A 56,488-nucleotide genomic window follows, 5' to 3' on the forward strand; every position below is an offset into this window, starting at 1 on the left:
GCACGCCGGTCACGATCTCGAACCGGATCCGACGACCACGATCATCATCGCAACCCGTTCCAGCAGTTGGGCGATCAAGAGACTCAACTGTGGTGATCCGCGAAACTTGCTGGGCCGCAATTGATCAGCTGCGTAAGACCTTGAAATTGGATGGGAGGGGGAGGTGGCGGATTGCCGATATTGCTTGGCACCTGGGGATGCGGTGGAGTGCAGTCTCGAGTGCAACCGCAGTTGATGCCGATAAAGCAGATATCCGGATGGGCCGTTGAGGCATCCGTCGTGCCGGTCACTGCCGCTACGCCGCCGAAAGTCAAGACAAGTGCGGCCGGGCAGGCGCACCATGCCGCCACCACCCTGCCTTGTCGCTTGCCCACAATTCGCAACTGTAGTTGCCCCACGGTGGCCGCGCAGGTCGGGCGAGCGCACTGCGAGCACTTTCCAAGGATTCTTCAAGGTCTTCCCCGCAGGGTTACCCCGCGCCAGGACTGGTGAAGTTGGGATCGGTAGCGACGCAGGAGGTTTGCAGTGTCGTTGGGCCCCCCAAAAAAAGGGTGTCCCCGCAGCGAACGACACGAAGGATTTCCGCGAGTGAAAGGCCGCGCATGAAAGGCAAAGTCATCGTGCTGGGGGCCGGCGTGGTGGTCTCGCTGTTTCTGGTGGCGCGTTATTTCGCGCTGAGCCGGGCCGGCGTGCCGCTGGGCTGGATGCTCTATCTGGGCCTACCCGTGACGGGCGCCGGCGTGTTGTTCGCGCTGCGGCTCCTCGAGCTGGGCGACGGGTGGGGCGCAGGGGTGGACACCCTGCGGCACAGGGACTTTCCCGACGCGCCACCGTCGGCATCCGAGCGGCTGCGAGACCTGGAGAACCTGTACGTCCACGGCGCCATTTCCGACCTCGAGTACCGGGCCCGCCGGTTGAAGATCATCTCGGGCGGGTAGGTGGGTGCTTGCGTCGACGCACCATCGCCAGCCGGAGGCCGTAGCCGGCGGCGCTGACGGCGAACATCGCGGCCGTCAACAGCAGCCACCGGCCGAGAAACGGCTCCTGGGTCTGCCCGGTCGCCGCGTGGTAGGTGGTGGCGCCCTGCTCGACGATGCCGGGCAGGAACACCAGCAGCGTCAGGCCCGCGCCAAGCGCCGGCACCCGCAGGTAGTTGAGCACCGGCACGGCGGCCTCGGCGCGCACCGGCGACGGCGTGGCACTGCCGCGTGACAGCAGCCGGTCGGCGCAGGCGTAGACGGGAAACAACACCAGGTCGTGGGCGATGACGGCCGCGGCGAACCACACGATGATCGACTGCCACCAGGCGTGCGGGTTCCACAGCGTGTCCGGTTTGATCACGAGCACCACGTAGCCCAGCAGGGTGAATCCGGCGATCATCGTCAGCAGGTGCACCGGGTGGGATCCGTAGATCCGCTGGAATGCGCTACGCATGTGCGGCCGCGCGAAAGACGATGGAGGCCACCCATTTCGTGTTGTGCACCCCGGGCAGCGCGGGCACGATGATGCGCGCGGGGAAGCCGTGATCCGGGGACAGGTCGGTGCCGTTCACGCGCAGCGCCAGCAGCGCGTCGGGGTGCAGCACCTGGTTGCGTTGCAGCGTCGCGGCGGCGAACGCGCCGGCGCGTTCCAGCGACGACACCCGCGCGGAATCCGGTGCCGACACCCCGGCCAGGCGGGCGAGGTCGGCCAGTCGCACACCGGTCCAGGTTTGGGTGGTCGACCAGCCCTCGACGCAGGCGATCGGCAGGACGGCGGTGTGCTGGGGCATCGCCAGCAGCGCCGCCCGGTCCACCGTCACCGGTTTCGGGCCGCCGTCCAGGGTCAGCCGCCAGCGTTCCGCGGTGTCCCGCGCGGAGATGCCGGCCGCCGCCGCGGTCCGGTTGACCTCGAACCCGTTGGGCCCGTCTGTGGGGCGGCGCCCGCGCGGTAGCAGCAGGGCCGCCGGCCGGCTGTAACCGCCCAGCGTCTGGCCTGCGGTGATGAGCGCCAGAAATGCCGCACCGCCGCCCACCAGCGCCAGCGCGCCACGACGGCTCATCGTCGCCGGGCCGGGGTCGGCGGCCACCAGACCGTCGGGCTGCCACGGCTGGGCTCTGGTGTCGGCACGGCCGGTGCGCAGCACGTCACGCAGCGACAACGAGCGCAGGCCATCCCACATGCGGCGGCCCTTGATCGCGACGTGCATGACGAAGCCGGTGATGAACACCCACGCGCCGAAGTAGTGCGCGGTGTAGAAGCTGAATCCGAAGATGTAGTCGTATTGGATGTTCAGCACGCCGGTCACGATCTCGAACAGGATCCCGCCGACCAGCATCAGCAGCGAAACCCGTTCCAGCAGTTGGGCGATCAAGAGACTCAACTGTGGTGATCCGCGAAACTTGCTGGGCCGCAATTGATCAGCTGCGTAAGACCTTGAAATTGGATGGGAGGAAATTGGATGGGAGGAAATTGGATGGGAGCCCTGTGCGTGTCCCGCGCATCCCACGGCAACTAGCTACAGTGGGCGTCGTGGCGAATCGACGAGCCAGGACAACAGCCGCGTGGTGCATCTGCGCGGCCGCGCTTGTCTTCGCGGTCGGAGACGCAATGTCGATGACGGTGGGGACGCCGTCCGCATCTTCGTCCGAGGTCGCGACCGTGCCTCCGTCACCGTCGGCTCCGGGCGGCGCGCTGCCGGTGCAGCCCGCCGGGGGAGGCGGTTGCGTCATCGGTCTCAACTGCGGCTGCACTCGCAACTGCCATAAGCCGCACCCGCGTCCTCCGGGCGTCGTCGGCGACCCGCAGCACGCCGCGCCCGCCTCGCCGAATCCCTAGCGCCGAAACCGCGGGCGGCTTTCCTATCATTTGGTGATGAGCGCCGGTGAGCTGGAAATCGTGGGCTCGCCGGCATTCACCGACGAGGACTCGGCCCGGTTCCGTGCCGCCGGCTGGTGGTGCGATTCGACGCTGTCGGGCGCGGTGCGTCGCAACGCCGAACGGGCACCGGATCGTGTCGCCTATCTGGACCACGGCGGACGGGCGTTTACGTGGCATGAATTCGATCGTGCGGCAACACATTTAGCCGAGGCTTTGGTCGGCTGCGGCGTCACCCGCGGTGACCGGGTGGCGGTCTGGCACGGCGACTGCGCCGCCATCCACGTGCTGTTCGTCGCGATCGAACGCTGCGGGGCGGTGGTCGTCGGCCTCGGCGCGCGCGCCGGCACCCGCGAGGCGTCGGCCGTCCTGCGCACCGCCCAGCCCAAAATGCTGATCACCGATCAACCCCGCAGCGTGGCCGCGGCGGAAGTGGCCAACGAACTGCGGGTGCCCGCGGTGGTGTTGAGCCACCACGCCGGGACGCTTCGCCTCGATGTCGACGCCGAGCCCGCGGCGTTGCCGGCCGGCTGCGAACTCGGCCCCGACGACGTGTTCCTGATCAACTCGACCTCCGGGACCACCGGGTTGCCCAAATGCGTCGTGCACACCCAGAACCGTTGGCACTACTTCCACCAGAAGGCCGTCGCGAACGGGCTGCTGACGCCGGACGAGGTGTTCCTGCCGGTCATCCCCACCCCGTTCGGTTTCGGGTTGTGGACCAGTCACACCACCCCGATCTACCTCGGCGCCACCGCGGTGATCCTGGACCGGTTCACCACCAGGGCCACCTGCGAGGCGATAGCCCGGCACAAGGTCACCGTATTGTGCTGCGTCAGCACGCAATTGACCATGCTGATGGCTGACCCGGCCACCCGCGGCTACGACCTCAGTTCGCTGCGCCTCGTGTACACCGGCGGGGAAGCGTTGCCGTATCGACCCGCAGCCGAATTCGAGGACCTCACCGGCGCCAAAATCCTGCAGTTCTACGGCTCCAACGAGACCGGCATGCTCAGCGCGACCACCGTCGACGACTCGCGCGAACACCGGCTGCGCACCGGGGGCCGCCTCGTCCCGGAGATGTCGGTCCGGCTGTTCGACGGCGACCGCGACGTCACCGCGACGGGGCGGGGCCAGCCCGCATGCCGTGGTCCGGCGACCAGCCTCGGTTATCTGGGCGGGACCGACCACGACAAGCTCTTCACCCGCGACGGGTGGATGCGCATGGGCGACATCTGCGAAATCGACGCCGACGGCTATCTGCGTGTCACCGGGCGTACGTCCGATTTCATCGTGCGCGGCGGCAAGAACATCAGCGCAAGCCAGGTCGAAGATGCGGTCATGACGCACCCCGCGATCGCGATCGCGGCGGCGGTCGCCATGCCCGACCCGGTGTTCGGCGAAAAAGTCTGCCTCTACGCCGAACTCACCGACTCCGCCATCGTCGACCTGCCCGGGCTCGTCGAACACCTGCTGACGCTGGGCGTTTCCAAGGAACTCCTGCCCGAGCGGCTGATCATTCTCGACGAACTGCCCCGATCATCCGGCGGAAAGATAGCCAAAGGCCGGCTGCGCGAGGATATTGGAGCCAGAACGGAGGCTGGCGATGAACGCTCCTAACGCACGGCGCGGCGGGTTGGAAGTCTGGGCGCCGTCGGTGGTTCCCCCCATCGGGGTCGATCTGTCCCACGAGCAGGCGCTGGCCATCGCCTTCCGTCACCTGGCCGGCATCGGGTTCGCCGAGAACATGGCCGGGCACATCACCTGGCAGCCCCACGGCCGGACCGACATGTTCGTCAATCCGTGGGGACTGTGGTGGCAGGAGATCACCGCATCGGACATCTGCCTGGTGGACGGCGACGCGCAAGTGGTCAGCGGGCGCTGGGACGTCACCCCGGCGATCCACATCCACACCGAACTGCACCGGGTGCGCGACGACGCCCGGGTGGTGATCCACAATCACCCCTACTACGCGTGCGTGCTCGCGGCCTTGGGCCGACTGCCCGAGCTGGTGCACCAGACCGGTGCGCTGTTCCTCGACGACCTCCGCCTCGTCGACACCTACGACGGCGAAATCGACAGCCCCGCGCGCGCCGCGGAACTCGCCGCCCGCATCGGTGGCGCCAACCTGACGATCCTGGCCAACCACGGCGTCATCGCGACCGGGCGCACCCTGCCCGAGGCCGTCTACCGCGCGGCCTCCATCGAACGCGTCTGCAAGCTGGCCTATGACGTCATGCTCACCGGCATCCAGCCGGTGGCCATGAACTGGTCGGACATGGCCGGCATGCAACGGTCGCTGATCGAACGCGCGGCCGACGTGTACTGGGCCGGCGCGGCACGGATGACCATCAAGACCGACGCCGATGTGCTCAGCTGAACCGGATGCCTACTTGCCGCTCAACGACGCTGCCCAGCAAGGAGATTGACGCGTGAAATCGATCGACGAGCTGGCGAATGACCTGAGTTTCACCACGGCGAAGACCGGCACCGAGCGCTCGGTCACGTTTCTGCCGGATCCGCCCCGGGCCCCGCGCCGCTACACGGTGATCTCGGTCGACGATCACATCGTCGAACCCCCGGACACCTTCACCGGAAGGCTGCCCCGCAAATTCGCCGACCGGGCGCCGAAAGTCGTCGAGACCGGCAGCGGGGGACAGACGTGGGTCTACGACGGCAAGGAGCTGCCAAACGTCGGCTTCAACGCGGTGGTCGGGCGGCCGGTGGCGGAATACGGTTTCGAGCCGGTCCGGTTCGACGAAATGCGCAGGGGTGCATGGGATATCCACGCTCGGGTCAAGGACATGGACCTCAACGGCATCTACGCCTCGCTGAACTTCCCGTCGTTCCTGCCGGGGTTCGCCGGCCAGCGGCTGCAGCAGGTGACCAACGACCGCGACCTGGCGTTGGCCTCGGTGCGGGCTTGGAACGACTGGCATTTCGAGGTCTGGGCGGGCTCGTATCCCGACCGGATCATTCCCTGCCAGTTGCCGTGGCTGCTGGATCCCGAGCTCGGTGCGAAGATGATCCACGAGAACGCCGAGCGCGGCTTTCACGCCGTGACGTTCAGCGAGAACCCGGCGATGCTCGGGCTGCCCAGCATTCACACCGGCCACTGGGATCCGCTGATGGCCGCCTGCGCGGAGACCGGCACCGTGGTGAACCTGCACATCGGATCGTCGGGGTCGTCGCCGTCCACCACCGCGGATGCCCCACCGGACGTGCCGGGGGTGCTGTTTTTCGCCTACGCCATTTCCGCGGCGGTGGACTGGTTGTACTCCGGGCTGCCCAGCCGGTTCCCCGATCTCAAGATCTGCCTGTCCGAGGGCGGAATCGGTTGGGTGGCAGGGCTGCTCGATCGCCTCGACCACATGCTCAGTTATCACGCGATGTACGGCACCTGGCAGGCGCTCGGCGAGCCGCTGACCCCCGCGGAGGTGCTGACCCGCAACTTCTGGTTCTGCGCGGTCGAGGACAAGTCGTCATTCGTGCAGCGTGACCGGATCGGCGCCGACAACATCATGCTGGAGGCCGACTACCCGCATTGCGACTCGACGTGGCCGCACACCCAACAGACCATTCACGAGCAGATCGGTGATCTGCCGCCCGATGCCATCCGAAAATTCAGCTGGGAGAACGCGTCTCGGTTGTACCGGCATCCGGTGCCCGCCGCGGTGCAACGGGACCCCGAGGCGTTCTGACCGGGTTGGGGTTGGGCCCTCAGATCAACGTAAGCTACGTTTAGTATGTACTGAACGTTACTGCTGGAGGGGCCATGACGCCGGACGAGGCCGAGTTCGTCGACCGGCTCGGGCTGTTCTTCGAGCTCCTCGGCGCCACCCGCACCATGGGCCGCGTCTACGGGTGGCTGCTGATCTGTGATCCGCCGCAGCAGTCGTTGACCCAGTTGGCCGAGGCGTTATCGGTGAGCAAGGCCTCGATCAGCACCGTCGGCCGGCAATTGCTGGACGGCGGCATGGTCGAGCGGCTGCCCAGCCCGAACCGCCAGCACCTCTATCGCGTCCGGCCGGGCGGGTTCACCAGCGTTCTCGAGACGCAGCTGTCACTGATGCGGCTGGGCATCGAGCCCGCCGAGTTCGCGCTGTCGGTGCTGGGTGAGGACCGCGCCGAGCAGCGGCAGCGCATCGAGGACTTCCGCGACTTCTGCGAGTTCTGCACCCAGGCCTACGGGCGGCAGCTGATGGCAATGTGGACCGAATATCGGAAAGGGAAGCAGCCATGACCGCGACGGACCAAGTCGACTTCACTTCCGTGCCGTGGGGTTCGGTGGAGTGGACGAACCTCGTCACACTGTATTTGCGTGCCCACGAAAGCCGTTCGGAGCGGCCGATTTTGGGGGACAAGGCGGCCGCGGACGCGGTGGACCGCATCGACTACGACTTCAAGAGAATCCACCGGATGTCGCTGCCGGCGTCGAATCAATACCTGGTGGCGCTACGGGCCAGGCAGCTCGACGACTGGTGCGCCGAATTCCTGGCCCGCCATCCGGACGCCGTTGTGCTGCACCTGGGTTGCGGCCTCGACGGGCGTGCCTTCCGGCTGGCCGTACCGCCGTCGGTGCTGTGGTTCGACGTCGATCAGCCGAGCGTGATCGGGTTACGCCGGCGGCTTTACGACGACACCGAGCGCTACCGGATGATCGGCTCGTCGGTGACCGATCCGCAGTGGCTCGATCAGGTCCCGACCGGGCGTCCGACGCTGATCGTGGCCGAGGGGCTGCTGATGTACCTGCACGAGGACGAGGTCCGCCGGCTGCTGGCGCGCCTGATCGACCGATTCGCCGGCGGGGAAATGCTTTTCGACACGCTCTCCGCGCTGGCGCCGCTGATGTCCAAGCTCTTCACCCGGGGAATCATCACGTGGGGCATCCGGGACGCGCGCGAGATGGCGACGTGGAACCCGCGGCTGCGGTTACTCGAGCAGGCCCCCGTGCTCGCCCGCTACCGCGAGATCCCCTCGGCCGCGGTGCGGTTGATCTACCGGTTGATGTGGATGACGGCCGCTCGCAACTACGACGTGCTCAACCGCTTCGAATACTGACCGATCACAGGTCGGCCGCCAGCCGGCGCAGAATGTCGGACGCGGGTTCCGCGGTGGCGTGCCGGTAGCCGGTGCCCGCCCAGAGGTGGACATAGTCAGGCTTGCCCGCCGCCGCGGCGGCCTTGCGCAGCGGACTGGTCAGGTAGTGGATGGCGGGATAACCCGGCGGCGCCTGCGCCTCGTGCGCGTCGATGAACGCGTTGCGCAGACCGCGGGCCGGGCGGCCGGTGAAGGCGCGGGTCAGTACCGTCTCGGTGTACGCGGGATCGGCCAGGGCCGCCTGATGGGTGGCCGAGGCGCCGCTCTCGGTGGCGCGCAACAGCACGGTGCCCACGGCGGCCGCGGTCGCTCCCGCGCGGATCACCTCGGCCACCGCGGCGGGGGTGGCCAGCCCGCCGGTGGCCATCACCGGCAGGGGCACCTTCGCGACGACCTGCCGGACGAGGTCGACGATTCCGACCGGCGTCAACGGCCGCTGCGGCGAGAGGGTGCCGGAATGGCCGCCGGCGGCCGCCGCCTGCACGGCGAGCATGTCGACTCCGGCCTCGTGCGCCAGCGCCGCCTCGTCGGCCGTGGTGACCGTCTGGACCACAACGCTGTTGGCCCGTTGCAGCGCGGCGATCACGTCGCGCGCCGGAATGCCGAACGTGAACGACACCATCGGAACCGGGTCGTCGAGCAACAGCGCGATCTTCTCGTCGAATCGGTCGTTGTCCTCGATGGGGTCGGGCGGTAGCGTCAGCCCGAACTGGTCGGCCTCGGCCTGGATGATCGCGGCGTAGGCGTGGTAGCGCTGCGGGTCGACCGGCACCGGATTGGGTGCGAACACGTTGACCCCGAATGGGATTCCTTCGGCGCGAACGGCTTTGATCTCGGCTTCGATGGCCTCCACCGTCTTGTATCCGGCCGCGAGCAAGCCCAGCGCGCCGGCCCGGTTGGCGGCCGACACCATGGCCGGGGTGGTCGGGCCGCCCGACATCGGAGCCGCGACCAGCGGAACGGACATCCCAAACTGCGCCAACATCGCCACGTCCTTTCGCCGTTCCGCCGCGGCACACCCCGACGGTGCCCGCCTCGACAATATCGGCGCCGACCCGGTGCGGCAGCGTTCCGGCGCGGGGACCGACCTGGCAGGATGCGTGGGCGTGAAACGTCCCAATTTCCTTGTGATCGTCGCAGACGACCTAGGGTTCTCCGACATCGGCGCTTTCGGCGGTGAGATCGAGACGCCCAACCTCGACCGGCTGGCCCACGCGGGGCTCCGGCTGACCGATTTCCACTCGGCGCCGGCCTGCTCACCGACCCGGGCGATGTTGCTGACCGGGACCGATCACCACATCGCCGGCATCGGCACCATGCTCGAGGTCGCCTCGCCGGAATTCCGCGGCGCGCCCGGATACGAGGGTTATCTGAACGACCGGGTGGTCGCGTTGCCCGAACTGTTGCGCGACGCGGGGTACCTGACGCTGATGTCGGGCAAGTGGCACCTGGGGGCCACGATCGAGACGTCGCCATGGGCCCGGGGTTTCGAGCGTTCCTTCGCCCTGCTGCCGGCCGGCGCCAGTCATTACGGCGGTGCCGGGGCGCGTGGATTCTCGCCCGTGCCAACGCTTTACACCGAAGACGATCAGTTCGTCAGCGTCGGCGACGATTTTTATTCGTCGGACTCCTATGCCGACACGCTGTTGCGCTATCTCGAGGAACGCGACCCCGACGACGACCGGCCCTTCTTCGCCTATCTGCCCTTCCAGGCCCCGCACTGGCCCCTGCAGGCGCCCGACGAATCCGTCGCGAAATACCGGGGCCGCTACGACGCCGGGCCGGACGCGCTACGCGAGGAGCGGCTGGCCGCACTCAAGCGGCTCGGCCTGTGCCCGCCCGACGTCGTCGCGCATCCGGTGGTGGCCGACGGCGCGCCCGAATGGGCCGACATGACCGACGAACAGCGCGCCCGCTCGGCCCGCAGCATGGAGGTCTACGCCGGGATGGTCGACCGGATGGACTACAACATCGGCCGGGTGATCGACTACCTCTCGGCGAGTGGCGAACTCGACAACACCGTCGTCGTCTTCATGTCCGACAACGGAGCCGAGGGCGCGATCGTCGAGGCGATGCCGCTGCGCGGCCCGCAGATCGCCGCACAGATCGAAAAGCATTGCGACAACAGCCTGGACAACCTCGGCCGGCCCACGTCGTTCATCTGGTACGGCCCCCGCTGGGCGCAGGCGGCCACCGCGCCGTCACGCCTGCACAAGGCGTTCACCACCCAGGGCGGGATCCGCGTGACCGGCTTCGTCACCTGGCCCGGCTTCGCCCGGCAACGGCAGATCGGCACCGCGTTCAGCACCGTCATGGACATCGCCCCGACCCTGCTGGAGCTGGCCGGTGCCACCCACCCGGGCACCTCCTACCGCGGCCGGGACGTGGCCCCCATGCGCGGCCGCTCACTGGTGAATTACCTGACGGGCGCCGTCGAGACCGTGCACGATGCCGACACCGGCACCGGTTGGGAGTTGTTCGGCCGCCGGGCCATCCGCCAGGGCGATTGGAAGGCGCTGTACCTGCCGGCACCGTACGGCCCGGGCGGCTGGCAGCTCTACGACCTGGCTTCCGACCCCGGTGAGATCGACGATCTGGCCGCTACCCGGCCCGACAAGCTGGCCGAGCTGCTGGCGTTGTGGGATCGCTACGTCGAGGAAACCGGCGTGATCCTCGACCCCATCTCCGTCTACGACCTTCAACTCTGACGATCCCGGCGCCGCTTATGCTTGAGCGTTGATGGTCGAGACAACGACGTGCGCGGTCGTCGGCGGCGGCCCGGCGGGCATGGTCCTCGCACTGTTGCTGGCCCGGGCCGGCATCGAGGTCACTCTGCTGGAAAAGCACGGCGACTTCCTGCGTGACTTTCGCGGCGACACCGTGCATCCGACCACGCTGCAGCTGCTCGACGAGCTGGGCCTGGGGGAGCGGTTCGCCGAGTTGCCCTACAGCAAACTCCGCAGGGGCACTTGGGAATCCGCCGGCCGTTCGGCGACCTACCTGGACTTCGAGCGGCTGCGGCAACCGCACCGATACATCGCCATGGTGCCGCAGTGGGACCTGCTGAACCTGCTCGCCGAGGCGGCCCGCGCCGAGCCGAGTTTCACCTTGCGGATGCGCACCGAGGTCACCGGTCTGCTGCGCGATGGTGACCGCGTGACCGGGGTGCGCTACGAAGGGGTCGACGGGCCGGGCGAGCTCAGGGCCGAGCTGACGGTGGCCTGTGACGGCCGGTGGTCGATCGTGCGCCGGGAGGCCGGGCTGAGCGCACACGAATATCCGGTGAAGTTCGACGTGTGGTGGTTCAAGCTGCCGCGCGAAGGCAATGCGGACCATTCCTTTCTGCCCCGAATGGGACAGGGCAAGGCGCTGGCGGTGATTCCGCGCGAAGGCTACAACCAGATCGCCTACATCGGTCCCAAGGGCACCGACGCCGAGTTGCGTGCACGCGGTGTCGAGGCATTCCGTCGCGACCTCGGTGCGCTCCTGCCCGACATGCCGGACTCGGTCGCGGCATTGCGGTCCATGGACGAGGTCAAGCACCTAGACGTGCGGGTGAATCGGTTGCGTCGCTGGCACACCGACGGTCTGCTCTGTATCGGCGACGCCGCGCACGCGATGTCCCCGCTGGGCGGGGTCGGGATCAACCTTGCCATCCAGGATGCCGTCGCCGCCGCGACCCTGTTGGCCGAACCCCTGCGGCGGCATCGTGTCACCGAACGCGACCTGGCCGCAGTCCGCCGTCGCCGTGGAGTTCCCGCCGCGCTGACCCAGACGGGTCAGCGTGTGCTGCAGACCGTGCTGCTGCGGGCGATTTTTCGCGGCGCCGCCCCCACTCCGCCCGCGCTGGCGCTCAGTGTGCTGCGACGGCTGCCGTGGCTGGCGGCGGTGCCCGCCTATCTCGTCGGCGTTGGGGTCAGGCCCGAACACGCACCGGCATTCGCCCGGCGGGCGCCCTCGGCCAACGAGTAAGGGGGATAGTCCAGCGGCACCAGCGGCATCCCCTGCATGGCGACCGACATGTAGCGGCAGCCCAGGTCCGCGGTGAGATTCACCAATTCGATTGGGGGCAGCCCGAATACGCTGAGCATGCCGATGCCGAGGCGGTCCGGGCGCCTCGGAGACGTCATGCGGGGCGACCCACCAGTTGGGCCAATTGCGCCGCGCCCTCGGCGGTTTGGGTGGTGAGCACGATCCGCCCGGACGTGGCCTGCTGTTCGATGATCGGCGCTTCCAGAACCAGGTTGTCCCGGATGAAGGCCACGTGGTCTTGCAGATGCCCGCCCGTGAATTCGGTCCACGCGGTCGCCGACGGCGGATCCAGCTCGAGGGTCACTTGGTAGTAGTCCGCGGTGAGCGACTTCGGTGGGTCGACGTGGACGAGCCCGAGCCGCATGGTCTCGGGACCCAACGTATAGACGGTGGTTCGCCCGATGTCACACGTGGTCAGGACGTCGGTGGGCTTCACCGCAGCGTTCGGATCGGTGGCCGGGCACTTCACCGCGGGCGTCGTCGGTTGCGACTTCGTCACCGGCCGAACCGGAAGCGGGGCGATCTGCGCCACCGGCGGCGGTGGCGGAGGCGGCGGCGCGGTGGTGCTGGGCGGCGCGGTGGTCGACGAGCTGGACGGCGCCGGCTTGTGCGCCTGCTGACAGCCACACATCGCAGCGGCGAGCAGACCGATTGACCCCAGCCAGGCGGCGGCAGCGCGCGCGCTAAATCGACGGTGACTCATCGGAATACACTCTACTCACGGCAGCATCGAATGCCGTCGATTCCCGATCGATTCCGCCGTCGATTCCACGTTCGGCGGGAACTCTTGCACCGCAACTTCTTTGGTGCCTTTTGGCGCGGGCGATTGAGATCGCGTGAGATCGCGCCAGTGGACCGGGAAGTCGACGCGGGTTGGCCTGCGGTTATCCGGAACGCCGATGCGCACGTGAGCTCGCTCTTTACTGACACTACGAATATAGAGTAAGGTCGCGGTCTAAGAAAATCATGGATAAACGACGAAAGCCCAACCCCGCCGAACGCCGCCGCGACCTATGCGACGCGGCTATTGAATTGTTGGCCGATGACGGGGCGAAGGGATTGAGCCACCTGAAGGTCGACCGCAAGGCCGGCGTGCCGGACGGCACCACCTCGTTCTACTTCCGCACCCGGTCGGCGCTGCTGCGCGCGGTGGCCGAACGCTCCGCCGAGCTCGACCTCGCCGAGCTGCAGGCGATCGCGGACAGCTCCGATGCCGCCGGCGAGGATCGCGCTCCGTCGCGGCTGTCGCAGGTGGTCATCCAGGCCGGCAGCGATCCGCAGTTGTACCGGACCAGGGCGCGATACGAGCTGACCATGCAGGCCACCCGCGACCCCGCGCTGGCCGCGATTCTGCAGCAGGCCACCGACGAGTTCACCAAGCTGCACCGCGAGATCCTGGTGCAGCTCATGCCGCACGGTGCCGAGCTGGATCCGGCGGTCGTGGAGGACTTGAGCAACGTCACGCTGACGTTCATCAACGGTCTGCTGCAGCGGTTCGCCCATGGCGACCGGATCGTCGACAGCGCCGAACAACTCGACGGAGTCCTGTCGGCGATCGCCGCCGGCATATTGAAGAGTTCGGACAAAGGCCGGCTCACCCAGGCCGGCGGGCTGCGGGTGTTGCGCCGCGGGGCGGTGTCCGGGTGAGGACGCCGAGCGGACACGGCGCACCGGGCTCTGGCTCTTGCCAGGGCAGCGGCTGTATGGTTCTCTACGAGAATAGAGTGAGCCCACGTTCATGCGCCGTATTCAGCGGAGCTTGTGCAGAAGTCAGAGCGACGCAATTAAGCGGAGTGTATAAATTGCCCCGGACCGAATCCATCGCTGCAACGCTGGCAGCGCTAGCCTGGTGCAGGTAATGCGGGTGTCCAAAAGTGCAGCGGTAGGAGGGTTTTCGTGACGGCGAGCACCGATAGCCATGTTCGTTTCGATCCGTACGATGTCGGGCTGATCGCCGACCCGTATCCCATGTTCGCGCGATTGCGTGAAGAGGCACCGCTTTATCACAACGCCGAATACGACTTTTACGCGGTGAGCCGCTACGCCGACGTCAGTAAGGCGCTTGTCGACCACGAGACTTACAGCTCCGCGCGGGGCGCGATCCTCGAGCTGATCAAGGCCAACCTCGACATCCCGCCGGGCATGCTGATCTTCGAGGACCCGCCGATTCACGACGTGCACCGCAAACTGCTGTCGCGGATGTTCACCCCACGCCGGATCGCCGCGCTCGAGCCGATGATTCGCGAGTTCTGCGCTCAGCTCCTGGATCCGTTGGTGGGCTCGGGCCGCTTCGACTTCGTCACCGACCTCGGTGCGCAGATGCCGATGAAGGTGATCAGCATGCTGCTCGGCATCCCGGAAGACGACCAGGAGTACATCCGCGACCGGGGCAACGCCCAGTTGCGCACCGAGGCCGGCAAGCCCATGAGCGCCGCCGAGCATGGCCTGGCGGTGGGTGAACAATTCGAGGCCTACATCGACTGGCGCGCCGAGCATCCGTCCGACGACATCATGACCGAGCTGCTCAACGTCGAATTCGTCGACGAGACCGGTACCACCCGGCGGCTGACCCGCGAAGAGATCCTGGTGTACCTCAACGTGGTTGCCGGGGCGGGCAACGAAACGACTACGCGGCTGATCGGTTGGTCGGGAAAGGTTCTCGCCGAGCACCCGGATCAGCGCCGGGACCTCGTCGAGAACCCGACGCTCATCCCGCAGGCCATCGAGGAGCTGCTGCGATACGAGCCGCCCGCGCCGCACGTGTCGCGATACGTGACGCGCGACGTCACCGTGCACGACCAAACGGTGCCCGAGGGCAGCGTGATGATGATGCTGATCGGATCGGCATGCCGCGATGAGGTCCAGTTCGGGCCCGACGCAGGTGAATTCAACATTCATCGCACGGTCCGCCCGCACCTCACCTTCAGCATGGGAACCCACTTCTGCCTGGGTTCGGCGCTGGCGCGACTGGAAGGCCGCGTCGCCCTGGAGGAGATTCTGAAGCGCTTCCCCGAGTGGGAGGTCGACCTGACCAGCGCAGTCCTCAGCCCCACCTCCACGGTGCGGGGCTGGGAGTGCATGCCATCGCTGGTGTCGTGATGACCGGCCGGGTCGAGGGCAAGGTAGCTTTCATCAGCGGTGCCGCGCGCGGTCAGGGCCGCAGTCACGCGGTGCGCCTGGCGCAGGAGGGCGCCGACATCATCGCGATCGACGTCTGCGGGCCGATCGATAACCTGGCTTACCCACACTCGACGCCGGAAGACCTCGCCGAGACCGCGGATCTGGTCAAGAACCTCGACCGGCGCATCGTGACCGCCCAAGTGGACGTCCGGGATTACGACGCGCTGAAGGCCGCCGTGGACAGCGGGGTGGAACAGCTGGGCCGGCTCGACATCATCGTCGCCAACGCCGGCGTCGGCACCGACGGCAGAAGGCTGCACAAGATCCGCGAGGACGTGTGGCAGGACATGATCGACATCAACCTGAGCGGCGTGTGGCACACCGTCAAAGCGGGTGTGCCGCACATCCTTTCGGGTGGACGCGGCGGCTCCATCGTGCTCACCAGTTCGGTGGGCGGTCGCAAGGCCTACCCGAACACCGGGCACTACATCGCCGCCAAGCACGGTGTCATCGGGCTGATGCGGGCCTTTGCCGTCGAGTTGGGCCCGCACATGATCCGGGTCAATTCCGTGCTGCCCACCCAGGTCAGCACCACGATGGTGATGAACGACAACACCTATCGGCTCTTTCGACCCGACCTGGAAAACCCCGGACCGGACGACTTCGCCCCCATCTCGCAAATGATGCACACACTGCCGGTGCCTTGGGTGGAAGCCACCGACATCAGCAATGCTGTCCTGTTCCTCGCCTCTGACGAATCTCGTTATGTCACCGGCGTTTCGCTTCCCGTCGATGCGGGCAGCTTGCTCAAATAGGCCGCTAACCACCAAGTGAAAGAAGAAGCCCATGCCCGAATATGACTACGAAAAGCTGAAGAAGGAAGCCGAGCAGTACATCAAGTTCGAGAAGGACAAGAAGAACCGGATCGCGTACATCACGTTCAACCGTCCGGAGGAGCTCAACTCGACCACGCTGGGCATGCGGCAGAACTACGCCGACCTGATTCACAAGTGCAACGTGGACGACGACGTCAAGGTGGTCGTGATCCGCGGTGAGGGGCAGGATTTCGGCAGCGGTGGAGACCTGCCCGAGCAGCGTCCGATGCTGGAGAATCCCGGCTTGCCGCTGCACCACGAGCTCGCGATCAACGACGACGACGTCAAGTACCCGCCGGGCGGTTCCTACCGCTACCTGTCGACCGTCACCGACTTCTACGCCAAGGCCCGCGCCGGAAACCGTCCGCTGCAAGAGCTTCGGAAGATCAGCATCATCGAAGCCAAGGGCTACTGCTACGGGTGGCACTTCTACCAGGCCGGCGACGCCGACCTGGTGATCTCTAGCGACGACGCCCTCTTCGGGCACCCGGCCTTCCGTTACGTGGGCTGGGGGCCGCGACTGTGGTGGTGGGCGGAGACGATGGGTTTGCGCAAGTTCTCCGAAATGCTGTTCACCGGAAGGCCGTTCAGCGCGAAGGAAATGTACGAATGCGGTTTCGTCAACAGCGTGGTGCCCCGCGACAAGCTGGAAGCGGAGACGGAGAAGTACGCGCTGGCATGCTCGAAGTCGCGCCCGACCGACACGGTTGCGGTGCAGAAGACCTTCCTCGAGTTGTACAAGCAGCACAAGGGTGAGTACTTCGGCAGCCTGCTGACCGGCATGGTCGAGGGCATGTTGCCGATGATCAAGAACGACGCGGAAGAGGTCGACCTCACCGGTGGCACCTTCGAGAAGGGCCTCAACAATGTGGTCAAGGACAACGACCTGAACTTCCCGCCGGAGTGGCGCCTGAGCCGCTCGGGTCGCGCGAAGCCCTGACCGTTTTGACGGGCCGTGCATGTCCGCGCTGACGGGTATCAGGGTCATTGAGTTGGCCGAATCCGTCGCGGGGGAGTATTGCGGCAAGTTGCTGGCCGACTTCGGCGCCGAGGTCATCAAGATCGAGGCGCCGAAGTGGGGCAGCGCGACCCGCGCCATGGCGCCCCTGCTCGCCGACGGGTGTGAGGGGAGCGCGCTGTTCGCCTACCTCAACACCAACAAGCGCTCCGTCGTGCTCGATCCCCGCTCGGCGGCCGACGCCGAGCGGTTGCACGGGCTCATCGACTCCGCCGACGCGGTCATCGATCACCGGACCACGGACCGGTCCGCGCGTCACCCGTCCGTGGTCTTCTGCTCCATCACCCCCTACGGCCAGGGGGTGGCCGCCGAGTTCGACAATGCCCGCAGCATCAACGTATTCCACGCCAGCGGGTGGGGTTATCACACGCCGAGCCACCCGGACCCGGGCAGGCCGCCGCTGCAAGGGCCGGGTCGCTTCCTGTCCGACTACGAGGCCGGGCTGGAGGCGGCGCTGTGTGTCGCGTCGTCGTTGTGGGGACGGCTGCACACCGGTGAGGGCGAATCCATCGACGTCTCCCAGCAGGCCGTGCTGGTGTCACGCGCCGACTGCATCCTGGGCCGCCTCGTCACCGGCGAGGTGCCGGCCGACGGCGAGCGCGGCGATTACGATCAGGCCGGACCCGCGTCGTTCTTTGCCTGCGCCGATGGGTTCGTCTACCTGTACATGACCAGCCGCGCCCATTGGGCCGGGATGAAAGCGCTTCTGGATCATGCCGATTGGCTCGATGAGTTCGAGGACGATTGGCTGGAGTTCTCCGTCACCGCGGAGAAGGTCACCGCATTTCAGCGGGGGTTCGCCGCCTGGGTCGCCGGTTTGGCCAAAGAGGAGGCTTCGGAAAAGGCCCAGCGGCTCGGTGTGCCGCTGGTGCCCGTCAACGGAGCCGCGGACCTGCATCACTCGCCGCAGTATCGGCATCGCGGGTTCTTCCAGCAGGTTCGCCACCCGGTGCTGGGTGAGGCGGCGTATCCGACCGTGCCGTATGCGTTCAGCGCAACGCCCGCGCGAATCACCGGTGCCGCACCGAGTCTCGGCGAGCACACCGGGGCGGTCATAAAAGTTGTCGACGTGCCGCGTGCACGGCCTGCGGCCCGGTCGCCGCAGTTGAAGCCGCCCCGGGATGCGCGGGGTGGACCGCTGGAAGGCGTGCGCGTCGTCGAGCTCACCAAGGTGTGGGCCGGCCCGTACGCCGGAAAACTGCTGGCGATGCTGGGCGCCGAAGTGATCAAGGTCGAGACGGCCGACAGCCCCGAGGAGATGCGCGCGTACGGCGGCACCGACATCAACCACGCACCATATTTCTTGAGCATCAACCCCGAGATCCTCAGCGTGGACCTCGATATCAAGTCCGCCGAGGGGATGGCGCGGCTGCGCGAGCTGATCGCACGCAGCGACATCGTCATCAATAATCTGCGCCCGGGCGCGATGGAGCGCCAGGGCCTGGGTTATCGACAGCTGACCGAGATCAAGCCCGACATCATCTCCGTGTCGATCAAGATGTGGGGCAACGACGGGCCGCTGGGCCATCAAACCGGTTATGCGCCATGCTTTGCCGCGCTGGCCGGACCGGCCTCCCTGGTCGGCTATCCCGGCGGGCCGCCGCTCGGGACCAGCATGCGCTACGGCGATTCGACGGTCGGCGCGGCCGCCGCATATGCCGCCGTGGTGGCGCTACTGCATCGGGAGCTCAGCGGCGCGGGGCAATTCGTCGACGTGTCGGCCGTGGAGACCCTCTCCTCGATGATCGGCGACTGCCTGCTGGAACATTCGGTGACGGGCCGGCACCTGGGTCCCAGCGGCAACAACCACCCGGACATGTGCCCGCATGGTTGCTACTTGTGCGCCGACGGCGCGTGGATCACGGTGGCCGTCGCGAACGACGCCGAATGGAGCCGGTTGTGCGAGGCGCTCGGCGCCGCGACACTGGCGGGCGAGCCCCGCTACGCCACGAGCGATGCGCGACACCGGCACGCCGAGGCGCTCGACTCGGATCTCGCCCGCCTCACCCGGGGACAGGACGCGGAGCGGCTCGCCGAGCGCCTGCGTGCGGCGGGAGTGCCGGCCGCCAAGAGCGCCACCTCGCTGGATGTGATTGGCGATCAACGGCTGTGGGACCGCGAGCTGTATCGCTTCGTCACGGATCACCGCGAGGGCCAGCGACCGGTGCTGGGGCCGTCCTGGCGAATGGCGCGCCGCCCGGCCCGGATCACGCGCGGCGCACCGGACCTGGGCGAGGACACCGGCTACGTTCTACACGAGATCCTTGGCAGGCAACCGACGGGCGGAACATGACGACACTGGCGCGCACAGCGGCCCTGGTCACCGGCGCCAGCAGCGGCATCGGCGCGGCGACGGCCCAGGCGCTGGCCGCCCAGGGCGCGGCGGTGGCTCTGCTCGCGCGCCGGGCCGAGCGGTTGACGGAGCTGAAAAGTCAGATCGAATCCGCCGGTGGCACAGCGCTGGTCGTGGCGGCCGACGTCACCGATGCCGAACAGGTGGCCGATGCCGTCCAGCGCACAATCGCAGAGCTGGGACGCCTCGACATCCTGGTGAACAACGCCGGCCTGATGCAGTCGGGGCCCGCCACCGAGGCGCCCCTGCGGGATTGGGACCAGATGGTGTCGGTCAACGTGCAGGGCGTCCTCTACGCCACCCGCGCGGCGCTTCCCCACTTGATCGAGGCCGCCGCCAACTCGCCGCGCGGGGTGGCCGACCTGGTCACCGTCAGTTCCACCGCGGGCTGGGTGGCCCGACCGAATACCGCGGTGTATTCGCTGACCAAGTTCGGTGTGAACGCCTTCAGCGAGGGCCTTCGCCAGGAGGTGCTGGGCAAGCGGGTCCGGGTGGGAGTGGTGGGGCCCGGGACCGTCGACACCGAAATCTTCAGCCATCTGGCCGAGTCGTCGCGGGAGGCGTTCGAGCGGCAGACGGCCGGCATGGTCATGCTCCGACCGGACGACATCGCGGATGCGGTGTTGTTCATGGTGACGCGTGACCGGCGGGTGGCGGTCAATCACATGCTGGTGCGCGCGGCCGAACAGACCTGGTAATCAATTGATTCCACATTGGGCCGTCGGCAGCCGATACGGCGTGCCCTTTCCGGCCGACCCCGCGACATTGCGCAGCGGCGGGACGCGATTCCTCACCGAGGCCTTTCTCGCCTCGGGCACGTTGCGGGACAACGCGATCGCGAGCGTGACCGGCTTCAGCGAGGTCGCCGGCGGCAGCACGGGACGCAAGGCGGCCCTCTCACTCGAATACGCGAGGCCCGCGCCGAATCTGCCCACCGACCTGTTCGTCAAGTTCTCGCGCGATTTCGCCGACCCGGCGCGCGATCGCGGCAAGACGCAAATGGAGCCGGAAGTGCGATTCGCCGCGCTGTCGGGCGCGCCGGAGTTTCCCATCGCGGTGCCCCGGGTCCTGTTCGCCGACTATCACCGCCAGACCGGCACCGGGATACTGATCACCGAGCGGATTATGTTCGGTGACAACGGGATCGAACGCCAATACCACAAGTGCCTCGACTACGAGATGCCCGAGCCGTTGGAACATTACCGCGCGCTGCTCACCGCCCTGGCACGGCTGGCCGGAACCCACCGATCCGGGCGGCTGCCTGCGGAGCTGACCGCATCCTTCCCGCTGGACGTGGCGGCAGCGACGGTGGGGGAGCGGGAGCCGCTGTCGGTAACCAAGCTGCAACGCCGGGTGAACCAGCTGGCCGAATTCGCCGAAAACCACAGCGGGCTGCTGCCCGCTTGTTCGCCCGAGTTCATCGCCCGCCTGCGCGAAGAAGCACCGCGGTTCGCGCACCACGAGCAGACCATCGCCAGCCGACTGGCCGCCGACTCGGACTACGTCGCGCTGTGCCACTGGAATGCCAACATCGACAACGCATGGTTTTTGCGAGATGCCGGAGGCATGCTGCGCTGCGGCCTGATGGACTGGGGATGCGTCGGCCAGATGAACCTGGGCATGGCGTTGTGGGGAGCGATGTCCGGCGCCGAAACCGAGATGTGGGATGCCCACCTCGACGGACTGCTGCGGTTGTTCGTCAGCGAGTTCCATCGTTGCGGCGGAATGGAACTCGACCCGGATCGGTTGCGCCGGCACACCTTGCTCTACGCCTCGGCGATGGGGGTCGCCTGGCTCCTCGGCGTACCCGCGTTGATCCGCAGGCGATTCGAGGCCATACCGAACAGTCGCCGGCACCCGCTGATCAAGGACGACGAGAGCCTGCGCGCACCGTTGCAGATGCTGTCGAACCTGCTGTTCCTGTGGGACCGGTATCGCGTGGGCGAGTTGCTCGATGCGGCGCTCGCCGAAGGGCCGCGTTGACCACGCTTCACTCCCGCGTGCTTGCGCCCTCGCGGCGTCGTACCCCGGCCAATACGTCTTCGGCGGCGCGGAATTGGAGGCGGCGCACTTGCCCCGCCTCGATGATGAAGTCGAAGGCGACCTTGACCTCGCCGCGGTGAATCCAGGCGGCGCCCGGGCGGTCCTCGACGAAGACCGGGATCGCGGCCTTGGCAGCGCCGTTGAAGAAGCCGGCCACCTCATCGGGGCCCTGCAGGCGCGTCGGCGTGCCGAGCGCGGCCGCGGCCGCGTCGGCGGAGACCACCACGTCGGGCGCGAGCAACTCCAGCAGCCGGGTGAAGTCGCCCTCGCGCGCTGCGGCCATGAAGGCGTCCACCACCTCCCAGTCGGCGAGCGCATCCTCGGGCGTCGGCGGGCGCACCTTGGCGCGAGCCCGAGAGGCCAGCTTGCGCGCCGCCACCGGGGTCGTGTCGAGCATGGAGGCGATCAACTCGAAGTCAACGCCGAAGCTGTCGTGCAGCACGAAGGCCACCCGCTCGGCGGGCGTTAGCCGGTCGAGCACTACCTGCAGCGCTATGCCGACTGTGTCGGCCAGCACCACGTCGTCCGCCGGATCAGGTTCCGTCGCCTCGACCTGAATCGACTCCGTCGGCACCGGAGTACGCGCCCGTAGCCGGTCGAGGCACAGCCGCGAGGTCACCGTGGTGAGCCAGCCCGGCAGATTGTCGATCGGCTCTTCGGTGGCGTGCAGCCGCAGCCACGCCTGCTGCACGACGTCCTGAGCCCCGTCCGCGTCGCCCAGGATCCGCGCGGCGATGCGCTGCAGCCGAGGGCGCTCGGCCTCGAAACCGTCCCGGAGTTGGTCGTCGTTCACCATGGCGGTCACACTTTCGTCGTCGGGTGCGTCACCATCCTGACGCACCCGGACCGCCCGGTGTGACCAGAGGAGGAGGACCCTCGTGAAGACCATGACCTGCCAGGACCTCGGTGGCCCGTGCGACCTCGCGCACCGTGGCGAGAGCGCCGACGAGATCATCAAGGCGCAGGATCAACACCTCAAGGAGGTCGTTGAGGCCGGCGACGACGCCCACGTGCCCGCGCGCGAGGACATGAAGGGCCGCTGGCGCCACCCGATCAAGTCGATGGGTTGGTACAAGGACGTCAAGAAGCGCTTCGCCGAGCTGCCGGAGAGATGACGCTCAACTAAGGCTCGTCGCCGTCCTCATCCCTGAGCAGCTTCTCGGGGTGGTGGAACGTATTGGTGCGGGGCCGGCCCCGGTCCAGGTGCGGTGGCGGCAGCCATTCGGTGTCACCCCCGGCGTTCTTGCGGGTGGTCCATCCGCCGGGCCGCAGCAGGCGGTGGTGGGGGCCGCAGGCGAAGGTGAGCTCGTCGACGTCGCTGGTATGGCACGTGGACCAGTCGGTGACGTGATGCACTTCGCAGTAATAGCCGGGCACGGTGCATCCCGGGGCCGAACACCCGCGATCCCTGGCGTGCAGGACGATTCGCTGAGCCGGTGAGGCCAGGCGCTTCGTGTGGTACAGCGCCAGGGCCTTGCCTTTGTCGAAGATCGCCAGGTAGTGATGCGCATGGCGGGCCAGCCGGATCACGTCGCTCATCGGCAGGATGGTGCCGTCACCGGTCAGGCCCCGTCCGGCGGCGGCTTCCAGCTCCTGCAGCGTCGTCGTGACGACGACCGAGGCCGGTAAGCCATTGTGCTGTCCCAACTTTCCGGAGGCCAGCAACGCGCGCAAACCCGCGTTGAGCCCGTCGTGCTGGCGCTGGGCGGCGCTGCGGCCATCCCGTTCAATGGCCTGCTCACTGGGAGCCCCATCCACGCAAGGGGTTTCGTCATCGGGGTTGCACATGCCGGGTGCGGCGAGTTTGGCCAAGACGGCCTCCAGCGTGGCACGCGCTTCGGGGGTCAGCCAGCCGCGCAGCGGTGACATGCCGTCGGCCTGCTGGTTCCCCAGCGTCACGCCGCGCTGCCGAGCCCGGTCCTCGTCGGTGAAGTTGCCGTCGGGGTTGAGGCAATCGGCCAGGACGTCGGCCAGCTTGCCGAGTTGTTCGGGCCGATACCGGGTTCCTTCCGAGGCGAGCTTGGCCTCGGCCTGCTCGCGGGTGGCCGCATCTATCCAGCCGGGCAGCTGGTGGTAGAACTTGCGGATCACCGCGACTTGACCGGTGCCGAGCCGGCCGTCGCGTTGGGCGGCCGCGGTGGCGGCCAGCACCGGTGCCACGGGTTCGCCGGTGAGGCCGTGTCGCGGGCCGAGATCCCGCGCCTCCTTGATGCGCCGGGACGCTTCGCCGCGGCTGATCAACGTCGATTCGGTGATCGCATGAGCAAGCGTGCCGCCGAGTTCCTCGGACGGGGCTTGACGGGCAAGGGAATTGATCAGCGGGTGTTCGATGGCCGGCAACCGGCGACGCACCTTCTCGCAGCGCTCCAGCATCGCCAACTGCTCGCGGGTGGCCAACGCATCGCAGTCGTAGTCGACCAGGTCATCGAGGGCGGCGTCGATCGCGTCGAACGCCGCCGACAGGGCCTCCCGATCTACACTCACACCCCGAAGCTACCGGGGCCCACCGACAAAAAACGCCGCTCATTTACCAGTGAAACGTAAGTGGTACAAGTGATTTCGGTTATCCCCAGGACGGGCTGGTGGTCAGCACCTCGACGCCGTTGTCGGTGATGTGCACTGTGTCTCGACGGAACACCGCGCCGACGCCGCGCTGCCACACATACGCGGTGATCGCCAACACCATCCCGGCCTCGAGCCGGTCGTGTTCGCCCGCGGCCAAAAGGGATTCGGACACCACGGGCGGATCGAAGCCCAGCCCCAGCCCGTACGCGACCGGCATCGGCGGGATCGGTTCGCCCGTCGCGCCGTACGCGGCGAGCAGATCGTCGGTGGGTGCGCCCGGTCGGCAGGCGGCAAGCAGCTTGTCGTACAACCGGTTCGACCGCTCGAAGAGCGCCCGCGCCTCGCTACCGATGTCCTCGCCGGCCGGCCAGGTTCGGCCCACCTCGGCGACATAGCCGTTCGCCAGCGCGCCCGCCGCGAGCGCGACGAGGTCCCCCGGCCGGACCTCAGCCGCGGAGGCGCGACGCCACGGCTTCTCCCGGGAGGTCACCCACGCGGCGTCCTGGGTGGCGGGGGTGCTCACCCCGCCCGCGGCCATCGCCTCCATCATCACGCCGGCCAGCGTCCGTTCCGACACACCCGGCGCCAATTCGTCCAGCGCGGTGGCCAATCCGTGTTCAGCGACGCGCAACGCCTGATCCATGGCGGCGATCTCGCCGGGCGTCTTGATCCGCCGGGCCGCACGCATCGCCGGTTCGGCGTCGACGAGTTCGGCATTGGGGAACGCCTCGGGCAGCAGCGCGGCGAAAGTCGGTGTGATCGCGTCGGTTCCGACCCGGCGCGCCGCTTCGGCGCCGTCGACCTTCTTCAGCACGTCGATGAGCGTCATTGGGTTCCAGGCCAGTCCGTACAGGTGGTCGTGGCCGATCTCCTCCGGGACGCCCTCGTCGTCGGTGCTGTTGAGGTAGATGTCTCCGGTGGCGCGCACCAGCACGCACATCGGACCGAAGGGCCGCGTGCCGGCGATCCACAGTTGCGGGGCGCCGGTGACGTAACGGATGTTGGCCTGCCGGCCCAGGACCAGGATGTCCAGGCCGTGCTCCGCCATCTGGGCCAGCGCCCGTTCCCTGCGGCCCGACCGCAACGCCCGCGCGTCGGGCAGAACTTCAGTCGCCATAAGGGGTGTAGGGGTAGTCGGTAATCGGCGCGTAGCCGTCTTCGGTGATCACCACGATCTCCTCACTGCGATAGCCTCCCGTTCCGTCCTCCCACATCACCGGTTCCAGCACCAGAACCATGCCGGGCGGAAAGACGAAGTTGTCGTCGAACTCCTCGCCGAGATCCGTCCCGATCATCGGCGCCTCGGCGGGGTAGGTCCCGATACCGTGGCCCAGATAGAAGTGCGGCAACCACGGCTTGCGGCCGCCGTTGGCCGCTATCGCGGCGCGTGCCAAATCACCCGACGTCACACCGGCTTTGGTCACCGCAAGCACCGCGTCCAGCACGGCTCGCCACTGCCGGAACTGGTCCTGCTGACGCGGGGTGGGTTTCTCGCCGACCACCCAGGTGCGGCCGAAGTCGGAGCAGTATCCGTGGTAGGTGATGCTGATGTCGGTCCACAGCACGTCGCCGGCCGCCAGTTCCCTATCGGTCGGCAGCAGCGGCAGCGCGAGATCCCCGTGGGTCGTCCACACTCCGGCCTCGCGTGAACTCGGCATCACCTGCCAGATGGCCTCCAGCATGTTGGTGGTGGCGCCCAATTCGAATGCGCGGCGGACGAACGTGGCCGAAAGATCGATCTGCCGCACACCCGGCTTCAACGCCTTCTGCACGTCGACGATCGCCTCTTCGGTGATGCGGGCCGCCCGGCGCAGACAGGACAGCTCGTCGCGGGTCTTCACCAATTGCGCGGCGCCGAGCACGATCGCCGCGTCCGTCGGCGACCCCGCGGGGAACAGCGTGGCCGCCGCCCGGCGCATGGCACCGGTGAGTTCGTCGACGGCGATGTTGGCGCCCGGCGGGACCAGCCCGGCCAGCCTCCGCGCGAAATCCTGGACGCCGTGGTCGAATTCGAGGTAGGCGGGGCCGTGCAGATGGTCGTCCGGCACCGGATACTCCGCGGCCGCACCGCTGCGGAACGGCATGAACAGGTGCGGGTGCACGTCTTCGGCGAGCACGACGGCGACCGGGCGCTCCACGTGCGACAGGCCGGCGTCCAGGAGCGGCCAGCTGGCTCCGGTCGCGTAGCCGACGTAGCCGTTCATCAACAGGATCAGCGCGTCGACGCCGTGCTCGGCCATGGCGGACCGCAGCCGCGCTCCGATCTCGGTACGCATGCGGGCCCAGTCCGGTACGTCGGGTATGTCGAGCACCGAGCCGCGGGAGGTCACCGAGTTCGTCATGCCGGGATTCCCAGGAATTCCCTGATGTTGCCACCGACCACCCGCACCGCGTCCTCGGGACCTACCGCCTCGACCACCGCGGCCAGCGATCTCTCCGAATAGCCGAACGTGCTCTCGTTGTGCGGGTAATCCGATGACCACATCACCTTGTCAATGCCGATCTCGTCGATCTGCCGCAGACCGAGCGGGTCGACCATGAACGACGCGCACATGTGCGTGTCCCAGTAGTGGCGGACATCGCGCTCCGGCCGGTGCGCCAGCATGTGCCGGTAGGACGCCAGCACGTGCTCGGCGTCCTGCAGGGCCGTTGGCACCCAGGCGATTCCGCCTTCGAACCAGCCGATCCGCAGCCCCGGATGCCGGTCCAGGACGCCACCGAAGATGTACTTGGAGAACATCTCTCGGAACGAGTCGATGTTGACCATCATGGCCACCGCGACGCTGTTGACCTCGCTGGGGAACTTGGGCTGGCTCTCGCCGATGTGGTGCGTGACCGGCAGGCCGGATTGTTCGATCTCGTCCCACACCGCCCTCATCGGTGTGCTCGAGTAATCGATGGGTTGGCCGTCGCGGTCGTTGCCCGGGCTGATGGGCATCAGAAACGTTCGCAGCCCCAACGATTTCAGTTCGGTCAACGTGCGCCGGGCGCCCGCCGGATCCCACCAGTTGATCAGCCCGACCCCGTAGCAATGGCCTTCGGAGCGCTCCTGAACCCCGGCGATGTGCTCGTTGTAGACGCGAAAGATCCGCTCGCGAATCTCGTGGTCGGGATGGTGGAACAGCGCGAGCACAGCGTTGGGGAAGGCCAGTTCCATGTCGACACCGTCTTCGGCGAGGTCGCGAACGCGGGCTTCGACGTTGTTGGTGGCCGCCCCCGCGAGATCGTCGTATTGCATGAGCACCGCGCTGAAATCCCCGACCACCATCGATTGTCCGGGCGGCCCCAGCAGATACGCGCCGTCCTCGTACCAGATCCGCGGGGCCTGATCCTTGAGTTCGTCCGGAAAGCCCTCGTAGAAGATGTCGTCGGCCACCGAGATGTGGTTGTCGGCGGAGAACACCTCGGTGCCGGCCGGCAGGCCGGTGTCGAATCCGGCCGCGTGACCGCGGCGGTCCTTGGGCGCACCGAGCACGCCTTCGGGATAGAGGGTTTGGGCTGGAGCGGACATCATCGTCCCTTCGTTGCGATCACCTACATTTTGAACCAGGGGAGAGCAAACCGACCCGGTCCAGGTCGGCGAGATACTTCTCGATCAACTGCTGCGAGACGTGGGGAATGGTGCGGCCCGCACGTGCCACGGCCGCCCGGAACCGGTCTCCGGGCACCGGGGAGCGCACCCGGGTCTTTGACGTCACTGCGACCGACGAACGCCATCTGTCACCACTTTCGATGTCAACCCGGATAGCTCACGCCGGTGAGCTGTTCGGAGAGCTGCCACAGCCGCCGCATGTCGGGCTCGCTGCGCGCCAGGCGGGGAACACCGGCGAAAGTGACCCCGCCCCTGGCCGTTTCGTAGAAGCCGCGCGGCCCGTAGTATTTGCCGCCCTGCGCATCCGGTGATGCCGCCGCGTAGAGGGTCGGCTTGATGCCTTCGTCGATGTCGAGCCACATGAACGGCAGCAGCCGCCACGTCAGCAGCGTGATCCGGGCCTGCAACGTCGGTTTGGTGCGGCCGTACGAGGCGCCACTGAGCAGGTTGGTTTTGGACAGGCCGGGGTGCGCGGCGTTGGACATCAACCCCCAGCCCTCCTGGCGGCTGCGCCGATCCAGTTCGACGGCGAACATCAGCTGCGCCAACTTGGCAATCCCGTAGGAGTGCATGGGTTTGTAGCCGCGTTGCGCGTTGACGTCGCCGAATTCGAGGCCGCGCTGGGTCGCGGCGATGCTGCTGACGGTGACGACGCGCGCGGATTCCGCCGCCCGGAGCAACCCCAGCAGCCGTCCGGTCAACGCGAAATGACCCAAATGGTTTGTCCCGAACTGCAATTCGAATCCGTCGCTGGTCTGTTGCCGTTGCGGGGGCGTCATGACGCCCGCGTTGTTGATCAGGATGTCGATCGGGCGACCTGCTGCGATCAATTCCTCGCTCAGCGTGGCGACGCCGGCCAGCGACGACAGGTCGAGCTGCCTGATGCTGAGCTTGGCCTGCGGTACCTCCCGGCGGATCTCGGCGATCGCCCGATCGCCCTTGACCCGGTCGCGGATCGCCATCACCACATCGGCGCCCGCGGCTGAGAGCCGCTTCGCCAGCCCGAACCCCAAACCGCTGTTGGCCCCGGTAACTACGGCGAATCTGCCACGCAGATCGGGAACGTCCAGCGACAGATCGGGCTTTACCATGTCACGGGCAGCTCGTAGAGACCGTAGGCCAGCGCGTCGTGCTTGAACGGAAGTTCATCCAGCGGCACCGCGAGCTGCAGTGTCGGGACGCGGCGCAGCAGCGTGGGTAACACGATCTGCAATTCCATGCGCGCCAGCTGCTGACCCACGCATTGGTGGCGCCCGTAGCCGAACCCGACGTGCGGCCCGTCTTCACGGAGCAGGTCCAGCCGGTCCGGGTTGGGGAACTGGCGGGCATCCCAATTCGCCGGGGCCACGTCCAGGATGATGCCGTCGCCCGCCCGGATGATTTCACCGCCAATCTCGATGTCCTCGACGGCGATTCGCCGCTGTCCGGTCTGGATGATGCTCAGGTAGCGCATCAGCTCTTCGACCGCGGTGGCGATCACCTTCGGATCGTCGGTGTCGCGCAGCAGCGCACGCTGGTCGGGATGTTCGAGCAACGCCGCGATGCTCAGGCTGATCATGTTCGCGGTGGTCTCGTGGCCCGCGATCAGCACGCCGGTGGCCAGTTGCGCGGCCTCCCGCACGCTGAGTTCCTCGGCGTTGACCCGCTCGGCGAGGTCGGACACCAAATCCTCTGAGGGGCTTTGCATTTTTGTCCGAACCAGGTTGGCCAGGTACTTCGCCAACGAGGCGGCGCCCTGGGCGGTGTCCTCCTCGGTCGCGTAGCGGCCCATGCCCCGCTGGGCTTGCGTCTGGAAGAATTCCGCGTCCTCATAGGGCACGCCGAGCAGTTCGCTGATGACCAGGGAGGGGACCGGCAGCGACACGGTGCTGACGATGTCGCCTGGCTTCGGGCCCGCCAGCAGGGCGTCGATGTGGTCGTCGGTGATCTTCTGTATCGCCGGCCGTAACGCCTCAACCCGCTTGAAGGTGAACGGTTTCGACAGCATCCGGCGGAACCGGGTGTGTTCCTCGGCGTCGGAGGTGAACACCGAGCGTGGGCGCTTGTGCACGGTGGCCAGCATGCCCGCGTTCCAGTGCGGATAGCCCGGCAGCCGGTCGTCGACACTGGTGCGCGAGTCGGTGAACAGCGCGCGTATCGCGTCGTAACCGTGGATCAGCCAGGGGGTGCTGCCGTCCCAGATCCGGACCCTGCTCAGCTGCTTGTCGGCGTTGAGCTCCAACACCTTCGGAGGCGGGGCGAACGGGCAGCCGGGCGCCCGCGTCATCGGGAACTCCGGGATATCGGTGGCGGTGGATCCTTCGGTCATCGTGCTCCTCGGTTGTTGGCCTGCGCCGTGGGCTGTGCTGGTTGGCCGCCGGCCGCGCCCACGTGGACCGGTGCGCGCCACAGGCCGACGATCGCGTCGATCAGTCCTTCGCCGGCCACCGGCCACGGCGAACGCGACCGGGGTCCGTGTTCGGCCAGTGCGCCTTCGTGTTCCGCGCAGGTGTGCATGAGCAGGTTGCGCACCATCACCATCCGTTCGGACCGCACCCGCTTGGGCAGCTCCGGAAGGCAGCGGTTGATGCCGTCGAGCGTCTGCACCAGCAACGGCGACGCCAATGCGTCTTTGGTGACCACGTGGCGGTAGGTGGGGTCGGCCATGGCCTGCGCGGCGAATCGGGCGTACCAGGTCGGGGTGCCCAGCGCGGACAGATGATCGGTCAAGGGCCGGACCAGCGCGCCGACCCAATCGCGTAGCTCGGTCGAATCGCCGATGACGGCCAGCATCTGGGCGCGCAGCTTCTCGATCGGCTCGCGATGCTTGCTCTCGATCGCGCGGAGCAGGTCGACCCTGGTGCCGAAGTGGTAACAGGCCGCGGCGTTGTTGCCCTGTCCGGCCGCCTCGCTGATCTGCCGGTTCGAGACGGCATACATCCCGCGTTCGGCGAAGAGCACTTCGGCGGCCGACAGGATGGCCTCCCGGGTGCCCGTCGACCTGTCGGAGCGAGCGATCCGCTCGGCAGTCATCGCCTCAGTGAACACCCCGCGCCGTGTTAAATCAAGCAGTTTATTTATCCGGCTCCCGCCGCAACGCGATGGTCACCGAAACCCCGGTTCGTCGACGGCATTTCATCGTCCTGACGCCCCGACCCGGTATCCGGGGAATACAGTCGTCGGAATGAATCCGCTGCAGCGGTTGGCCCGCAACCCGACGGCGTACCGCTGGCTGGTCCTGGGCGGTCGTCAGGTCGTGGAAGGCCTCGAATCCCTGCTGCGGTTCCTGACGGGCGGACGGCTCGGTGTGCTCGATCTGGCCGGCCTGCCCAACGTGCGGATCACCGTGTCGGGCCGCAAGACCGGTCTCGCCCGCAGCGCGACAGTGCAGTACGTCCCGTTCCGCGACGGCCTGCTGCTGGTCGGATCGAATTGGGGGCGCGCCTGTCACCCGTCCTGGTCGGCGAATCTCAAAGCGGCGCAACGGGTCACCGTGCGCCGGCGTGGCCGCCGTTTCGTGACGACGGTGCGGCTGCTCGGTGGCGCGGAGCGCGACGAAGCGTGGGCCGAGGCGCTGGCGTCCTGGCCGAATTATCGGCTCGCCCAGGATCGCGCCGGCCGCCGCCGGTTTCGGCTGTTTCTTCTGACGCCCACCCGGTGATTGGAGCGACCGTCTCTAGCCGCCGAGGCCGTTCTTTACTGCGGCGTCTTGTTTTTGGCCCACGTCGGTCACGAAATCCGGCGGCACCAGGGCGCTGGGCGGCCCGTCGAATTCCAATTCGACGAAGGCCCTGCCCTCGGTGAACATCAGCACGGTCACTCCCTTGGCGCCGTCGGGCGACGGGCCCGAGATCGTGGTGCCACCGGTGCCGACGGCGATCGGCTCGGGCGTCCCGTGGACGTAACCGTCGTGGGTCGACTTGGCCGATTCCAGCGCGCGCTGCGCGGCCGCGGGATCGGGCAGGATCTGAATGCTGTCAATGATCACGTGCGTGCGGTCGTTGTTGCTGAAGGTGGTGCTGGCCCCGGGCTGGCCGTTCGGGTTGTTGGTCGGCGGGGTGGCCGTGAAGACCTCGGGTGCGTCGATATCGCCGGCCGCGATGAGTAACCGGGTGTAGTCCGACGGTTGGGCCGATGCGGACGTCGGCGTAGCGGCGTGGCCGGCCGAACTCGAGGTGGCCGAACTCGAGGCGGTCGACGACGAGGTGGCCGGCGATGACTTCGATCCGCTGCCGCAGCCGGCGACCGCCGCGCCGGCCAGCGCCGCCGTCAGCGACATCCCAACCGCAAGCCTCGAGAATTTGCTCATGGACGTTTCCTTCCGCCCCCGGCTTCGACACCGCAAACGGTAACGCAACACGAGCACCCATGCTGGGGAACGTGGTTAGTGCGTGGCAGTTACCCCGGCGGTACCCGCCCGGGCTGCGGCGAGGGTAGTTGCCGCGCGCCGTCGTCAGCCCGCGCGGTTCTTGGTCAGGTGCGCGATCTCGCTGCCCCAGACCGATTGCGCGCCTGCGTCGCCCACGCGGTAGATCTGAACCATCGACGAGATCCCCGCAGCCAGCGCAAGGATCGCGACGAGTGCCTGGGCGGCGACGCGGCTCTTCTCGGAGCGGCGCTCGATCACCCGGAGGATGACGAGCACGACGGCAACCGCCAGCAGCGCGGCGGAGAAGTAATTCATCAGGCTGCCGCGCTCGGCGTGTTCGCGCAGGATCGGGCTGGGATTCGTTCTCAAGTCGTAGAGCCATCCGCCGGCATTGATGGTGATGGGCGTGACCACCATGGTGATTGCGGCCAGGAGCAGCGTGAGCCACATCAGCTGCCCGCGCCGGGCCGCCGGCCATATCGCGCACACGATGACGAGCAGGGCGGTCAACGGCACCAGCACCACGACCAAATGCAGCAGCAGGGCATGAGCCGGCATGCCGTTGATGATGTCCACAGTGTCTCCCCGATGGTGGTAGCGCAGCGGTTAGCCGCCGAGCCCCTTCTTGATGGCCGCATCTTGCTTCTGGCCGACGTCATTGACGAACTCCGGCGGGGCCAGCGTGTCGGTCGGGCCATCGAATTCCAGCGTGGCGAACGCCTTGCCCTCGGTGAAGAGCAGGATGACCACGCCCTTGCTGCGGTCCGGGGTGTTGCCCATCAACATCGTTCCGCCGCTGCCGATGTTCGACGGTTGCGTGGACGGATCCTTGATCATGCCGCCCTGTTGCCCCTTTGCGGCGTTCAACGCGTTCGTGGCGGAGTCGGGGTCGTCGTAGACGTCGATGGTGACCTTGATGGCGTGACTACCGTCGTCGTCTTTGAAGGTGGTCGCCACGCCCGGCTGGCCGTTGGGGTTGCCGGTCGGGGGCGCGGCGGTGAAGGGGACCGGGGCGTTGATGTCACTGGGCTGGATGAGCAGCTTGGCGTATTCGTTGGGCTGGCCCGGCACCGATGATGCCGGGGCCGGACCCGGGCTGCTGGTGGCCGATGTCGCCGAGGTAGCCGATCCCGACTTCGACGGCGACGGCTGCGGCTTGTTGCCGCCACAGCCGGCTATCGAAACCGCCAGTGCCGTCGTCGCTGCGACACCCGCGACCACCGCTGGTGACATCCTCATCGGGTCGGGCTCCTTCCAGGTCTTCCTGGCGACAAAGTCGGATCGTCCTTCGATGTCGGATCGTCCTTCGATCGCACAGTACATTGCTGCGCGGCAGGGGATGCCGCGCAGCGTCCTGGGAGAGTTGAGCCGGGCTACTCGAGTTGATCGCGCAGGGAGCTCAGCGTGTTTGCCAGGATGCGGGACACCTGCATCTGCGAGACCCCGATCCGCTCCGCGATCTGGCTTTGCGTCATGGATTCGAAGAACCGCATGCGCAATACCTCGCGTTCGCGCTCCGGGAGGGTGGCCACCAGAACCCGCAGCGCTTCCCGATTGGTGATGTGCTCGATCTGTGGATCGATATCGCCGACCGAGTCGGCCACCGAGCGGGGCGTGCCCGAACTGTCGGCGCCCAGCGGCGCATCCAGGGAGTCGAGCCGATACGCGTCGCCCGCGACGAGGCATTCGACGATCTCCTCGCGGGGAACCTCGAGCACCTGGGAAAGCTCACCGGCGGTGGGTGCGCGCCCGAGCTGTTGGGACAGGTCCGCGGTCGTCCTGCTGATCTGCACGTGCAGCTCACGCAGACGCCGCGGGACGCGCATCCCCCAGCTGTAATCGCGGAAGTAACGCCGGACCTCTCCCATCATGGTGGGCACCGCGAACCCGATGAAGCTCGGACCTTTCGCGGGATCGAACCGGTTGACGGCGTTCATCAGCCCCAGCCGCGCGACCTGAATCAGGTCTTCCAGGCCCTCGCCCCGGCGGGCGAAGTGGCTGGCCACATGGTCTGCCAGCGGCAGGCACCGAGACACGATGCGTTCGCGCTGATGGGCGTACTCGTGCGATTCGGCGGGCAGTTGCTGCAGCGCCAGAAACATTTCGACGACATCGTCGTATGAATCGTCATTCTTCGTGGTCGGCGGCGGAGCCGGACGGGTTGCAGAAATTACATTGGTCATCGGGTGGCGCACCCAACGTTCACTCGAAGAATCGTGTAAACGGTTGCGCGAGAACAAGTTTGCATTGCTGACTCACTCCTAGAGTCGTATGCAGAGAGGGCTGGGTCGCAGCTACGCGCACTTCTCGCCTCCACTGCATCTCGATCCGCAGGACGGCCGATTCGGTCGACGCGCACGAAGGAGCGGGGAGCTGACTGGGGCTGATTCGCCGGAGTCATACCAAGCTCAGTAGCCGTGCGGCTGACTGGACCGCTTTTAGCTAAACGGCGACACGTCCATAACGGACTTCATTGGAGACTATACGCCCCCTCGCATCACCCGGCGCGCCGTTGTCGAAGTGGGTCGGGGGCCTTTCCCGCCGGTTGGCGCCGCATGCCAGTGGGGCTCTAGCAAGCCATCGATGCGAGGCCGCCGAATCCACCCGGTGCGGCGGTGCCGGCGCCGAACTGCGGTGTTGGGTTTTCATCCATCGAGGCGTGAGGGAGGGCGGGTCGCCGCCCGCAAACAACATTTCGGCCATTTTGGTTTCCCGATCCGTTGGGCGGTGACCTGATTCACGCCGGTGTAGCAGGAGGCCCGGCGGGGCGATTGCCGACGGCGCTGGCGTCGTCGGCACCGCGGCCTGCCGCGGTGCGATTGCGCTGCGATGCGGGCGTCCCAACCCTGCCCAACCATCCGGTTGGTAGAGATTGCTCGATGCGGTCCGGGTCGCGCATCCGGCCTTGGGTGGCGTCGGTTCTCATTTCTGATGCGGCTGGGTACTGTTCGCCTAATGTTCGTGACCTCAATCGAGCGCCCGGCCCACCGCCGGCGCCGAGAGCAATTCGCGCGCAACGGTTTACGTGGACCACGGGGTGGGCCCGCCCGGGGCGGGCGATGACCGGGACCGAGGCTTCGCTGGCCGGACGGGGCGTGGTGGTCTCGGGGGGCAGCCGCGGTATCGGACGCGCGGTCGCCGAGCTGCTGGGCAACCTCGGCGCCGGTGTGGTCGTCAATGGGCGTGACGAACGGGCCGTGCGGGAGACGGTCGCGGCGATCACGGCGGCGGGCGGGCGGGCCACCGCGGTGGTGGGACCCGCGGACGAAGAGCGCGTTGCCCGATCGCTCGTCGACGAATGCGTGAGCGCGTTCGGGCGGCTGGACACGCTGATCAACTGCGCGGGTATCGCCGAGCCCCCCGGTTCGTCCATCCTGACCATCTCCCCGGACGAGTTCGACCGCCTGATCGGCGCCCACCTGGGCACGGCCTTCCACACCTGCCGGGTGGCCGCTCCGGTGCTGGCCGCACAGGGGCACGGAGCCATCATCAACACCAGCTCGGTGGCGTTTCTGGGTGACTACGGCGGGACCGGATATCCGGCGGGTAAGGGCGCCGTCAACGCCCTGACGATGGCCATCGCCGCCGAATTGAAGCCCCACGGCGTGCGGGCCAACGTGGTGTGTCCCGGCGCCAGGACGCGGCTGTCCACCGGTGCCGAGTACGAAAAACACATCGAAGACCTGCACCGCCGTGGGCTGCTCGACGAGATGACGATGCGGGCGTCGCTCGACAGCGCGCCGCCCGAGTTCGTCGCACCGGTCTACGCCTACCTCGCGAGTGACTTATCGCGTGACGTGACAGGTCAAATCCTGGTTGCCGCAGGCGGTTTCGTGGGCCGCTTCGACCGCCAGACGCCGCGGCTGCTGGGCTACCGCGACCACCATCAGGCCGGGCCGTGGTCGGTGCCGGAGGTTCACCACATGTTCGTGGGCGCGAGCGACTGACGACCCGGGCACCAGCAAACTAACCGGTCGGCCCTGTCCGGGCCCGCGCGGTGCGGCCGGCCCGGCGAACCGAAGGACCTTCGCATCGGCCGCGCAAAGCGGGCGGTGGTGGCTCATCTGCCCTGAAATCACCACTTAGGGTGCGTGCTGCCGTCGTGCGACCTACGCTGTCCTCGCCAACCGCAGGAGGGTGCTTCCAGCATGCAACCGAATCCGCTCGACCCGATCGCCAGCGAACGACTGTCGCACGCCGGCCAGGTATTCACGTCCGACCTGTCGATCAACGAATTCGCCCTGCTGCACGGGGCCGGATTCGAACCCATCGAACTGGTGATGGGGGTCTCCGTCTACCACGTGGGCTATCAGTTCACCGGGATCAGGCAGCAATCGGAACTGCCGGTCCTCACCGACGCGACCTACCGCGCCCGCTGGAATGCGATGTCGCGGATGCAGGCCGAGGCCGACGCGCTGGGCGCCGACGGAGTCGTGGGGGTTCGCCTCGAATGGCGCCATCAGGGCGAGGGCGAGCACCTCGAGTTCATCGCCGTGGGCACCGCGGTGCGGTATGTGGAGAAACCGGGGGCGTATCGACGGCCCAACGGGCAAGCCTTCACCAGCCACCTGTCCGGACAGGACTTGACGACCCTATTGCGGTCCGGGTACGCCCCGGTCGCCTTCGTGATGGGCAACTGCGTGTTTCATGTTGCCGTGCAAGGCTTCCTGCGAACGCTTGGTCAGGTGGGACGCAATGCGGAGATGCCGCAATGGACTCAAGGCAGCTATCAGGCCCGGGAGCTGGCGATGTCGCGCATGCAGAGCGAGGCCGAACGTGACGGCGGAAACGGCGTCGTCGGAGTGCACTTCGCCATCTCGAACTATGCGTGGGGCCATCACACGGTCGAGTTCTACGTGGCGGGCACGGCGGTGCGTCGCATCGGCCAACCGCAAACGCTGACGCCGTCCTTCGTCCTGCCGATGAGCGATTGATGACGAGTTTCGATCCCGAGCGGGTCAGCCGGGCGGTAGCGGCCGCACTGGCCGGGCCCGGGGGAGTTGGGTTGGTGCTCAAGGTTTTCGGTGGAGTTCCGGGCGTCACCGTGGTGCCGGCACGGCGGGGTATCTTCCGGTCGCGGCCCGAGCAGGTCCACATCGGTGACTGGCGATACGAGGTCACCCCCGCGGGTCACGTGAGCGCCGCCCACGTCGTCAAGGGCATTGTCCTGGCGGACGAAGTGCTTGCGGCCGGCGCCGTCGCTCCGCACATCGCCCGCGCGCTCGGGCAGGTGGTGCACCATCACGGGCCGACGATCCTCGCCAACATCGATGCGGCGGTGGAAGCGCTCGAGGCGGGATCAGGCGCTGGCGCCTGAGGCGATCGAGCGCCCTACGAGAGCCGATTGGCGGCGAAATCGGCCGCTTGGTCGACCATTCCCGCCTCGACGTATTGGCGGTGGGCGGCCGGGTTGCCCGCGCCGGAACAGACGGGGTCGCCGGGGACGCACAATTCGAGGGTTTTGGCCGAATACAGCGGCCCGATGGTCACCGGCGGCTCGTTGATGATGCTCATGAACTGGGTCGACGGCTTGCCGAACAGCGCCACCGCGGCCACGTGGCTGGCCACGTCCGCCGGCATCGGCTGCAGCGCCTGCACCAGGTGCACACCATCGGGCACGGCGCTCTCGGTGACGAAGCCGATCACCGCGGCGCCCTGCGAGTAGCCGCCCAGCACCATCTTGGTGCGGGGGCAGTTGGCCGCCATCTGCTCGACGTGGTTGCCGGCGTCGCTGATGCCGTCGACGGCCGTGGGGAAATCAGTGGTGGCCGGATAGTCGACCGGATATACGCCGACCGACTTGCCGCCGACGTGCGAGCGCAAGGTGTCAACGAAGCTCTGGCCGATCCGGCCGACGCCGGGTGGCTCGGTGGTTCCCCGCGCGAACACCACCTCGACGTCGGGGCATGGACCCGCGGACGCCGAGGGGACCGGGCCGGCCAGTAGGGCCCAAATCGGCGCCAGCACAGCACAAGTCAGCACAGCGAGGGGACGCGGTTTCACATCGCGATCCTGCCACAGGACGGCCACGAGCGCGCGTTACGCGGTCGCCCACGGGCCCGGATGTGACGAAGACCTCCAATTACCGTGTCACCCGGAATGATCCAGCCGCACCTGGGCCGGCCCGTCGACCACTAGCCGGCCGCCCCGGTGTCGCGACCCCGCCGCTTCTTCCCGCCCCGGCCACGGAGTACCGAATGGCTCGCCCGCACCGCGCCGCGGAATGCATAGGCGGCGGCCACCACGCACAGCAGGATCAGCGCGACGAACATCGGCAGCCAGTTGTCCCTGCTGTGGCTGACGTTCCACCAGATGATCGTGAAGAGCACCGCGCACAGCAGCAGGACGCCGTCTCGCCAGTTGCCGTGGTACGACAGTGCGGCCCGGCGTAGCGCACGGGTGCGATCCGCGGCGTCGATGAGGTCGTCGATGCGATCTTCGATGGTGCGCCGCAATTCGGCGCGCCGGGCCGTGTCCTCGGGCGCAAGTCGATCGAGCAGCTCCAGGTCCTGTTTGATCGCATCTCGATAATCCGGACCCCTGAATTGCCCCGCAGCAGTGGCGAGCAATGCGCCGCCGAGGATGGGCGCGCTGTTCAGCGCGACCTGTGCCAGACCCACCACGTCGAGTCCTCCTTGGATTGGCGGACAACATCGGCACGTTGAGGATCGCCGAACCCGCGTAACAGATCAACCGCCTGACCGCAGCGGCGGCGTCGGAGCGGCTGATACGTCCGGACATACTGACAAAAATGTATGGTCAGGCTGGCGACCCCGCCCGTCCGGGTCAGGACGCCCTCGACGACCGCCGGCGGGTTCGCGGCGGCTCCGCGTCGCCGAGCGCATCCATCGCGCGGACCATCTGGGGATAGGCGATCGCCGGCCCGATCCAGCGGGTGAGATAGCGCCGAAGATCGGCACCGCTGCGCGGCGGCCGTCCGGGGTCGGCCAGGAAGGAATGCAGGACCCGCAGCGAGAATTCGTTCAGCTCGTCCAGGCCCGCTTCGTCGAAACCGTACTGTTCCCAGTCGATGTCGTAACGATGGAGCATCGAATGACCGAACGCCAACGCGGTATCGGAGATGATCGAAACCTTATGGCCGCCACGGTGGCGCTGGTTGAGCACGAATTCAACCTGGTTGTCCGAGGCCAGCTCTTCGACGGCGAAGGCCATTCCCTCGGTGATGGCCAGCACCGGGTCGGTGACGCCCTCGAGATGGGCCGCCATCCGGTCGAGGAAACCGTCGGCCGAGCGCATCGCGGACGCCACCAACAATGCTTGCGTGCCGGGGAAGTACCGATAGACGGTCTGCCGGGTCACCCCCAGGGCCCGCGCCACGTCGGCGATCCGCATCGCCGAACCACGTTCGTCGATGATCTTGTCGGCGGCGTCGAGGATGCGCTCGATCGCCTCCGCATCGGACGCGGGCGTGTTTCCCGCCCAACCGTGACTGCGCATGATTAACGGGCGGCAAACCCGTAGCCGGTGAACCCCACAGCTGGATCATAGCGTCTGCCGCGACGCCATCGTTGCTGGCTAACCGCCGGGTCGGCGCCGACAACGCGGCGAGACGATCTGCGCAGTATGTATGATCACTTGCGGATCCGGGGGCTCCGGCGCGACAGAGAGGCCGACCGATGCAGTACGACACCGTGATCACGAACGGACGCTGGTTCGATGGGCTGGGCGGTCCGTCGGCGTTGCGGGACATCGGGGTGCGTGACGGCCGCGTCGTCACGATCGCCAAGGGGCCGCTCGACACGACCGGCGCCCAGGTCATCGACGCCACGGGGCAGTGGGTGATTCCCGGCATCATCGACATCCACACCCACTACGACATCGAAACGCTCTGCGAGCCGGCGCTTTCCGAGTCGCTGCGGCACGGGGTGACCACCGTGATGCTGGGCTCCTGCTCGCTGTCCACCGTGTACCTGGACAACGTCGACGCGGGCGACATCTTCGGCCGGGTCGAGGCGATTCCCCGGCGCCATGTCATCGAGCACCTCAACCGGGCGCGGTCGTGGGACAGCCCCAAGGAATATGTGGCCGCACTCGAGCGGCTGAACCTGGGTCCCAACATTGCGGCGTTCATCGGTCACTCCGACATGCGCGCCGCGACGATGGGACTGGACCGGGCAACCCGCAAGGACACCCGCCCGTCTGCGTCGGAACTCGCGCGGATGGAGTCGATGCTGGAAGAGGCTCTCGACGAAGGCTTCGTGGGGTTGTCCTCGCAGCAACTGTTGTTCGACAAACTCGACGGTGAGGTGTGCAGATCGCGCACCCTGCCGTCGACCTACGCCAAGCCGCGTGAACTCCGGCGGTTGAACGCGATCCTGCGGCGGCGCAACAAAATCCTGCAGTCGGGGCCCGACATCAAGAATCCGCTGTCGATCGTCTCCCAGCTCGCCACCTCGCTCGGGGTGGGCCGCCGCCGGTTGAAGACCAGCCTGCTGTCGGCCGCGGACGTCAAGTCCCTGCCGCCGGTCATCTATCTGATGGACTGGCTGGCGCGGATGGTCAACGCGCTCGGCGCCGATTTCCGCTGGCAGCATCTGCCGGTGCCGTTCGAGGTCTACGCCGACGGGATTTCGCTGGTGATCTTCGAGGAGTTCGGGTCCGGCGCCGCGGCCCTGCATTTGCAGGACGAGATCGCCCGCAACGAGCTGATGCGCGACGAAGGCTATCGGCGTCAGTTCCGCAAGGATTACGACCAGAAATACGGGCCCCGGGTGTGGCACCGCGACTTCTTCGACGCCGACATCGTGGCATGCCCCGATGAATCCGTGGTCGGTAAGTCGTTCGGGCAGGTGGGCCTGGAACGCGGCGGTTTGCATCCGGTCGACGCGTTCCTCGATCTGGTGCTCGAGCACGGCGAAAAGCTGCGCTGGCGCACCACCATCTCCAACCACCGGCCCGAACTGCTCAGGAAGCTGGCGCAGAGCCCGAATGTTCAGATGGGGTTCTCGGACGCGGGCGCGCACCTGCGCAACATGGCGTTCTACAACTCCGGTCTGCGGCTGCTGCGCCACGTGCGCGACGCCGAGAGGCGGGGGACGCCGTTCATGTCGATGGAGCACGCGGTGCACCGGCTCACCGGTGAACTCGGGGCGTGGTACGAGATCGACGCCGGCACCCTGCGTGAGGGCGACCGCGCCGACATCGTCGTCATCAATCCCGACAAGCTCGACGAGTCACTGGACCGCTACGCCGAGCATCCCGTCGAGTCCTACGGCGGGCTGTCGCGGATGGTGAACCGCAACGACGAGACGGTCACTGCGGTGCTGGTGTCCGGGAAACTCGCCTTCGGCGCGGGTAAGGCCGCACCGGAGCTGGGCGAGGAGCGGTTCGGTGAGTTCCTCCGGGCGGGCAGCCCGGCGCGAAAGCCGGCCTACATCGGTTAGGCGCGCTATTCGCCTGGGGCGCCGGGGCTTTCAGGCCACCGAGGCACCCAGGATGAGGTTGACCGCCTCATCGAGCTGTCCGGAGATTTCGGCGAAGCTGACGAACCGGGCGGTCATCAGCGCGCCGGAAAAGGTCATCTGCAAAGTGGATTTCACCGCTCGGGGCCATCCCGGACCGAGCGCTGCGCCGATCCGCTTGGCCACTTCCTCGCCGATCTGTTCCCGAATGGGGGCGACCGCCGGATCGTCGGCCATCAGGGCCGCACCGCACGCGGCGGTCAGCTCCGGCTCATCGGCGACGACGACGGCCATGTCCCGCAGCGTCGCGCTGACCCTGGTCTTCGTCGTGTCGTTGACGTCGGTGTGCAGCGGCAGGTCCCGCAGGAAGCGCAGATACACCGCCGCGACCAGCGCGCTTTTCGACGGAAAGTAGGTGTAGGCGCTGGCCGGTGACACCCCGGCACGAGTCGCCACCGCGCGCATCGTCAGGTTCGCGTAGGAAGATTGGCGCAGCTCCGCCAACCCGGCGTCGAGAACCTTGCGGATGGTCTGCCCGGGCCGACGGTCCGAGCGCCGGGCCGCGGTGGCATCTCTAGACACCCGTCCAGTGTAGAAACGGGGCCCGCCGCCAACAACATCCGCAACGCGCTGTCGACTCGCCTCCTTGCTGGCCCTTCTGTCGCGCGGATGCCGGCAAGGCCGCATGGGTAATTCGACACCGGCAAGGATTTACGGACAGCTGTCTAGAACCAGTCTGGCTGCGATTGGTGCGCCTGGTCCTACAGTCCTGGTCCTACAGTGGCGCCTATGGGCGAAGCGGACCGGCAGCGCTGGGACGAACGGTACGCGGCGTTGGGGCCACCGCCGTTGAGTTCGGTTGCGCCGCCCCGTGTCTTCGCGGGCCATGCGGATCTGTTCCCCACGGCCGGCAGGGCCCTCGACCTCGCCTGCGGGCAGGGGACCGGCGCGGTGTGGCTGGCCTCACGCGGCCTGCAGGTGGTGGGGTTGGACGTCTCCCCGGTGGCCATCGGCCACGCGCGCGAGCTGGCCCAGCGTGCCGCGGTGGGCGACCGCTGTCGCTTCGATGTCGTCGATTTCGACGGCGGTCTGCCGGCGGGGGCCCCGGTCGAGGTCATCCTGTGCTGCAAGTTCCGGGACCCGCGCCTCGACCGCGCTATCATCGAGCGGCTGGCGCCGGGCGGGCTGCTGGCGATCGCCGCGCTGAGCGAGGTCGGGGCGAGTCCCGGTCCCTTCCGCGCCGCGCCCGGCGAGCTGCCCGCGGCCTTCGCCGGCCTGGACCTGATCGGCGCCGGCGAAGGCGACGGTCAGGCGTGGCTGCTGGCCCGGCGCTGAAGCGCTCGGTCTAGCCGGCGCTTCCCTGCGCGCGGCTCGAGCGGCGACGATCCGGCCGTCGCGAGGGTGTACCGCTGCGGTGGGACAGCGCCGATTCGGTGGGTCCGGGAGTGGTCCTCGGCGACCTGCTGCTCCGCCGGCGGCGCTGCTGGCCGCCGGAGTTGGTCCGGTGCTGCGCAGGGGCGCGCGAGGGTTCGCGGGCGGGTGTGGGTGCCTGGTAGGGCGCGACCTCACCCACGAGCGCTTGCACCGCCTCCGATGCGGCCGTCACCTGCTGAGGGGCGACCTTGATGCCGGCCTTGCGCAGCAGCGCCTGGGTGTCGTGGCGCTGCTCGGGCAGCACCACGGTGACGACGTCACCGGCGCTTCCGGCCCGCGCGGTGCGCCCGGACCGATGCAGGTACGACTTGTGCTCACTCGGTGGGTCGATGTGCACGACCAGCTCGACCTCATCGACATGTACGCCGCGCGCGGCGATATCGGTGGCCACCAGCACGCGGGCACCGCCGGAGGCGAACATCGCGAGGTTGCGCTCGCGGGCGGGCTGAGACAGGTTCCCGTGCAGGTCGACCGACGGGACTCCCGATTCGGTGAGCTGCCTGGCCAGCTTGCGGGCCTGATGCTTGGTGCGCATGAACAGAATTCGGCGCCCGGTGCCCGAAGCCAGTCGGTGCACGACTTCCTTCTTGGTCTCGGCGTTGGCAACGTGGAACACGTGATGGGTCATCTGAGCCACCGGCGAATCGGCCCCGTCGACCGAGTGCAGCACCTCGTTCTGGAGGAACCGCTTGACGAGCTTGTCGACGCCGTTGTCCAGGGTCGCCGAAAACAGCAGCCGCTGGCCGCCATTCGGGGTGGCGGTCAGGATCCGGGTGACGCCGGGCAGGAAGCCCAGATCGGCCATGTGATCGGCTTCGTCGATGACGGTGATTTCGACGGCCTCGAGGCTGACCAAGCGCTGCTTCATCAGATCCTCGAGCCGGCCCGGGCAGGCCACCACGATGTCGACCCCGGATTTGAGGGCGGCCACCTGACGGGTTTGCGAAACGCCGCCGAAGATCGTGGTGATCCGCAGGCCGCAGGCCGCCGCCAGCGGCTCGAGCGTCGCTGTGATCTGCGTCGCCAACTCACGGGTCGGCGCGAGCACCAGGCCTGATGGCCGTGAGGGGCGCCGGCTTCGGTCCGACAGGCGGGTGACCAGCGGGATCGAGAACGCCAGCGTCTTGCCGCTGCCCGTCTTTCCGCGACCGAGCACGTCGCGACCGGCGAGCGTGTCGGGCAGGGTTTCGACCTGAATCGGGAATGGATGTGTGATGCCGCGCTTGGCGAGCGCATCGACCAGGCGGGTGCGCACGCCGAGATCGGCGAAAGTCTTGTCGTTAGTCACTTTTCGGTGCCTTTCCGGCATCGGTGGTGCCGGGGCTCAGACGTCATCGTCGCGCAGCCATCGGCACTGAGGGGCGAGATTGCCGGTCGGCAAAATCGATCGCCGCGAGACAAGCTAGTGCGGATGCACGGATCATCTGGATTCAGTGCTCAGCGCGAACTCTGGCTGGCAAGAAGGGGATGAGGAAGCGTTCCACGACGGTGTTGGCATTCAGTGTGGTGAGACCAACGTTGTCGTCAGTCTAGCCTATCCGGCAACGAACGGCGAAACAGGCGGTCGAAGCGGGGTATTGCGCCGGAAGCTCAGGTGTCTGCTTCGCCGGCTTCTAGCCTGGTGCGGACGGCCGCCAGTCGCTCGGCCAGCTCGGCCTCGCCGATGACGCCGCGCGCAACGAGCGAGTGCGCCAATGCCACCAGCCGATTCTCTGGATAGGGCAGGTTCGCATAGACTGTTGCGGACAGGGAGTCCTCTTCGTTTCGCCGGTCGATGAAACTGAGCACCTCTGTGCCGCAACCGCTTTGGTCCAGGGCATCGCACATGCCGTCAAGGCTCGTTTTCCACGGCGGCACCGGATTGTCGACGCCATGTTTCGCCGCCATCCGGCTCCAGACCTGGTCGCGTTCAACGATTTCCGCCAACGGCGCGATCGTGGGCCTTTCTGGACTGCTCACCTGTCTACCCCGGGTTCAGCCGTCGACAGGATGGATGGCCGGTCGGGTTTCGGTGATCACGTTCGCGGTCACTCCCGCTTTGGGGAGCGCGACACCGATCAGGCAATCGCGAGTGACGATTTCGACCAGCTGGTCCTCGGTCCAGCCCTCGGTCCCTTCGGGACGCACCGGCATCACCATGAAGCGGTGTTTCTGGTTGGAGTCCTCCACCCGGATCTCGACGTTTTCGGGGAGATAGAGCCCGAACTCCGCAAGCACCTGGCGCGGCCAGCGCACGATGCGGCGGCGATAGTTGGGCGTGCGGTACCACTCGGGCGAATTGCCCAGAATCGGACGCGGATAGCAGGAGCACAAGGTGCACACGATGACGTGGTGCAGGGTGGGCGTGTCCACCAGAACGTGGAAGGCCGTGAAGTCGCTGGGGGTGCCGAAACCCGTGGGCTCCAACCAGTCGACCCCGACCTCCTTGCTGGCCGCCAGGGGATCGGAGATGACCAGATCTTTGAAGTCCGGGTCGAGCCAGGCCCTCGCCACCAGGCGCGCCGCCGGGGTTGGGCCGATCTGTTCGGCGTACTCGGTCATGCGGCGGTGTTCCTCCGCGGTGAAAATGCCCTTCTCGATGCACAATTCACGAAGGGCGATCTCCAGGACCTCGAAGTCGGTGATCTCGTTCACCATCGGTGCGGCGGTGCGGTCGTGATCGCGGTCGTGATCGTGGGCGGGGTCATGATCGTGAGCGGTCATGCGGATGTCCCCTCGGAGTGAACGGCCGCCTCGAGCCATCGCTCGGGTATCTCGGTTTGCAGCGTGTCGTTGGTGGGGCCGGTGTAGCCGTGCCAGAGCTCGGACTGGTTGAACCGAACGATGTAGAACCACTCGGGTTTCTGATCCGGGCCCGCCCACGTCTCGTCTTCGGCGGCGGGGCTTTCGTATGTGACGACGGCGATCTCACCTTGCGCGCCCCGCACGTACTCCTGGGTGCGGGTATAGAGGAGGACGGGCAGGTCCTTCACGACGACCCTGTCGCCGACCCGGAACTTCGGCTCGCCGGCCCGCCCGGCAAAAATCTGCGGATCACCTTTGCCGACGGCGTGGATGTGGTGTTCGTTGCGTCTGACCTTCGCAGGGTCGCCTTCGAATTCGGGCTCGGCCCGCAACGGCTTTCCCGCCAAGCCGCCCTCATACCGTGCCTTCACCTGGGCCATGCGCTCGGCCAACTCGCTCAACCCGATGTGGTGTTTTTCGACGAGGACGCGCACCACGGCGAGCAACCACCGCCCGTAATAGGGAAGGCCGAGATAGATGGTGCGGCCGAGGTCGACGTTGCCCATCCGGCGGCGTTCCTCGGACAGCCAGATCCCGCGCCAGCCGAGCACCTCGCACATGATGTAGGTGTTCTCTTCCCAGATCTCGTACTGCTTGTTCTCGTATTCGGCGGGAGCGTCCGGCTCGCCTCCGACATCGTGCGGGGTCTTGACGTAGGCGTTGAAACGTTCGTGGTCAATGAGATCCGGTGTGGGAGCGTCCGGGAGTTCGGGGTAGGAGGATTGCAGCCGGGCCACCAGGTCCAGCCGTGCCGCCCGGTCCGACGCAGTCGTCATCACAGCTCCATTCCGGCTGATCCAGCGCTTCCATACACTTCACTCCAACCGCTGACATTGCGCAACCGCAAAGCGAATTCGGAGTGTGGCGGTCTCCGGTAATGTCTGCGGGATGGAGCGGCGCGTCCTGGAAGCGGTCATCTACGAGCGCGAACCGCCGATTGCGCGGATCATTCTGAACCGGGTGGACAAGGCCAACACCAAAGATGCGGTCCTGGTGACCGAGGTCGACAGTTGCCTGCACGAGGCCGACCGTGACAAGGACATCAAGGTCGTCATCCTCAAGGCGAACGGCAAGGGATTCTGTGGTGGCCATGTCGCGCGCTGGGGCCCGGATGAAAACCCGTATCCGGATTTCGGGGACACGTTCGAGGACCTCTACAAAGGTACCGCCGATCTGTTCTTGTGGCCGACGCTGTATCTGTGGGAATTCCCCAAGCCGACGATCTCGCAAATCCATGGTTACTGCATGGGCGGCGGGATCTACCTGGGCCTGCTGACCGACTTCTGCGTCGCCTCCGAGGACGCGTATTTCCAGATGCCGCTTGCCCAAAGCCTCGGCGAGCCCGGCGGGCACACGATGATCGAGCCGTGGCTGTTGATGAATTGGCACCGCACCATGGACTGGCTGCTGCTGGCGCCGACGTTGTCCGCGCAGCAGGCCCTCGAGTGGGGTCTGCTCAACAGGGTGGTCCCGCGCGACGAGCTCGAGGACACCGTCGAGGAGATGGCGCGCAAGATCGCCCAGATCCCGTTGACCACACTGATGGCGGTCAAGAACAACGTGAAGCGCGCGTGGGAATTGATGGGCATGCGGGTGCATCTGCAGGTCAGTCACATCTTGACGAACATGGTCGGCGCCGCGTCCGACGTGCAGGCGCGACGGGCCGAGTTGATGCGGTCGGGGATGAAGCCACGTGAATTCGTCGATCACGACGACGCGGAAACCCCTGGGGCCTAACGGCTCATCTCGCCGGCAATCTTGCGCCCCGCGGCATGGCGCGCGGCGACGTAACCGAACACCATCGAGCTGGCGATGCTCGCCCCGGCGCCCGGATACGTTCGCCCCATCACCGTCGCGGTGGTGTTGCCGGTGGCGTACAAGCCTTCGATCACCCGATCCTGTTCGTCGAGGACCTGCGCGTGCTCGTTGGTGACGACGCCGCCGCACGTTCCGACGTCGGCGGGTAGCACCCTGGTGGCGTAGTACGGGGCGGTGTCGAGCGGGCCGATGGCGGCGTTCGGCCGATAGCCGGGATCGCCGAGGCAGTCGTTGTAGGCCGACTGGCCGCGGCCGAAGTCGGGATCCAGCCCCTTGGCCGCGAAGTGGTTGAACCGCTGAACCGTGCGCGCCAGTTCCTCGGCGGGCAGGTCGATTTCGTGGGCGAGTCCGGAAATGGTCGCGGCGCGCTTGATCGCACCGGACTCGATCAGCTCGGGGGGCAGCGGCTGGTTCCGCTTTAACGGATTGGCGCTGGTGACGTAGCGGCGCACATACCCTTCGTCGAAGATCATCCAGCACGGCACCGCCTTATTGGCGTACATCGCCTTGCCGACCTCGACGTAGGAATTGGACTCGTTGCAGAACCTGCGGCCGGTCGAGTCGACGTAGATGGCACCGGGCCGCTGGCGTCCGGATCCCAGCGAGGCGGCGACGGCACCACCGTTGGCGATGAAAACCGAAGGCAGCCACCATGCCTCGTCCAGCAGGTCGGTCTTGGCGCCGAGCCGCATCGCCGCCTCGAGCACCTCGCCGGTGTCGCCGGCGTTGGCGATCGACCACTTGCCCTCGTTCGGCTGGTTACCGCTGTATCGGCGGCGCATCTCGGGGTTGTGGCCGAAACCGCCGGCGGCCAACAGCACGCCCTTGCGGGCCTCGATATTCAACGTTTCGCCGCCGCGGACGACCCGCACGCCGACCACGCGTCCGTCGTCGACGACGAGGTCGGCCATCGCGGCGTCGGTCCACAGCGGGGGATTGCCGTCGCTGAGATCCAGCAGCGCCTTGAGCATTTGGGCGATCAGCGACGCGCCGTTGGTGAGGATCTGACGTCGCCGGGCCCGTGCCATCGCGGTGCGCAGGAATACCCGGGACGCCACGGCGAAGGCGCGTGGCGCGCGGTTGAAATATTGGACCGACCGCAACTCGTTGGTCAGCACCACATATCCATAGTTCTTGGCCAGCGGGGGCTGCACCTTGCCGCTCCACGCGCCGAGCTTTGCGGCATCGAACGGGACGCCCTCGACGGCCCGGCCGGACGCGTTGCCGCCCTTGTGGTTCGGGTAGTAGTCGCTCCAGCCCGCACACCGGATCAGTTCGACCCCCTTGCGGGTGAGGAAGTTGATCATTTCGAAGCCCGCGGTGAGGAACATCTCGCGTCGCTCCGGCGAGGACGGCGCACCGATGTCGCCGACCACGTCGGCCAGATAGGCCAGGCCGTCCTCGTGTGAGTCCGCGATGCCGTCGGCCCGCATCAACGGGTTGTTCGGCAGCCAGACGATGCCGCCCGAGAGCCCCGTCGAGCCGCCGACCAGCGGCTGCTTTTCGATGATCAGCGGTTCCAGCCCGCAGTCCAGCGCGGCCAGTCCGGCGACCATGCCGCCCCCGCCGCTTCCGGCGATGACCAGGTCGACGGAGTGGTCCCAGCGGGTAGTCATCGGGCCTCCGAACCGAAGCCGAGATCGACGATCGGCACATCGATGGTGGTGTTGGTCTTCTGAATGGCGGGCAGCAGGGTGGTGTATGGAAGGCCGGCCAGGAACCCGTCGATGACGCGTTCGAAATTGGAGATCAGTCCCTCGATCTGGTCGGACAACCGCATGTATTCAAAGCCTCGTGCGTGCAGGCCCTTCTGCTGTCGTGGCAGATTGGAGAAATCCTGGGCCGGGATGGGCGGCCAGCGCGGGTCATCGGGTGCCATGGGTTCCGGAGGCGTGGGCTTGCCGGCCGACGCGTCCGCGGGAAACCGGGTAAGGGACCAGATCTCGAACAGCGTCTCCTCGGGCCCCAGCGGGCGGATGCGATACGAGGATGCGCTGCTGTAGGTCGGCAGGATGAAGTGGTGCGGAAAGGCGAATCCGATGGCGTCGGTGATCCCGCGGCGAACCAGGTCGTTGAGATCGGGCATGCCACTGCCGCGCGCGCGATGCCAGTTGACGACGGCATCGTTGAGTGCGGTGCGCCACGCCGCCATCGCCGCGGCCGGGTCGGCCGGCAACTCGATGGTCTGCAGGCCCTCGGCGATGCGGATGTCGTTTTCATGCGTCATGCCACCCATGCCGTCGCCGAGGGTGCGCATGAAGTACAGGCTGCTCGCGACGACGGGATGTACTGCCGCGGAGGGCTCGCCGGTCTGCGCGGCCGGCAGCAGCTGCGGATGGGTCTGCGGGACGTGGTAACCCTCCATGAACGCCGCGGTCGCCAGCTTCCAATTCACCGGTAGCCGGCACGATTGCCACCACTCCACGCGCAGCGAGTCCACCTGCCACGCGTCGTAGATCGACGCGAACGGCTCCATCCAGTCCCGCAATGCCGGAGCGTCGTCGTCGAGGTTGATCCACGCGCAACCACCCCAGAGTTCGCAGCGCACGGACACCAGCTGCAGGTCGTCGGCGGCCATGTTCTCTTCGGCGAACGCCTCGGGTCGCAGCACGAACGTGTTGCGCCCGTCGATACCCCAGCACCAGCCGTGGAATGGGCATACGAAGGTGCGGCGGGCCCCAGGAAGAGAGCCGTTGCCCTCCACCAGCTTCACGCCGCGATGACGGCAGGCGTTGTGGTAGGCGCGCACTGTCTGGTTGTCCACCCGGACCACGATGATGGATTCGTCGAGGATTTCGTATTCGACGAAATCGCCCGCCTTGGGGATCTCCTCGAGCCGGCACGCCATCTGCCACACCCGGGGCCAGAACATCTCCGCTTCCAGCGCGTAGAAATCCGGATCGTAATAGCGCTGCTTGGGGATTCGATCGGCGGTCTGGACCGCCCACGGCACCGGTAGCGGCGTCCAGTTCACCCCCGCTCGGCGCGAGGCTCGCGCGTTGGACGTCTCGTTGCCCATTCCTATCGCCATCTCGTCATCCCCTGTGTCGCCTCACAAGATCCGCGACGCCCGGCCCTGCCAGTAGCGGTCGCGGATGCGTCTCTTGTAGAGCTTTCCGTTCGGGTCGCGCGGCAGGGTGTCGAACTCGACGGTGCGCGGGCACTTGTACCCGGCCAGGTGCGCGCGGCAGTACGCGACGAGTTCTGCCTCGAGTTCGGGCCCGGGCGCCACGCCGTCGGCCGGCTGCACCACGGCCTTGACCTCTTCGCCGAATTCGTCGTTGGGGACCCCGAATACCGCCGCGTCGAGGAGCTTCGGATGCATGACAAGCAGGTTCTCCGCCTCCTGCGGGTAGATGTTGACCCCGCCGGACACGATGGTGAACGTCGACCGGTCGGTGAGATACAGGAACCCGTCGGAGTCGACATAGCCCATGTCGCCGAGCGACCGCCACCCGCGGTCGTTGTACACCGATGCGGTTTTGCCGGGATCCTTGAAGTACTCGAAGTCCGGGCCGCCTTCGAAATAGAGCTCGCCGGATTCGCCGGCGGGTAGTTCCCGTCCGTCCTCGCCGACCACGTGCACCGGGGCCATCGGGATACCCACCGAGCCGGGATGAGCGAGCCAGTCCTGCGGCCCGATCGTGGTTCCCGCGAAACCCTCGGTGCCACCGTAGTATTCGTGGATGATCGGTCCGAACCACTCCATCATCCGGTGCTTGACATCGACCGGGCACGGGGCCGCCGCGTGAATGACGCAGCGCAGGCTCGAGACGTCATAGCGTTCCCGGACCGCCGCGGGCAACTTGAGCATCCGCACGAACATCGTCGGCACGAACTGCGCGTGGGTCACCCGATGGGTCTCGATCAGCCGCAGCACCGTCTCGGCATCGAACTTTTTCATGACGATCGACGCGGCACCCACCCGGTTGACGGCCATGGTGTAGTTCACTCCGGCCGCGTGATACAGCGGCGCGGGGGACAGGTACACGCTCGAGGAGCGCATCCCGTATTTATGAATCAGCGCCATCTCGAGCACCGACTGCGCCCAGGATCCGTTGCCGTCGACGGGAAGTGGTCGTCGCACCGCCTTGGGCCGCCCGGTGGTGCCGGACGAGTAGAGCATCTCCGACCCGTCCGAGACCGGTGGGGGTGGGCCCGCCGTCGCCAGCGCCTCCTCGTACGACCGCCAGCCGGGAATCACACCGCCGACCGCGATGCGGGCGACCACGGCGCGATTGGCGTCACGGATGTGTGCGGCGAGGTCGGGCATCGACGCGTCGACGAAAACCGCCTTGGCGTCCGAGTCGTCGATCACGTAACCGACCTCCTCAGGGAGGAAGTGGGTGTTGACCGCGGTGTAGTAGAGGCCGGAAAGCTGAGCGCCCCAGGTGATTTCGAAGAACTCCGGCCTGTTGGGCAGGGCCAGCGCCACGCCGTCGCCGCGGCGCAGTCCAGCCTCGTGCAGCGCCGCGGCGACCCGTTGGCTGCGGGCATGGAGTTCGCCGAACGAGATCGTGCCGCCGTCGGTGACCAGGGCCGGCGACTGTGCGGCTGCGATCGCGTGATCGGCGATGTTCACCAGTGGCCCTATGTTGCTGCGGCGCCGTCGGTCTGGGTGGCGGCAGCGGCCTGGCGGCGGGCGTGTTCGGAGGGCAGGACCTTGTCCTTGAACACGGTCTGGATCAGCTGCTGCACGTCCTTGCTGATCGAGGCGAGCGCGACGAGATCGTTGGAGCTCTGCCAGTGCACCCGCATGCCCATCAGCTCCCAGGCCCGCTTGAGGTTGGCCTTGGTGAGCATCAGTGTCGTCAACGGTGCCTGAGCGATGTGCCGGGCGATCGCCTCGACGCGGTCGTCGAGCTGGTCGCGGGGCACAACCTCGTTGACCAGGCCGACCTCGAGGGCCTTCTTGGCGTCGATGACCTCGGCGGTGAAAAGGTAGTACGCGGCACGGCGCCAGTTCATGAACACCCAAGGCTCGATGGAGCATTCGCCCGATGGCATGCCGAAGCCCTGCAGCGGCGGGTAGGAGAAGTAGGCGTCCTCGGCGGCGATGACGATGTCGGTGGTCAGGCCCATGTGCGTGCCACCGCCCACGCAGTAGCCGTGCACCTGCGCGATGGTGGGTTTGGAGAACTCCCACAGGTTCAGGGTCGGCTTGACGAATAGGTCCGACTGGGCCTTCCACGGGTGGCCCGTCACCATCGCGTTCTCCACGAACGACGGGTAGTCGACGGCGTTGTTGCCGATGGCGTGTCCCGAGCAGAAGCCCTTGCCGTTCGCCTTGAGGATGAGCACCTTGATGTCGTAGTCGCGGTCGGCGTCCAGCAGCGCGGCGTCGACCTCTTCGGCGAGCTTCTGGTCCTGGGCGTTGGCCTTCTCCGGCCAGTTCAGCGTGACGCGGGCGATCGGGCCTTCTTTTTGGTAGATGATTCTCTCGCGGGTCTCGTTGAGATCCATGGGGCCTTACCTTTCTCCGTTATGACGTGATGACGCCGATTTCGGCGCCGATGTCGTAGGTGGTTCCGACCTGGCCCGTCCAGCGCACGGTGCCGGACGCTCCCGCTTCGATCTCCTGCTCGACCTTCTCGGTGGCGATCACGTAGATCGGCGTGCCGGCTTCGACGTGCTCACCGGCGCCCACGAGCAGCCCGGTGAGTTCGGCCTCCGAGACGGCCACCGACACCCGGGGGATGCGAATGACGAAGTCAGCCATGCACCTTCGCCTTCTCGAGCGTGCTTCCCAAAGTGCGCAGCGCCGCTTCCGCGATGCGCGCCGGCGACGGATACACCTGCGCTTCGAGCGCCGGCGCGGCCGGGTTGGGCGCAAACCGCGCGGCCACCCGCTCGACGGGCGCGGCGAGTTCGCCGAACAGTTCCGAGTGCAGGATCGCGGCGACTTCGGCTCCCGGACCGGCGAATTGGACCGCGTCGTGGACGATGACGGCCCGGCGGGTGCGCCGGACGGAGGCGATGATGGTCTCGACGTCCAGCGGCACCAGGGTGCGCAGGTCGACGACCTCGGCGCTCACACCCTGTTCGTCCAGGGTGGCCGCGGCGGTGAGCGCGTCGTGCACGCAGCGTCCGTAGCCGATCAGGCTCACGTCGGTGCCGGACCGCTTGATGTCGGCCAGGCCCAGCGGGATCGAGAAGCCGGGTTCGACGGGGACGGGCCCCTTCTTGCCTTGCAGCCGGATGGTTTCGATGAACAGGCAGGGGTCGGGATCGAAGATCGCCGACGTCAGCAGGCCTTTGCCGTCGCGCGGGGTGGACGGCACGATCACCTTCATCCCGGGAATGTGCATGAACCACGCTTCCAGGCTCTGCGAATGCGTCGCGCCGGTGGCCAGCCCCGCGTACACCTGGGTGCGCACGGTGATCGGCGCCGAGGTGCGTCCGGCGGTCATGAACCTGAGTTTGGCGGCGTTGTTGATAAGTTGGTCGGCGGCGATGCCGATGAAGTCCATGATCATGATCTCGGCCACCGGCAGCAGACCGTCGATGGCGGCGCCGATCGCCGCGCCCAGGATCGCGGCCTCCGAAATCGGTGTGTCGAGGACGCGTTCGTGGCCGTACTTCGTCGACAGCCCAGCGGTCGGGCCGGAGGCGCCCGGATCGGCGATGTCCTCACCGAGCAGGAACACCCGCTTGTCGGCCTGCAGTGCCTGATCCAGCGCGAGGTTCAGCGCCTCGCGCATCGTCATCTCTTTTTCGTCCATGCCTCTACACCGGGAATTTGATCGGAGTTGCGTACACGTCCCGGTCGAGTTCGTCGACCGACGGGGAGTCCGCGCTCATCACCGTTTGCAGCGCGGATTCCACCGTCGCCAGCGCCTGGTCGTCGATGCGCGCGAGGCCGTCTTCATCGCAGAAGCCGGCGTCGGCGAGGTGCGCGCGGAAGCGCGGCACCGGATCGGCGGCCATCGCGGCTTCGAGTTGTTCGGAGGGGATGTAGGGGGCCCGGTCGCCGAAATAGTGGCCGCGGAAGCGGAATGTCACACATTCGATGAAGGTCGGGCCTTTATCACCCGAGCCGCCGCGGGCCCGTCGCAGCGCATCGTCGAGCGCGGCTTTGACCGCCAGCGGGTCGTTGCCGTCGACGCGGACACCCGGCATCCCGTATCCGGCGGCGCGGTCGGCCACCCGCTCGAGCCGCATGGTGTCGCGGGTCGGTGTCATCTCGGCGTACAGGTTGTTCTGGCAGACGAACACCATGGGCAGGTCCCAGAGTGCGGCCATGTTGGCGGCTTCGTGGAAGGAGCCGGTGTTGGTGGCGCCGTCACCGAAGCTGACCACGGTCACCCGATCGAGCCCCTTGCGCTTGGCGGCCATCGCCAATCCCACCGCCACCGGGGGACCGGCGCCGACGATCCCGGTCGAAAGCATCACGCCGACTTCGGGTTTGGCGATGTGCATGGTGCCGCCCTTGCCCCGGCCGGCGCCGACGGTGCGGCCCATCATCTCGCCGTAGATCTCTTCGAGGGGGACACCCTTGCCGATGAGATCGTGCAACCCGCGATAGGTGGTCACCAGCTGATCGTCGGGCCGCAGCGCGACGCCCATCGCGGCGGCGATCGCCTCCTGGCCGCGCGACGGCCAGTACACGCACATGAATTCCCCGGTGCCGATCCCTTTGGACAGCCGGTCGTCGGCCGCCTTCATCAGCACCATCAGCTCATACAGGCGCCTTTGCATCGCGGCATCGTCGGTCATCGCGTAATCCCGTTGCGGTGCGGTCGGATTGGGGCCGCCGTCGTCACGCGCCCGACCATGGCTTGACCTTGAGGAAGCCGCCGCCGTCCACCCGCAGTTGCTGGCCGGTGATGTAGCGGGCGGCGTCGGAAGCGAGGAACAGCACCGCCTCGCTGATGTCCTCGGGTTCGACGTAGGGGATCGGCATCGCCTGCACGAACGGGAAGATCGGTTCGGCGTCCTCGCGGGTGGGCTCCTTCAGGTCGGGCCGGAATGCCCGGTACATCGGCGGGCTGTGCAGCATGTCGGTGTTGACGTTCGTCGGATGCACCGCGTTCATCCGGATGGAGAACGGGGCGAGCGCCAGGGCGAAGTCGTTGACATAGTGTGCGGCAGCCAGTTTCGCGAAGGCATAGCCGGCCCCGCCGGGGCCGCCGTCGATGCCGGTGGTGTTCATCGACGACATGAAGGCCGCGTTGGAACCGATGACGACGATCGACGCGCCGGCCTGCAGGTGTTTGAGGCTGGCATGCACGAGGTTGAGCACGCCGACCAGGTCCACGTCCACCGCGTCGGCGAAAGCCTTCGGTGGCAGGCCCGCCGTCAGCGGGCAGATGCCGGCGTTGGCCACCACGACGTCGAGGTGCCCGAATTCGGCGACGCCCTCGTCGATGGCCGCGGCCAGGGCGACGCGGTCGCGAACGTCGGCGATCGCGGTGAAGGCGCGTTGCCCCTCCTTCTCCACCAGCCGCGCCGTCTCGTCCAAATCCTCCGGGCGCGCCAGGGGATACTCATTGGTGTCGATGTCCGTGCAGAGGTCGACGGCGATGATGTCCGCACCTTCGGCGGCCAGCATCCGCGCATGTGAACGGCCCTGACCGCGCGCGGCGCCACTGATCACGGCCACCTTGCCCGTTACTCTGCCCATCGCCCGTCCTTCGTCCGTCTGTCTACATCACGACCCGCGATGGGGCCCAACGCCATTCGGTGCCATGACTGATCTGCAGCGGGTTTTGAATCGACCGGTTGCGGTACCACGACACGCGTTCATCGCGGTGGGCGTCGGAATGAGACCTTCGGTCGGCTCCATCGCATCTCTTCCACGAAAAACTGCGTTGACCTGCAGATGGGCTATCACTACGCCCAAGACTAGCTAGAATATCTAAAATAGCAAGGAATGGACGCGAGGAAGGGTTTGGCGATGGCTGACGTGCACGGCGGAGTCCTTCACGGGGTGCGGGTCGTCGAATTGGCCTCGTGGACCTATGTGCCCTCCGCCGGTGCCGCGCTGTCGGACTGGGGCGCAGACGTCATCAAGGTGGAGGGCGTCACCGCGGGCGATCCCGGGCGCGCACTGGTCGTCGGCGGATTCACCCGGCAAGCGGCCCGCCCGGATGCCGACTTCATCCTCGAGCTGGGCAACCGCGGGAAAC

The 56,488-nt window shown here is 67.2% G+C and carries 54 protein-coding genes and 2 pseudogenes (1 of these 56 cut by a window edge); 24 read left to right on the forward strand and 32 right to left on the reverse strand.

All coding sequences use genetic code 11. The features are described from left to right. The first annotated feature begins 602 nt into the window (after positions 1–602). Positions 603–938 (forward strand): hypothetical protein, encoded by a 336-nt coding sequence (locus tag A5688_RS04980; RefSeq protein ID WP_067913259.1) that lies wholly within the window; start codon positions 603–605, stop codon positions 936–938. Here A5688_RS04980 and A5688_RS04985 read toward each other — a convergent pair. Both A5688_RS04985 and A5688_RS04990 read right to left on the reverse strand, forming a co-directional pair. Then, the gene (locus tag A5688_RS04985) at positions 922–1,434 is read right to left on the reverse strand and encodes a hypothetical protein (RefSeq protein WP_067913256.1); all 513 of its coding nucleotides are present in this window, start codon (positions 1,432–1,434) and stop codon (positions 922–924) included. The genes A5688_RS04980 and A5688_RS04985 overlap by 17 nt on opposite strands. Next, positions 1,427–2,350, reverse strand: a pseudogene (locus tag A5688_RS04990) (molybdopterin-dependent oxidoreductase); the annotation flags it as partial. The gene A5688_RS04985 and the pseudogene A5688_RS04990, both read right to left, overlap by 8 nt. 503 nt (positions 2,351–2,853) lie before the next feature. On the opposite strand from A5688_RS04990, the gene A5688_RS04995 reads away from it, so the two are divergent. From A5688_RS04995 to A5688_RS05015, 5 genes are all read left to right on the forward strand, one after another. Further along, positions 2,854–4,476, forward strand: a complete 1,623-nt coding sequence (locus A5688_RS04995) for a class I adenylate-forming enzyme family protein (RefSeq protein WP_067913262.1) — start codon at positions 2,854–2,856, stop codon at positions 4,474–4,476. Next, on the forward strand, positions 4,463–5,236 hold the full coding sequence (locus A5688_RS05000; RefSeq protein ID WP_067913265.1) for a class II aldolase/adducin family protein: 774 nt from the start codon (positions 4,463–4,465) through the stop codon (positions 5,234–5,236). Before A5688_RS04995 ends, A5688_RS05000 begins: the two co-directional genes overlap by 14 nt. Positions 5,237–5,288: 52 nt before the next feature. Next, a complete protein-coding gene (locus A5688_RS05005) occupies positions 5,289–6,557 on the forward strand; it encodes an amidohydrolase family protein (RefSeq protein WP_067838677.1) in 1,269 nt (422 codons plus the stop codon). 74 nt (positions 6,558–6,631) lie between these two features. Then, positions 6,632–7,099 (forward strand): GbsR/MarR family transcriptional regulator, encoded by a 468-nt coding sequence (locus tag A5688_RS05010; protein WP_067913268.1) that lies wholly within the window; start codon positions 6,632–6,634, stop codon positions 7,097–7,099. Further along, entirely contained in the window at positions 7,096–7,917 is an 822-nt protein-coding gene (locus tag A5688_RS05015; protein WP_067913270.1) for a class I SAM-dependent methyltransferase, read from the forward strand. Before A5688_RS05010 ends, A5688_RS05015 begins: the two co-directional genes overlap by 4 nt. Before the next feature lie 4 nt (positions 7,918–7,921). Here A5688_RS05015 and A5688_RS05020 read toward each other — a convergent pair whose 3' ends face one another. After that, positions 7,922–8,941, reverse strand: coding sequence for an NAD(P)H-dependent flavin oxidoreductase (locus A5688_RS05020; protein WP_082951350.1), 1,020 nt, complete (start codon positions 8,939–8,941; stop codon positions 7,922–7,924). A 121-nt stretch (positions 8,942–9,062) separates the two neighbouring features. On the opposite strand from A5688_RS05020, the gene A5688_RS05025 reads away from it, so the two are divergent. Then, positions 9,063–10,664 carry an arylsulfatase gene (locus tag A5688_RS05025; RefSeq protein WP_067838918.1) on the forward strand — a complete coding sequence of 534 codons (1,602 nt, stop codon included), beginning with the start codon at positions 9,063–9,065 and terminating at the stop codon, positions 10,662–10,664. Between the two features lie 31 nt (positions 10,665–10,695). Further along, positions 10,696–11,928 (forward strand): FAD-dependent oxidoreductase, encoded by a 1,233-nt coding sequence (locus tag A5688_RS05030; protein ID WP_067913273.1) that lies wholly within the window; start codon positions 10,696–10,698, stop codon positions 11,926–11,928. Positions 11,929–12,082: 154 nt separating this feature from the next. Here A5688_RS05030 and A5688_RS28405 read toward each other — a convergent pair whose 3' ends face one another. Then, complete coding sequence (locus tag A5688_RS28405) at positions 12,083–12,691, reverse strand: SecDF P1 head subdomain-containing protein (protein WP_067838701.1); 609 nt, start codon at positions 12,689–12,691, stop codon at positions 12,083–12,085. A 263-nt stretch (positions 12,692–12,954) separates the two neighbouring features. On the opposite strand from A5688_RS28405, the gene A5688_RS05040 reads away from it, so the two are divergent. From A5688_RS05040 to A5688_RS05070, 7 genes and pseudogenes are all read left to right on the forward strand, one after another. Then, the gene (locus tag A5688_RS05040) at positions 12,955–13,635 is read left to right on the forward strand and encodes a TetR/AcrR family transcriptional regulator (RefSeq protein ID WP_067913279.1); all 681 of its coding nucleotides are present in this window, start codon (positions 12,955–12,957) and stop codon (positions 13,633–13,635) included. A gap of 249 nt (positions 13,636–13,884) precedes the next feature. Further along, complete coding sequence (locus A5688_RS05045; protein ID WP_067913282.1) at positions 13,885–15,087, forward strand: cytochrome P450; 1,203 nt, start codon at positions 13,885–13,887, stop codon at positions 15,085–15,087. Next, positions 15,087–15,923 carry a mycofactocin-coupled SDR family oxidoreductase gene (locus A5688_RS05050; protein ID WP_067838710.1) on the forward strand — a complete coding sequence of 279 codons (837 nt, stop codon included), beginning with the start codon at positions 15,087–15,089 and terminating at the stop codon, positions 15,921–15,923. Before A5688_RS05045 ends, A5688_RS05050 begins: the two co-directional genes overlap by 1 nt. Positions 15,924–15,954: 31 nt before the next feature. Then, the gene (locus A5688_RS05055; RefSeq protein WP_067838713.1) at positions 15,955–16,923 is read left to right on the forward strand and encodes an enoyl-CoA hydratase/isomerase family protein; all 969 of its coding nucleotides are present in this window, start codon (positions 15,955–15,957) and stop codon (positions 16,921–16,923) included. Continuing rightward, positions 16,920–19,294: pseudogene (locus tag A5688_RS05060) on the forward strand (CaiB/BaiF CoA transferase family protein). Before A5688_RS05055 ends, A5688_RS05060 begins: the two are co-directional and overlap by 4 nt. Then, a complete protein-coding gene (locus A5688_RS05065) occupies positions 19,291–20,052 on the forward strand; it encodes an SDR family NAD(P)-dependent oxidoreductase (RefSeq protein ID WP_067913289.1) in 762 nt (253 codons plus the stop codon). Before A5688_RS05060 ends, A5688_RS05065 begins: the two are co-directional and overlap by 4 nt. Positions 20,053–20,056: 4 nt before the next feature. Further along, positions 20,057–21,337, forward strand: coding sequence for a hypothetical protein (locus A5688_RS05070; protein WP_067913292.1), 1,281 nt, complete (start codon positions 20,057–20,059; stop codon positions 21,335–21,337). A 7-nt stretch (positions 21,338–21,344) separates the two neighbouring features. Here A5688_RS05070 and A5688_RS05075 read toward each other — a convergent pair whose 3' ends face one another. Beyond that, positions 21,345–22,193 (reverse strand): sigma-70 family RNA polymerase sigma factor, encoded by an 849-nt coding sequence (locus tag A5688_RS05075; RefSeq protein ID WP_067913557.1) that lies wholly within the window; start codon positions 22,191–22,193, stop codon positions 21,345–21,347. 91 nt (positions 22,194–22,284) lie between these two features. Between A5688_RS05075 and A5688_RS05080 the strand changes: the two genes are divergently transcribed. Further along, positions 22,285–22,512, forward strand: a complete 228-nt coding sequence (locus A5688_RS05080) for a hypothetical protein (RefSeq protein ID WP_242660362.1) — start codon at positions 22,285–22,287, stop codon at positions 22,510–22,512. Between the two features lie 7 nt (positions 22,513–22,519). Here A5688_RS05080 and A5688_RS05085 read toward each other — a convergent pair whose 3' ends face one another. The 7 genes from A5688_RS05085 to A5688_RS05115 all read right to left on the reverse strand — a co-directional run bounded on the left by A5688_RS05085 (position 22,520) and on the right by A5688_RS05115 (position 30,581). Beyond that, complete coding sequence (locus tag A5688_RS05085) at positions 22,520–23,881, reverse strand: HNH endonuclease signature motif containing protein (protein WP_067913295.1); 1,362 nt, start codon at positions 23,879–23,881, stop codon at positions 22,520–22,522. Between the two features lie 79 nt (positions 23,882–23,960). Next, a complete protein-coding gene (locus A5688_RS05090; protein ID WP_067913297.1) occupies positions 23,961–25,079 on the reverse strand; it encodes a M24 family metallopeptidase in 1,119 nt (372 codons plus the stop codon). Further along, on the reverse strand, positions 25,069–26,304 hold the full coding sequence (locus A5688_RS05095; protein ID WP_067913301.1) for a M24 family metallopeptidase: 1,236 nt from the start codon (positions 26,302–26,304) through the stop codon (positions 25,069–25,071). The genes A5688_RS05090 and A5688_RS05095 overlap by 11 nt, the downstream gene beginning before the upstream one ends. Beyond that, on the reverse strand, positions 26,301–27,473 hold the full coding sequence (locus A5688_RS05100; RefSeq protein ID WP_067913559.1) for an amidohydrolase family protein: 1,173 nt from the start codon (positions 27,471–27,473) through the stop codon (positions 26,301–26,303). The genes A5688_RS05095 and A5688_RS05100 overlap by 4 nt, the downstream gene beginning before the upstream one ends. Positions 27,474–27,697: 224 nt before the next feature. After that, the gene (locus A5688_RS05105; RefSeq protein WP_067913304.1) at positions 27,698–28,645 is read right to left on the reverse strand and encodes an SDR family oxidoreductase; all 948 of its coding nucleotides are present in this window, start codon (positions 28,643–28,645) and stop codon (positions 27,698–27,700) included. Continuing rightward, positions 28,639–29,862, reverse strand: coding sequence for a cytochrome P450 (locus tag A5688_RS05110; protein ID WP_067913307.1), 1,224 nt, complete (start codon positions 29,860–29,862; stop codon positions 28,639–28,641). Before A5688_RS05110 ends, A5688_RS05105 begins: the two co-directional genes overlap by 7 nt. After that, positions 29,859–30,581, reverse strand: a complete 723-nt coding sequence (locus tag A5688_RS05115) for a TetR family transcriptional regulator (protein ID WP_067913310.1) — start codon at positions 30,579–30,581, stop codon at positions 29,859–29,861. Before A5688_RS05115 ends, A5688_RS05110 begins: the two co-directional genes overlap by 4 nt. A 136-nt stretch (positions 30,582–30,717) precedes the next feature. Here A5688_RS05115 and A5688_RS05120 point away from each other — a divergent pair, with 136 nt between their 5' ends. Next, positions 30,718–31,194 (forward strand): nitroreductase family deazaflavin-dependent oxidoreductase, encoded by a 477-nt coding sequence (locus tag A5688_RS05120; RefSeq protein ID WP_067838765.1) that lies wholly within the window; start codon positions 30,718–30,720, stop codon positions 31,192–31,194. 15 nt (positions 31,195–31,209) lie between these two features. Here the strand turns inward: A5688_RS05120 and A5688_RS05125 are convergent, their stop codons facing one another. The 4 genes from A5688_RS05125 to A5688_RS05140 all read right to left on the reverse strand — a co-directional run bounded on the left by A5688_RS05125 (position 31,210) and on the right by A5688_RS05140 (position 34,085). Continuing rightward, the gene (locus A5688_RS05125) at positions 31,210–31,842 is read right to left on the reverse strand and encodes a hypothetical protein (protein ID WP_067913312.1); all 633 of its coding nucleotides are present in this window, start codon (positions 31,840–31,842) and stop codon (positions 31,210–31,212) included. Positions 31,843–31,986: 144 nt separating this feature from the next. Further along, positions 31,987–32,478: a DUF2231 domain-containing protein gene (locus A5688_RS05130; protein ID WP_067838771.1), complete on the reverse strand. Its 492-nt coding sequence runs from the start codon at positions 32,476–32,478 to the stop codon at positions 31,987–31,989. A gap of 30 nt (positions 32,479–32,508) precedes the next feature. Continuing rightward, on the reverse strand, positions 32,509–33,141 hold the full coding sequence (locus A5688_RS05135; protein ID WP_067913560.1) for a hypothetical protein: 633 nt from the start codon (positions 33,139–33,141) through the stop codon (positions 32,509–32,511). A 134-nt stretch (positions 33,142–33,275) separates the two neighbouring features. Continuing rightward, complete coding sequence (locus tag A5688_RS05140; protein WP_067838776.1) at positions 33,276–34,085, reverse strand: SigB/SigF/SigG family RNA polymerase sigma factor; 810 nt, start codon at positions 34,083–34,085, stop codon at positions 33,276–33,278. A gap of 876 nt (positions 34,086–34,961) precedes the next feature. On the opposite strand from A5688_RS05140, the gene A5688_RS05145 reads away from it, so the two are divergent. The 3 genes from A5688_RS05145 (at position 34,962) to A5688_RS05155 (ending at position 37,219) form a co-directional block, all read left to right on the forward strand. Then, the gene (locus A5688_RS05145; RefSeq protein WP_067913315.1) at positions 34,962–35,849 is read left to right on the forward strand and encodes an SDR family NAD(P)-dependent oxidoreductase; all 888 of its coding nucleotides are present in this window, start codon (positions 34,962–34,964) and stop codon (positions 35,847–35,849) included. 201 nt (positions 35,850–36,050) lie between these two features. Next, the gene (locus A5688_RS05150) at positions 36,051–36,836 is read left to right on the forward strand and encodes a heavy metal-binding domain-containing protein (protein ID WP_067838782.1); all 786 of its coding nucleotides are present in this window, start codon (positions 36,051–36,053) and stop codon (positions 36,834–36,836) included. Beyond that, complete coding sequence (locus tag A5688_RS05155; RefSeq protein ID WP_067838785.1) at positions 36,836–37,219, forward strand: DUF5073 family protein; 384 nt, start codon at positions 36,836–36,838, stop codon at positions 37,217–37,219. Before A5688_RS05150 ends, A5688_RS05155 begins: the two co-directional genes overlap by 1 nt. A 14-nt stretch (positions 37,220–37,233) precedes the next feature. Here A5688_RS05155 and A5688_RS05160 read toward each other — a convergent pair whose 3' ends face one another. The 3 genes from A5688_RS05160 to A5688_RS05170 form a co-directional block, all read right to left on the reverse strand. Further along, on the reverse strand, positions 37,234–37,869 hold the full coding sequence (locus A5688_RS05160; RefSeq protein WP_067838788.1) for a cutinase family protein: 636 nt from the start codon (positions 37,867–37,869) through the stop codon (positions 37,234–37,236). 167 nt (positions 37,870–38,036) lie between these two features. Next, the gene (locus A5688_RS05165) at positions 38,037–38,525 is read right to left on the reverse strand and encodes a hypothetical protein (protein WP_067838791.1); all 489 of its coding nucleotides are present in this window, start codon (positions 38,523–38,525) and stop codon (positions 38,037–38,039) included. 163 nt (positions 38,526–38,688) lie between these two features. Further along, positions 38,689–39,360, reverse strand: a complete 672-nt coding sequence (locus A5688_RS05170) for a TetR/AcrR family transcriptional regulator (protein ID WP_067838794.1) — start codon at positions 39,358–39,360, stop codon at positions 38,689–38,691. A 179-nt stretch (positions 39,361–39,539) separates the two neighbouring features. On the opposite strand from A5688_RS05170, the gene A5688_RS05175 reads away from it, so the two are divergent. Beyond that, on the forward strand, positions 39,540–41,306 hold the full coding sequence (locus A5688_RS05175) for an N-acyl-D-amino-acid deacylase family protein (protein WP_067838797.1): 1,767 nt from the start codon (positions 39,540–39,542) through the stop codon (positions 41,304–41,306). A 30-nt stretch (positions 41,307–41,336) separates the two neighbouring features. Here A5688_RS05175 and A5688_RS05180 read toward each other — a convergent pair whose 3' ends face one another. After that, positions 41,337–42,011: a TetR/AcrR family transcriptional regulator gene (locus A5688_RS05180; RefSeq protein WP_431602683.1), complete on the reverse strand. Its 675-nt coding sequence runs from the start codon at positions 42,009–42,011 to the stop codon at positions 41,337–41,339. A 102-nt stretch (positions 42,012–42,113) separates the two neighbouring features. On the opposite strand from A5688_RS05180, the gene A5688_RS05185 reads away from it, so the two are divergent. Continuing rightward, the gene (locus A5688_RS05185; RefSeq protein ID WP_067838803.1) at positions 42,114–42,659 is read left to right on the forward strand and encodes a class I SAM-dependent methyltransferase; all 546 of its coding nucleotides are present in this window, start codon (positions 42,114–42,116) and stop codon (positions 42,657–42,659) included. Between the two features lie 10 nt (positions 42,660–42,669). Here A5688_RS05185 and A5688_RS05190 read toward each other — a convergent pair whose 3' ends face one another. The 4 genes from A5688_RS05190 to A5688_RS05205 form a co-directional block, all read right to left on the reverse strand. Next, a complete protein-coding gene (locus A5688_RS05190; protein ID WP_067838806.1) occupies positions 42,670–44,046 on the reverse strand; it encodes a DEAD/DEAH box helicase in 1,377 nt (458 codons plus the stop codon). A gap of 302 nt (positions 44,047–44,348) precedes the next feature. Beyond that, entirely contained in the window at positions 44,349–44,645 is a 297-nt protein-coding gene (locus A5688_RS05195; protein ID WP_242660363.1) for a nitrile hydratase subunit beta, read from the reverse strand. Between the two features lie 87 nt (positions 44,646–44,732). Continuing rightward, positions 44,733–45,461, reverse strand: coding sequence for a thiocyanate hydrolase subunit gamma (scnC, locus tag A5688_RS05200; protein WP_067913320.1), 729 nt, complete (start codon positions 45,459–45,461; stop codon positions 44,733–44,735). Then, complete coding sequence (locus A5688_RS05205) at positions 45,458–46,318, reverse strand: SH3-like domain-containing protein (protein ID WP_067913323.1); 861 nt, start codon at positions 46,316–46,318, stop codon at positions 45,458–45,460. The genes scnC and A5688_RS05205 overlap by 4 nt, the downstream gene beginning before the upstream one ends. A 112-nt stretch (positions 46,319–46,430) precedes the next feature. Here A5688_RS05205 and A5688_RS05210 point away from each other — a divergent pair, with 112 nt between their 5' ends. Continuing rightward, positions 46,431–47,279: an enoyl-CoA hydratase-related protein gene (locus tag A5688_RS05210; RefSeq protein ID WP_067913324.1), complete on the forward strand. Its 849-nt coding sequence runs from the start codon at positions 46,431–46,433 to the stop codon at positions 47,277–47,279. On the opposite strand, the gene A5688_RS05215 is transcribed toward A5688_RS05210, so the two are convergent. The 8 genes from A5688_RS05215 to A5688_RS05250 form a co-directional block, all read right to left on the reverse strand. Next, entirely contained in the window at positions 47,276–48,976 is a 1,701-nt protein-coding gene (locus A5688_RS05215; RefSeq protein WP_067913328.1) for an FAD-binding protein, read from the reverse strand. The genes A5688_RS05210 and A5688_RS05215 overlap by 4 nt on opposite strands. Then, on the reverse strand, positions 48,973–50,334 hold the full coding sequence (locus A5688_RS05220; RefSeq protein WP_120312428.1) for an aromatic ring-hydroxylating oxygenase subunit alpha: 1,362 nt from the start codon (positions 50,332–50,334) through the stop codon (positions 48,973–48,975). Before A5688_RS05220 ends, A5688_RS05215 begins: the two co-directional genes overlap by 4 nt. Before the next feature lie 78 nt (positions 50,335–50,412). Beyond that, positions 50,413–51,942 (reverse strand): acyl-CoA synthetase, encoded by a 1,530-nt coding sequence (locus A5688_RS05225; protein WP_067913333.1) that lies wholly within the window; start codon positions 51,940–51,942, stop codon positions 50,413–50,415. Positions 51,943–51,950: 8 nt separating this feature from the next. Further along, positions 51,951–52,823: an enoyl-CoA hydratase-related protein gene (locus tag A5688_RS05230; protein ID WP_067838834.1), complete on the reverse strand. Its 873-nt coding sequence runs from the start codon at positions 52,821–52,823 to the stop codon at positions 51,951–51,953. A 19-nt stretch (positions 52,824–52,842) separates the two neighbouring features. Further along, the gene (locus A5688_RS05235) at positions 52,843–53,079 is read right to left on the reverse strand and encodes a biotin/lipoyl-containing protein (RefSeq protein ID WP_067838837.1); all 237 of its coding nucleotides are present in this window, start codon (positions 53,077–53,079) and stop codon (positions 52,843–52,845) included. Then, positions 53,072–54,082, reverse strand: coding sequence for an alpha-ketoacid dehydrogenase subunit beta (locus tag A5688_RS05240; protein WP_067913335.1), 1,011 nt, complete (start codon positions 54,080–54,082; stop codon positions 53,072–53,074). Before A5688_RS05240 ends, A5688_RS05235 begins: the two co-directional genes overlap by 8 nt. 4 nt (positions 54,083–54,086) lie before the next feature. Beyond that, complete coding sequence (locus A5688_RS05245; RefSeq protein WP_067913338.1) at positions 54,087–55,076, reverse strand: thiamine pyrophosphate-dependent dehydrogenase E1 component subunit alpha; 990 nt, start codon at positions 55,074–55,076, stop codon at positions 54,087–54,089. Between the two features lie 43 nt (positions 55,077–55,119). Next, positions 55,120–55,983, reverse strand: coding sequence for a mycofactocin-coupled SDR family oxidoreductase (locus tag A5688_RS05250; protein WP_067913341.1), 864 nt, complete (start codon positions 55,981–55,983; stop codon positions 55,120–55,122). A 249-nt stretch (positions 55,984–56,232) separates the two neighbouring features. Between A5688_RS05250 and A5688_RS05255 the strand changes: the two genes are divergently transcribed. Continuing rightward, on the forward strand, positions 56,233–56,488 hold the 5' end (the start) of the coding sequence (locus A5688_RS05255) for a CaiB/BaiF CoA transferase family protein (RefSeq protein WP_207546605.1). Its footprint extends 1,001 nt past the window's final position; 256 of the gene's 1,257 nt are visible here — the first part of the coding sequence; it begins with the start codon at positions 56,233–56,235; the stop codon falls past the right edge of the window.

It is taken from the genome of Mycobacterium mantenii, from assembly GCF_001667865.1.
In the GTDB taxonomy this organism is placed as follows: Bacteria; Actinomycetota; Actinomycetes; order Mycobacteriales; family Mycobacteriaceae; genus Mycobacterium; species Mycobacterium mantenii_A.

Bases quoted from the DNA above. Each gene is read 5' to 3' on its own strand.
- A5688_RS05110 (WP_067913307.1), bottom strand. From the start codon at position 29,862: ATGACCGAAGGATCCACCGCCACCGATATCCCGGAGTTCCCGATGACG.
- A5688_RS05235 (WP_067838837.1), bottom strand. From the start codon at position 53,079: ATGGCTGACTTCGTCATTCGCATCCCCCGGGTGTCGGTGGCCGTCTCG.
- A5688_RS05195 (WP_242660363.1), bottom strand. From the start codon at position 44,645: ATGGCGGCGAAACATGGCGTCGACAATCCGGTGCCGCCGTGGAAAACG.
- A5688_RS05090 (WP_067913297.1), bottom strand. From the start codon at position 25,079: ATGGCGACTGAAGTTCTGCCCGACGCGCGGGCGTTGCGGTCGGGCCGC.
- A5688_RS05125 (WP_067913312.1), bottom strand. From the start codon at position 31,842: ATGAGCAAATTCTCGAGGCTTGCGGTTGGGATGTCGCTGACGGCGGCG.
- A5688_RS05135 (WP_067913560.1), bottom strand. From the start codon at position 33,141: ATGAGGATGTCACCAGCGGTGGTCGCGGGTGTCGCAGCGACGACGGCA.
- A5688_RS05180 (WP_431602683.1), bottom strand. From the start codon at position 42,011: ATGCGGCCTTGCCGGCATCCGCGCGACAGAAGGGCCAGCAAGGAGGCG.
- A5688_RS05170 (WP_067838794.1), bottom strand. From the start codon at position 39,360: ATGCGCAGTCACGGTTGGGCGGGAAACACGCCCGCGTCCGATGCGGAG.
- A5688_RS05030 (WP_067913273.1), top strand. From the start codon at position 10,696: ATGGTCGAGACAACGACGTGCGCGGTCGTCGGCGGCGGCCCGGCGGGC.
- A5688_RS05230 (WP_067838834.1), bottom strand. From the start codon at position 52,823: ATGGATCTCAACGAGACCCGCGAGAGAATCATCTACCAAAAAGAAGGC.
- A5688_RS04980 (WP_067913259.1), top strand. From the start codon at position 603: ATGAAAGGCAAAGTCATCGTGCTGGGGGCCGGCGTGGTGGTCTCGCTG.
- A5688_RS05100 (WP_067913559.1), bottom strand. From the start codon at position 27,473: ATGTCCGCTCCAGCCCAAACCCTCTATCCCGAAGGCGTGCTCGGTGCG.
- A5688_RS04985 (WP_067913256.1), bottom strand. From the start codon at position 1,434: ATGCGTAGCGCATTCCAGCGGATCTACGGATCCCACCCGGTGCACCTG.
- A5688_RS05065 (WP_067913289.1), top strand. From the start codon at position 19,291: ATGACGACACTGGCGCGCACAGCGGCCCTGGTCACCGGCGCCAGCAGC.
- A5688_RS05080 (WP_242660362.1), top strand. From the start codon at position 22,285: ATGACCTGCCAGGACCTCGGTGGCCCGTGCGACCTCGCGCACCGTGGC.
- A5688_RS05250 (WP_067913341.1), bottom strand. From the start codon at position 55,983: ATGGGCAGAGTAACGGGCAAGGTGGCCGTGATCAGTGGCGCCGCGCGC.
- A5688_RS05215 (WP_067913328.1), bottom strand. From the start codon at position 48,976: ATGACTACCCGCTGGGACCACTCCGTCGACCTGGTCATCGCCGGAAGC.
- scnC (WP_067913320.1), bottom strand. From the start codon at position 45,461: ATGACCGCTCACGATCATGACCCCGCCCACGATCACGACCGCGATCAC.
- A5688_RS05075 (WP_067913557.1), bottom strand. From the start codon at position 22,193: ATGGTGAACGACGACCAACTCCGGGACGGTTTCGAGGCCGAGCGCCCT.
- A5688_RS04995 (WP_067913262.1), top strand. From the start codon at position 2,854: ATGAGCGCCGGTGAGCTGGAAATCGTGGGCTCGCCGGCATTCACCGAC.
- A5688_RS05095 (WP_067913301.1), bottom strand. From the start codon at position 26,304: ATGACGAACTCGGTGACCTCCCGCGGCTCGGTGCTCGACATACCCGAC.
- A5688_RS05145 (WP_067913315.1), top strand. From the start codon at position 34,962: ATGACCGGGACCGAGGCTTCGCTGGCCGGACGGGGCGTGGTGGTCTCG.
- A5688_RS05140 (WP_067838776.1), bottom strand. From the start codon at position 34,085: ATGACCAATGTAATTTCTGCAACCCGTCCGGCTCCGCCGCCGACCACG.
- A5688_RS05010 (WP_067913268.1), top strand. From the start codon at position 6,632: ATGACGCCGGACGAGGCCGAGTTCGTCGACCGGCTCGGGCTGTTCTTC.
- A5688_RS05020 (WP_082951350.1), bottom strand. From the start codon at position 8,941: ATGTTGGCGCAGTTTGGGATGTCCGTTCCGCTGGTCGCGGCTCCGATG.
- A5688_RS05055 (WP_067838713.1), top strand. From the start codon at position 15,955: ATGCCCGAATATGACTACGAAAAGCTGAAGAAGGAAGCCGAGCAGTAC.
- A5688_RS05205 (WP_067913323.1), bottom strand. From the start codon at position 46,318: ATGACGACTGCGTCGGACCGGGCGGCACGGCTGGACCTGGTGGCCCGG.
- A5688_RS05175 (WP_067838797.1), top strand. From the start codon at position 39,540: ATGCAGTACGACACCGTGATCACGAACGGACGCTGGTTCGATGGGCTG.
- A5688_RS05105 (WP_067913304.1), bottom strand. From the start codon at position 28,645: ATGGTAAAGCCCGATCTGTCGCTGGACGTTCCCGATCTGCGTGGCAGA.
- A5688_RS05050 (WP_067838710.1), top strand. From the start codon at position 15,087: ATGACCGGCCGGGTCGAGGGCAAGGTAGCTTTCATCAGCGGTGCCGCG.
- A5688_RS05185 (WP_067838803.1), top strand. From the start codon at position 42,114: ATGGGCGAAGCGGACCGGCAGCGCTGGGACGAACGGTACGCGGCGTTG.
- A5688_RS05150 (WP_067838782.1), top strand. From the start codon at position 36,051: ATGCAACCGAATCCGCTCGACCCGATCGCCAGCGAACGACTGTCGCAC.
- A5688_RS05000 (WP_067913265.1), top strand. From the start codon at position 4,463: ATGAACGCTCCTAACGCACGGCGCGGCGGGTTGGAAGTCTGGGCGCCG.
- A5688_RS28405 (WP_067838701.1), bottom strand. From the start codon at position 12,691: ATGAGTCACCGTCGATTTAGCGCGCGCGCTGCCGCCGCCTGGCTGGGG.
- A5688_RS05040 (WP_067913279.1), top strand. From the start codon at position 12,955: ATGGATAAACGACGAAAGCCCAACCCCGCCGAACGCCGCCGCGACCTA.
- A5688_RS05210 (WP_067913324.1), top strand. From the start codon at position 46,431: ATGGAGCGGCGCGTCCTGGAAGCGGTCATCTACGAGCGCGAACCGCCG.
- A5688_RS05245 (WP_067913338.1), bottom strand. From the start codon at position 55,076: ATGACCGACGATGCCGCGATGCAAAGGCGCCTGTATGAGCTGATGGTG.
- A5688_RS05015 (WP_067913270.1), top strand. From the start codon at position 7,096: ATGACCGCGACGGACCAAGTCGACTTCACTTCCGTGCCGTGGGGTTCG.
- A5688_RS05240 (WP_067913335.1), bottom strand. From the start codon at position 54,082: ATGGACGAAAAAGAGATGACGATGCGCGAGGCGCTGAACCTCGCGCTG.
- A5688_RS05155 (WP_067838785.1), top strand. From the start codon at position 36,836: ATGACGAGTTTCGATCCCGAGCGGGTCAGCCGGGCGGTAGCGGCCGCA.
- A5688_RS05120 (WP_067838765.1), top strand. From the start codon at position 30,718: ATGAATCCGCTGCAGCGGTTGGCCCGCAACCCGACGGCGTACCGCTGG.